The organism is Collinsella sp. SGI.033, from assembly GCF_050315135.1.
In the GTDB taxonomy this organism is placed as follows: domain Bacteria; phylum Actinomycetota; class Coriobacteriia; order Coriobacteriales; family Coriobacteriaceae; genus Collinsella.
Map to the genome: position 1 here is coordinate 1 of NZ_JBNPOK010000012.1, position 57,671 is coordinate 57,671.

At 58.6% G+C, this 57,671-nt stretch carries 49 protein-coding genes (1 of these 49 running past the window's edge); 29 read left to right on the forward strand and 20 right to left on the reverse strand.

Annotated elements, in window-relative coordinates; genetic code table 11:
- Positions 1 to 109: 109 nt before the first annotated feature.
- The gene (locus tag ACQRC0_RS05110; protein ID WP_427728297.1) at positions 110 to 979 is read right to left on the reverse strand and encodes a patatin-like phospholipase family protein; all 870 of its coding nucleotides are present in this window, start codon (positions 977 to 979) and stop codon (positions 110 to 112) included.
- A 322-nt stretch (positions 980 to 1,301) separates the two neighbouring features.
- On the opposite strand from ACQRC0_RS05110, the gene ACQRC0_RS05115 reads away from it, so the two are divergent.
- The 6 genes from ACQRC0_RS05115 (at position 1,302) to ACQRC0_RS05140 (ending at position 8,683) form a co-directional block, all read left to right on the forward strand.
- A complete protein-coding gene (locus ACQRC0_RS05115; RefSeq protein WP_427728300.1) occupies positions 1,302 to 4,019 on the forward strand; it encodes an EAL domain-containing protein in 2,718 nt (905 codons plus the stop codon).
- A 126-nt stretch (positions 4,020 to 4,145) separates the two neighbouring features.
- On the forward strand, positions 4,146 to 5,675 hold the full coding sequence (locus tag ACQRC0_RS05120) for a diguanylate cyclase domain-containing protein (protein ID WP_427728303.1): 1,530 nt from the start codon (positions 4,146 to 4,148) through the stop codon (positions 5,673 to 5,675).
- Positions 5,676 to 5,786: 111 nt separating this feature from the next.
- Positions 5,787 to 6,410 (forward strand): flavodoxin family protein, encoded by a 624-nt coding sequence (locus ACQRC0_RS05125; protein ID WP_427728306.1) that lies wholly within the window; start codon positions 5,787 to 5,789, stop codon positions 6,408 to 6,410.
- 16 nt (positions 6,411 to 6,426) lie between these two features.
- Positions 6,427 to 6,768: an arsenate reductase family protein gene (locus tag ACQRC0_RS05130; RefSeq protein ID WP_022093957.1), complete on the forward strand. Its 342-nt coding sequence runs from the start codon at positions 6,427 to 6,429 to the stop codon at positions 6,766 to 6,768.
- 86 nt (positions 6,769 to 6,854) lie between these two features.
- Positions 6,855 to 7,985 (forward strand): GTP-binding protein, encoded by a 1,131-nt coding sequence (locus tag ACQRC0_RS05135; protein WP_427719863.1) that lies wholly within the window; start codon positions 6,855 to 6,857, stop codon positions 7,983 to 7,985.
- A gap of 98 nt (positions 7,986 to 8,083) precedes the next feature.
- A complete protein-coding gene (locus ACQRC0_RS05140; RefSeq protein WP_427728310.1) occupies positions 8,084 to 8,683 on the forward strand; it encodes a tRNA (cytidine(34)-2'-O)-methyltransferase in 600 nt (199 codons plus the stop codon).
- 111 nt (positions 8,684 to 8,794) lie between these two features.
- Here ACQRC0_RS05140 and ACQRC0_RS05145 read toward each other — a convergent pair whose 3' ends face one another.
- The 3 genes from ACQRC0_RS05145 to ACQRC0_RS05155 all read right to left on the reverse strand — a co-directional run bounded on the left by ACQRC0_RS05145 (position 8,795) and on the right by ACQRC0_RS05155 (position 14,516).
- Positions 8,795 to 11,308, reverse strand: a complete 2,514-nt coding sequence (locus ACQRC0_RS05145; RefSeq protein ID WP_427728312.1) for an excinuclease ABC subunit UvrA — start codon at positions 11,306 to 11,308, stop codon at positions 8,795 to 8,797.
- Positions 11,301 to 12,419 carry an AAA family ATPase gene (locus ACQRC0_RS05150; protein ID WP_427728315.1) on the reverse strand — a complete coding sequence of 373 codons (1,119 nt, stop codon included), beginning with the start codon at positions 12,417 to 12,419 and terminating at the stop codon, positions 11,301 to 11,303. The genes ACQRC0_RS05145 and ACQRC0_RS05150 overlap by 8 nt, the downstream gene beginning before the upstream one ends.
- Before the next feature lie 90 nt (positions 12,420 to 12,509).
- Positions 12,510 to 14,516 (reverse strand): GTP-binding protein, encoded by a 2,007-nt coding sequence (locus tag ACQRC0_RS05155; protein WP_427728318.1) that lies wholly within the window; start codon positions 14,514 to 14,516, stop codon positions 12,510 to 12,512.
- A gap of 245 nt (positions 14,517 to 14,761) precedes the next feature.
- On the opposite strand from ACQRC0_RS05155, the gene mscL reads away from it, so the two are divergent.
- Positions 14,762 to 15,187 (forward strand): large conductance mechanosensitive channel protein MscL, encoded by a 426-nt coding sequence (gene mscL / locus ACQRC0_RS05160; protein ID WP_154517006.1) that lies wholly within the window; start codon positions 14,762 to 14,764, stop codon positions 15,185 to 15,187.
- Positions 15,188 to 15,305: 118 nt separating this feature from the next.
- On the opposite strand, the gene ACQRC0_RS05165 is transcribed toward mscL, so the two are convergent.
- The gene (locus tag ACQRC0_RS05165; RefSeq protein ID WP_154517003.1) at positions 15,306 to 15,794 is read right to left on the reverse strand and encodes an N-acetyltransferase; all 489 of its coding nucleotides are present in this window, start codon (positions 15,792 to 15,794) and stop codon (positions 15,306 to 15,308) included.
- Positions 15,795 to 15,871: 77 nt separating this feature from the next.
- Here ACQRC0_RS05165 and ACQRC0_RS05170 point away from each other — a divergent pair, with 77 nt between their 5' ends.
- On the forward strand, positions 15,872 to 16,168 hold the full coding sequence (locus ACQRC0_RS05170) for a hypothetical protein (protein WP_427728320.1): 297 nt from the start codon (positions 15,872 to 15,874) through the stop codon (positions 16,166 to 16,168).
- Between the two features lie 48 nt (positions 16,169 to 16,216).
- Here the strand turns inward: ACQRC0_RS05170 and ACQRC0_RS05175 are convergent, their stop codons facing one another.
- Entirely contained in the window at positions 16,217 to 16,921 is a 705-nt protein-coding gene (locus ACQRC0_RS05175; RefSeq protein WP_427728322.1) for a class I SAM-dependent methyltransferase, read from the reverse strand.
- A 440-nt stretch (positions 16,922 to 17,361) separates the two neighbouring features.
- Here ACQRC0_RS05175 and ACQRC0_RS05180 point away from each other — a divergent pair, with 440 nt between their 5' ends.
- On the forward strand, positions 17,362 to 17,763 hold the full coding sequence (locus ACQRC0_RS05180) for a hypothetical protein (protein ID WP_427728325.1): 402 nt from the start codon (positions 17,362 to 17,364) through the stop codon (positions 17,761 to 17,763).
- A 129-nt stretch (positions 17,764 to 17,892) separates the two neighbouring features.
- On the opposite strand, the gene ACQRC0_RS05185 is transcribed toward ACQRC0_RS05180, so the two are convergent.
- Positions 17,893 to 18,708, reverse strand: a complete 816-nt coding sequence (locus tag ACQRC0_RS05185) for a putative RNA methyltransferase (protein ID WP_154516992.1) — start codon at positions 18,706 to 18,708, stop codon at positions 17,893 to 17,895.
- A gap of 178 nt (positions 18,709 to 18,886) precedes the next feature.
- On the opposite strand from ACQRC0_RS05185, the gene ACQRC0_RS05190 reads away from it, so the two are divergent.
- The gene (locus tag ACQRC0_RS05190) at positions 18,887 to 20,269 is read left to right on the forward strand and encodes an MATE family efflux transporter (RefSeq protein WP_427728328.1); all 1,383 of its coding nucleotides are present in this window, start codon (positions 18,887 to 18,889) and stop codon (positions 20,267 to 20,269) included.
- A gap of 27 nt (positions 20,270 to 20,296) precedes the next feature.
- Here ACQRC0_RS05190 and ACQRC0_RS05195 read toward each other — a convergent pair whose 3' ends face one another.
- Positions 20,297 to 20,758, reverse strand: a complete 462-nt coding sequence (locus tag ACQRC0_RS05195; RefSeq protein WP_427728331.1) for a LysR family transcriptional regulator substrate-binding protein — start codon at positions 20,756 to 20,758, stop codon at positions 20,297 to 20,299.
- On the opposite strand from ACQRC0_RS05195, the gene ACQRC0_RS05200 reads away from it, so the two are divergent.
- Entirely contained in the window at positions 20,664 to 21,389 is a 726-nt protein-coding gene (locus tag ACQRC0_RS05200) for a uracil-DNA glycosylase (RefSeq protein WP_154516983.1), read from the forward strand. The two genes, ACQRC0_RS05195 and ACQRC0_RS05200, sit on opposite strands and share 95 nt — an antisense overlap.
- A gap of 49 nt (positions 21,390 to 21,438) precedes the next feature.
- Here the strand turns inward: ACQRC0_RS05200 and ACQRC0_RS05205 are convergent, their stop codons facing one another.
- The 3 genes from ACQRC0_RS05205 to ACQRC0_RS05215 form a co-directional block, all read right to left on the reverse strand.
- Complete coding sequence (locus ACQRC0_RS05205) at positions 21,439 to 22,119, reverse strand: SDR family NAD(P)-dependent oxidoreductase (RefSeq protein WP_427728335.1); 681 nt, start codon at positions 22,117 to 22,119, stop codon at positions 21,439 to 21,441.
- 9 nt (positions 22,120 to 22,128) lie between these two features.
- A complete protein-coding gene (locus tag ACQRC0_RS05210) occupies positions 22,129 to 22,851 on the reverse strand; it encodes a VUT family protein (protein ID WP_427728338.1) in 723 nt (240 codons plus the stop codon).
- Positions 22,852 to 23,007: 156 nt separating this feature from the next.
- On the reverse strand, positions 23,008 to 24,621 hold the full coding sequence (locus tag ACQRC0_RS05215) for a peptide chain release factor 3 (RefSeq protein ID WP_427728340.1): 1,614 nt from the start codon (positions 24,619 to 24,621) through the stop codon (positions 23,008 to 23,010).
- A gap of 471 nt (positions 24,622 to 25,092) precedes the next feature.
- Here ACQRC0_RS05215 and ACQRC0_RS05220 point away from each other — a divergent pair, with 471 nt between their 5' ends.
- The 6 genes from ACQRC0_RS05220 to ACQRC0_RS05245 all read left to right on the forward strand — a co-directional run bounded on the left by ACQRC0_RS05220 (position 25,093) and on the right by ACQRC0_RS05245 (position 29,393).
- Positions 25,093 to 25,473 (forward strand): GntR family transcriptional regulator, encoded by a 381-nt coding sequence (locus tag ACQRC0_RS05220; protein WP_370450620.1) that lies wholly within the window; start codon positions 25,093 to 25,095, stop codon positions 25,471 to 25,473.
- Between the two features lie 23 nt (positions 25,474 to 25,496).
- A complete protein-coding gene (locus ACQRC0_RS05225; RefSeq protein ID WP_427728343.1) occupies positions 25,497 to 26,378 on the forward strand; it encodes an ABC transporter ATP-binding protein in 882 nt (293 codons plus the stop codon).
- The gene (locus ACQRC0_RS05230) at positions 26,375 to 27,073 is read left to right on the forward strand and encodes an ABC-2 transporter permease (protein ID WP_427728346.1); all 699 of its coding nucleotides are present in this window, start codon (positions 26,375 to 26,377) and stop codon (positions 27,071 to 27,073) included. The genes ACQRC0_RS05225 and ACQRC0_RS05230 overlap by 4 nt, the downstream gene beginning before the upstream one ends.
- 450 nt (positions 27,074 to 27,523) lie before the next feature.
- The gene (locus ACQRC0_RS05235; RefSeq protein WP_427728349.1) at positions 27,524 to 28,159 is read left to right on the forward strand and encodes an EamA family transporter; all 636 of its coding nucleotides are present in this window, start codon (positions 27,524 to 27,526) and stop codon (positions 28,157 to 28,159) included.
- Positions 28,138 to 28,398: an EamA family transporter gene (locus ACQRC0_RS05240; protein WP_427728351.1), complete on the forward strand. Its 261-nt coding sequence runs from the start codon at positions 28,138 to 28,140 to the stop codon at positions 28,396 to 28,398. The genes ACQRC0_RS05235 and ACQRC0_RS05240 overlap by 22 nt, the downstream gene beginning before the upstream one ends.
- Positions 28,399 to 28,727: 329 nt before the next feature.
- Positions 28,728 to 29,393, forward strand: coding sequence for an SAM-dependent methyltransferase (locus ACQRC0_RS05245; protein WP_427728354.1), 666 nt, complete (start codon positions 28,728 to 28,730; stop codon positions 29,391 to 29,393).
- A gap of 83 nt (positions 29,394 to 29,476) precedes the next feature.
- Here the strand turns inward: ACQRC0_RS05245 and ACQRC0_RS05250 are convergent, their stop codons facing one another.
- The 3 genes from ACQRC0_RS05250 to ACQRC0_RS05260 form a co-directional block, all read right to left on the reverse strand.
- The gene (locus tag ACQRC0_RS05250) at positions 29,477 to 30,781 is read right to left on the reverse strand and encodes a chloride channel protein (protein ID WP_427728357.1); all 1,305 of its coding nucleotides are present in this window, start codon (positions 30,779 to 30,781) and stop codon (positions 29,477 to 29,479) included.
- Positions 30,782 to 30,906: 125 nt separating this feature from the next.
- The gene (locus ACQRC0_RS05255) at positions 30,907 to 31,440 is read right to left on the reverse strand and encodes a TIGR00730 family Rossman fold protein (RefSeq protein ID WP_427719368.1); all 534 of its coding nucleotides are present in this window, start codon (positions 31,438 to 31,440) and stop codon (positions 30,907 to 30,909) included.
- A 36-nt stretch (positions 31,441 to 31,476) separates the two neighbouring features.
- On the reverse strand, positions 31,477 to 31,902 hold the full coding sequence (locus tag ACQRC0_RS05260) for a potassium channel family protein (RefSeq protein WP_427728359.1): 426 nt from the start codon (positions 31,900 to 31,902) through the stop codon (positions 31,477 to 31,479).
- Between the two features lie 257 nt (positions 31,903 to 32,159).
- Here ACQRC0_RS05260 and ACQRC0_RS05265 point away from each other — a divergent pair, with 257 nt between their 5' ends.
- Entirely contained in the window at positions 32,160 to 32,639 is a 480-nt protein-coding gene (locus tag ACQRC0_RS05265) for a pyridoxamine 5'-phosphate oxidase family protein (RefSeq protein ID WP_154516961.1), read from the forward strand.
- A gap of 96 nt (positions 32,640 to 32,735) precedes the next feature.
- On the opposite strand, the gene ACQRC0_RS05270 is transcribed toward ACQRC0_RS05265, so the two are convergent.
- Complete coding sequence (locus ACQRC0_RS05270; protein WP_427728362.1) at positions 32,736 to 33,947, reverse strand: MalY/PatB family protein; 1,212 nt, start codon at positions 33,945 to 33,947, stop codon at positions 32,736 to 32,738.
- 112 nt (positions 33,948 to 34,059) lie between these two features.
- A complete protein-coding gene (gene tsaA / locus ACQRC0_RS05275) occupies positions 34,060 to 34,797 on the reverse strand; it encodes a tRNA (N6-threonylcarbamoyladenosine(37)-N6)-methyltransferase TrmO (protein ID WP_427728364.1) in 738 nt (245 codons plus the stop codon).
- Between the two features lie 141 nt (positions 34,798 to 34,938).
- Between tsaA and ACQRC0_RS05280 the strand changes: the two genes are divergently transcribed.
- The 5 genes from ACQRC0_RS05280 (at position 34,939) to ACQRC0_RS05300 (ending at position 38,310) form a co-directional block, all read left to right on the forward strand.
- Positions 34,939 to 35,766: a TipAS antibiotic-recognition domain-containing protein gene (locus ACQRC0_RS05280; RefSeq protein ID WP_427728366.1), complete on the forward strand. Its 828-nt coding sequence runs from the start codon at positions 34,939 to 34,941 to the stop codon at positions 35,764 to 35,766.
- A gap of 51 nt (positions 35,767 to 35,817) precedes the next feature.
- Positions 35,818 to 36,063: a glutaredoxin family protein gene (locus ACQRC0_RS05285; RefSeq protein WP_427728367.1), complete on the forward strand. Its 246-nt coding sequence runs from the start codon at positions 35,818 to 35,820 to the stop codon at positions 36,061 to 36,063.
- Between the two features lie 361 nt (positions 36,064 to 36,424).
- On the forward strand, positions 36,425 to 37,711 hold the full coding sequence (locus tag ACQRC0_RS05290) for a hypothetical protein (RefSeq protein WP_427728369.1): 1,287 nt from the start codon (positions 36,425 to 36,427) through the stop codon (positions 37,709 to 37,711).
- Between the two features lie 57 nt (positions 37,712 to 37,768).
- Positions 37,769 to 38,035 (forward strand): hypothetical protein, encoded by a 267-nt coding sequence (locus tag ACQRC0_RS05295; RefSeq protein ID WP_427728371.1) that lies wholly within the window; start codon positions 37,769 to 37,771, stop codon positions 38,033 to 38,035.
- Positions 38,036 to 38,043: 8 nt separating this feature from the next.
- Positions 38,044 to 38,310 (forward strand): ribbon-helix-helix protein, CopG family, encoded by a 267-nt coding sequence (locus ACQRC0_RS05300; protein ID WP_154516940.1) that lies wholly within the window; start codon positions 38,044 to 38,046, stop codon positions 38,308 to 38,310.
- A 144-nt stretch (positions 38,311 to 38,454) separates the two neighbouring features.
- Here ACQRC0_RS05300 and ACQRC0_RS05305 read toward each other — a convergent pair whose 3' ends face one another.
- Entirely contained in the window at positions 38,455 to 39,408 is a 954-nt protein-coding gene (locus ACQRC0_RS05305; protein ID WP_427728374.1) for a tRNA dihydrouridine synthase, read from the reverse strand.
- Between the two features lie 348 nt (positions 39,409 to 39,756).
- Here ACQRC0_RS05305 and ACQRC0_RS05310 point away from each other — a divergent pair, with 348 nt between their 5' ends.
- Positions 39,757 to 40,437 carry a hypothetical protein gene (locus tag ACQRC0_RS05310; RefSeq protein ID WP_427728375.1) on the forward strand — a complete coding sequence of 227 codons (681 nt, stop codon included), beginning with the start codon at positions 39,757 to 39,759 and terminating at the stop codon, positions 40,435 to 40,437.
- 419 nt (positions 40,438 to 40,856) lie between these two features.
- Here ACQRC0_RS05310 and ACQRC0_RS05315 read toward each other — a convergent pair whose 3' ends face one another.
- From ACQRC0_RS05315 to guaA, 3 genes are all read right to left on the reverse strand, one after another.
- Complete coding sequence (locus ACQRC0_RS05315) at positions 40,857 to 44,111, reverse strand: ATP-binding cassette domain-containing protein (protein ID WP_427728377.1); 3,255 nt, start codon at positions 44,109 to 44,111, stop codon at positions 40,857 to 40,859.
- A gap of 242 nt (positions 44,112 to 44,353) precedes the next feature.
- A complete protein-coding gene (locus ACQRC0_RS05320; RefSeq protein ID WP_427728379.1) occupies positions 44,354 to 44,938 on the reverse strand; it encodes a DUF5714 domain-containing protein in 585 nt (194 codons plus the stop codon).
- Between the two features lie 279 nt (positions 44,939 to 45,217).
- Entirely contained in the window at positions 45,218 to 46,198 is a 981-nt protein-coding gene (guaA, locus tag ACQRC0_RS05325) for a glutamine-hydrolyzing GMP synthase (protein ID WP_427728381.1), read from the reverse strand.
- A gap of 297 nt (positions 46,199 to 46,495) precedes the next feature.
- Here guaA and ACQRC0_RS05330 point away from each other — a divergent pair, with 297 nt between their 5' ends.
- The 5 genes from ACQRC0_RS05330 to ACQRC0_RS05350 all read left to right on the forward strand — a co-directional run.
- Positions 46,496 to 47,500 carry a helix-turn-helix domain-containing protein gene (locus ACQRC0_RS05330; protein WP_427728383.1) on the forward strand — a complete coding sequence of 335 codons (1,005 nt, stop codon included), beginning with the start codon at positions 46,496 to 46,498 and terminating at the stop codon, positions 47,498 to 47,500.
- A 155-nt stretch (positions 47,501 to 47,655) separates the two neighbouring features.
- Positions 47,656 to 52,014, forward strand: a complete 4,359-nt coding sequence (locus ACQRC0_RS05335) for a hypothetical protein (RefSeq protein ID WP_427728385.1) — start codon at positions 47,656 to 47,658, stop codon at positions 52,012 to 52,014.
- Between the two features lie 254 nt (positions 52,015 to 52,268).
- On the forward strand, positions 52,269 to 54,266 hold the full coding sequence (locus tag ACQRC0_RS05340; RefSeq protein ID WP_427728388.1) for a DNA gyrase/topoisomerase IV subunit B: 1,998 nt from the start codon (positions 52,269 to 52,271) through the stop codon (positions 54,264 to 54,266).
- A 45-nt stretch (positions 54,267 to 54,311) separates the two neighbouring features.
- Positions 54,312 to 56,552 (forward strand): DNA gyrase subunit A, encoded by a 2,241-nt coding sequence (locus tag ACQRC0_RS05345; protein ID WP_427728391.1) that lies wholly within the window; start codon positions 54,312 to 54,314, stop codon positions 56,550 to 56,552.
- 249 nt (positions 56,553 to 56,801) lie between these two features.
- A protein-coding gene (locus ACQRC0_RS05350) for an ATP-binding protein (RefSeq protein ID WP_427728393.1) crosses the window boundary here: on the forward strand, positions 56,802 to 57,671 show its 5' portion. It continues 225 nt past the right edge of the window; the window shows 870 of its 1,095 coding nt (coding positions 1-870); it begins with the start codon at positions 56,802 to 56,804; its stop codon lies off the right edge, out of view.

Below are 57,671 nucleotides of genomic sequence, written 5' to 3' on the forward strand. Positions count from 1 at the left end.
ACCTCCATTCTGGGATGCGTTTTCCGCATGCGACTCCATTGGGAAACTGCATCCCATTCCAGACGCAAATTCTGGGACACAGTTTCCGCCGAGGGCTCTGCAGTTTGCCCTACTCTGCCAGATATGCTTCCAACGCCGACAAGGTCGCGGCCGCATCACGACGACCGACCTGGTAGATGCGCTCGAGCTCCTCTGGCTCGCGACACAGCGATGGCACCTTCACCGATTCGCTCGGACGCACCACGAAAACCTCGCCGCTGGCCTCGCGACGCGCCAGGTCGTCGAGTGCAGCGTTATATACCTCGTGCCGGCGTTCAAGCGCCTCGACAAACTTCGGATAGTGGCGGAACACACGTCGCAGCATGGGCATCAAACTGTTCGGCTGCTTTACAAAGCCTGCCGGCTGCGTCAGCACCACGATGTTGCGGTCATACCCCTGTTCGAATAACCACGCACTGGGAATGGAATCGGCCACGCCGCCATCCAGATATCGATGTCCGTCAATCCGAACGGGTTTGGTCGCCACGGGAATCGCCGACGATGCCCGAATCCACTCGATATCGCGCTCATCGCCATACGGCAGGTCGTGATAGACGGCCTCACCCGTCTCGATATCGGTGCACACACACGTAAACCGCATAGGACAGGCACGATACGCCTCTAAGTCGACAGGATCGCGCTCAAGCGGCACCTCATGATAGGCAAAATCGGCATTGAACATGTCACCGGTTCGCAGCCAGCTTGTCACGCTCGCATAGCGCTTGTCGGCGCAATAGGCCTTGTTATACCGAATGGCGCGACCGATCTGGCGTGACTTAAAATTGTACCCAAACGCCGCACCCGCCGAGACACCCACCATATGGTCACAAGTTAAGCCGTGCTCCATCCAGACATCGAGTACGCCCGCCGTATACATACCGCGGTAGCCGCCTCCCTCGAGCGCAAGCCCCACCGTGCGCGTCGTATCCGGCTGTGCCATGCGACCATCTCCGTTCCTGCGTTTAAAACCGGGACAAGTATACCCGTCAACATATAGCGTCTCAGTCGCATTTTTATCGGACATCTCATCATTGCGGTACCGTTTAGCGAATAATGGCCGCGCACAGCATGGGCACCCATATATAATTCTGCGCTGTTGTTTATACTACTCAGCAGTTATCAACTGCAAACATTAGCCGGTAAATTAACCCAACAACGCAGCGAGGCGGGGCCTGGATACACGCAAAGCGCCGAACAACAACGCGTGTGCACAACGAGCTCGCCCGACGCAATTCGCCCGACCTCAGAAAGCCGCTTACGACATGGATACTGTCAGCAATTACACCGAGACGCTCGAAAAGACCGTCCGCGACCTTCTTGAACGTCAGGACGATCTGATCAGGACCGCCTTTACCGACCAGCTTACCGGACTTGGCAACCGCGGCGGCTTTGTCCGTTCCCTCGAGGAGCTCTGGGAGCAGGAACTGCCCGTCACCATGGCTTTTATCGACATCGATAACCTTAAGCACTGCAACGACGTCTTTGGGCATGACGAGGGCAACCGCTACATCTTGCAGGTAAGCCTCTATCTCAAGCTGTATATGAAGGTGGACGAGGCGGCGTTTCGACTGGGAGGCGATGAGTTCGCCATCCTCTCTACGATTGCAACCGAGGACGACCTCGCCGATCGTCTGGAACACTGCCGAACAATCTTGCTCAACAACAACGATTCCGGGATGCCCCACTCGTTTAGTTACGGAGTGTCCCACGCCGACCCCGCCCTGGGCGAAGCCCCCAATCGCATGACGCTCGATGCCGACCGTCGCATGTACGACTACAAACTACGCCATGCCTTGCACCTCGATCGACGCAATATCACGCAAGTCCATACCGACGACTTCGAAATAAGCGACCGTGTTTTCGACGCCTTTTCGATGCTCAACGAAGGTCGTTATTTCTTTATCGAGAACTTGGACAAACATCGCACCCTTTGGTCACAAGGTGCCTTGCGCGATCTCGGACTTCCTTCAGAGCACATAGACAACTGTCTCGATTACTGGAAAAAGCGCGTCCATCCCGATGACCTTGAGGCTTTTACCGACGACTTCGACCAAGTCTATAACGGCTCCAAGCACCATCGAGTCATGCAGTATCGTGTACGCAACGCCACAGGCGACTACGTGCTCTGCCGTGCTCGCGGTTTTCGCATCGATGGGAGCGAAAACGAGCCCTCGCTCTATGTCGGCGAGCTCGTCAATCATTCCCTTGCCGAGACCGTCGACGCCGCCACGGGGCTTGGAACGCAGCGTATGCTGGTCAACGCTATCGATGCCTGTCGCCTTGACCGCTGCAAAACAGGACTCATCGCCGTGCGCGTTCGCGGCACGACGAAGCTCAACGAGCTCTATGGAGCCGAGGCGGTCGACAGCATGCTTGCCGAATACGCAAGCCGTATGCTGTCGATCACCCGCGGCAGGAGTCGCGTCTTCCGTTCACGAAGTGTCCAGTTCGTCGTGCTCAGCAACGCTTTGGACCACGGGGCATTTGAACTCCTGACCCATCGTCTAAAAGAGACCATTTTTGCCCCCGTTCAAATCGCGGGCGACACCATCACGCCCGTTTGCATTGTCGCCCCGGTCTTTTACGAGCGACTGGACTACCAAACATCTGCTGTTTTGCGCGAACTCGACCGTCGCCTTCGCACGGCTGGCGGGCTTGTCCCCAACGACAGCCTCCCTATACCCGAGATCGAGCGCAAAAGCGCAATCGCCGAACGCATCGATATGCTCACCGGCCTCTGCCGACCCAGCGAGTTTATGCGCCGTGCCAATGCCTTCATCAAGGCAAAGCGCGACGGCGCTTGGTGTATCGCCACCGTCGACATGGGCCACATGCGCCTATTTAACGAATGGTATGGACAGGCCGAAGGCGACCGTATGCTTGCCGATGTGGGCACGGTGCTCAAGGATATCGAGAACGCCGACATGGGTGTCGCGGGATACTGGGGGCAAGACGACTTTTGTCTGCTCATACCCTTTGAGCGCGATTTCGTTCACCGAGTCTATGCGCGCGTGCGCGAGGCTGTAGCCAAGCACGACGACGGCGTAGGCTTTTGGCCGTCCATGGGCGTATGCCCCATCGACGCGAGCGAGGAAATCACCATTGATGCCCAGGCCAAGGCCATGTTTACCAATCGACGCGCCAAAAACGACTTTAAGGAGCGCATTGCCGTTTTCCGCCCCGAGGAATACGAGCATGAGGTTGCGTTCCACCACACGCTAACCGAGTTCCAGTATGCGCTCTCAAACGGCCGCATCACTTACTACCTGCAGCCCCAGGTCGATATGGAAACCGGCGAGATCATTGGCGCCGAGGCGCTCACACGCTGGATTGACAAGGATGGATCCCTCATTTCACCTGTCACCTTTATCCCCGCTCTCGAGGAAAGCGGCTTTGTGGTAACGCTCGACAAATATGTTTGGCAGGGCGTTGCCACATGGCTTCGCGAGCGTCTCGATCGCGGTCTTCGCGTGGTTCCGATCTCCCTCAACGTGTCGCGCGTGGACATTCTTGCCTGCGACGTTGCCGAACATATGGGGGCGCTCGCCGCCCAATACAACCTGCCGCCCGAGCTTATGCGTATCGAGATCACCGAGACCGCCTATACCGGAGAGTCCGAGGCCGTGGATAAGCTGACCGCGGATCTGCACACCCGCGGCTTCTCGACCTATATGGACGATTTTGGTACCGGCCAGTCCACGCTCGCGATGCTCAGGAACGTGAATGTTGACGTCATCAAGCTCGACCGCACCTTTGTGCCCACCGACCGCGATCAAGGCCGCAGCGCGCGGATCGTGTCATCGATGCTCGAGATGGCGCAGTCGCTCCATCTGCCCGTTGTAATCGAAGGCATCGAGACAAATGAGCAGGCGAACATGCTACGCCACATGGGCGCCCGCTACGCTCAGGGTTTCCTCTACTACCGACCCATGCAGGCAAAGGATTTTGAGGCATTGCTCGATGGCGGCAATAACAACTGATACGCTCGCGCGCAAAACGCCACCGTCGAAGGAAGCATTTGTCCCCATGGCTAACTCATATTCCCAATCCAAGCCGAATTGGGGATATGATACAAACCGTTGTCCTGCCCAAGGAGGTTATCCATCATGAACGAGTCGTACCGCATGGGCGAGCAATCGATTATTGCCTATCTTCAGCGACTTGCGAATGGCATCTCGACCGCCGAACTCGATGTTGCCGCGCTGCCCGCTGGGCTACGCGCCGTTGGTGAGCAACTACAAAAGACGTATGCCATCCTGCAACAAGAGCGCCAGCTGCTTGAGCGCAACGCCTATATCGATCCGCTCACCAACTTGGGCAACCGCAGCGGACTCGACCGTCACGTCGAGCAGCTCTGGTGCAAAGGCGACCCCTTCACCTGCGCCTATATTGACATCGACCATCTCAAGCATTGCAACGATATGTTTGGCCACGCCGAAGGCAATCGCTATATTCTGAGTATCTGCCGCACGCTCTCCGAAACCATGGAGCACGATGAGATGCTGTTCCGTATCGGTGGAGACGAGTTTGTGCTTATCTCGCTCTCCGCAAACGAGACTGAACTCGAGCAGCGCTTGGAGCAGGTACGTGCCGAGCTGATCGAGGCGAGCTCAGGTGGCAAGGCGCCCATGATCGCCAGCTTTAGCTTTGGCTGCTCGCGCGTCGATCCACTTGCCGGCGACACGCGTCGCCAGATGACGATGGATGCCGATCGCAAGATGTATCGCTATAAGCTTATGCATCGTGTGCAGCAACCGAAAGACAATGACGCGCCGCAACGCCCAATCGTCGATCAGCTTCCCTGCAACGACCGGGTGTTCCAAGCGATCTCCATGAGCTCCGAGACGCGCTATCCGTTCATCCTTAACCTCGATACGGGAGAATCGCAATGGTCGGTTAACGCCGTGCGCGATTTTGACCTGCCCTCCCAGCACCCTTTTAACTCACTCGACATGTGGCTCGCCCGCGTTCATCCCGAGGACCGCGACAACGTGCGCGCCGAGCTCGACATGGTGATAAACGGCACGTGGCACTTCCATTACATGCAGTATCGCGTAATGGATGCCACCGGAAAATACGCGCTTTGCGACTGCACGGGCTACCGCTTGGACGGCACCGATACCGAGCCCAGCATGTATGTGGGCATTATCATCAACCGAAGCTTGGCAGATACGACAGATTCCGTGACTGGCCTGGGCGATATTCACGCCCTGGTCAACGCCATTGGTGAAATGCGTCGCGTGGCGCGCGAGGCAGGCTTTATTGCCATTAAAATCAACGATATCGCTCAGGTCAATGCCCGCTTTGGCTTTGATGCGGGCGACCGTGTTTTGGCAGAAAGTGCCGCCTGCCTTATGGAATGCTCGCGCGGCAAGGGTCGTCTGTTCCGCTCGACGGGACCAATGTTCGTGGCGCTTTTCGACGACTTTGATCCCGAAGAGACCGACGCGATCGCAGACGAAATCGAGCGATTCTTGGGGTCGCCCGTGCTCTTTGGCTCATTTGAATATCAGCCGCCCATTCGTGTAGCGACACTTCATCTAGACGCTGTCGACCGACAGCCCGTTTCCATTTTGAACGAGCTCAAAGCGCTGCTTGAAGAGGCGCCGCAAGTACCGGGCACCAAGCTGGACTAGCGTCGTGGGGAGCGATGTGAAACACAAGCCGTTTCACATCGCTCCCCACGCCATCTGCCCTCTCGTGCGATAATCCTCCGCAGAAGTCACCGACAACAGAGGGAGTTTGTGATGAAGGTTCTTTTGGTCAATGGCAGTCCCAAGGCAAACGGCAACACCGCCCGCGCACTCGCCGAAGTCGCCGAGCAGCTCAATGCCGAAGGCATTGATACCGAGGTGTTTCAGCTGGGCGCCAAGCCCATTCGCGATTGTATCGGTTGCGGCCAGTGCGGCAAGCTTGGCGGTCGCTGCACCTTTGACGACGACGTGGTGAACGAGCTCATCGCTGCCGCTGAGCAGGCAGACGGCTTTGTCTTTGGCTCACCCGTCTACTATGCGCACCCCAGCGGACGCATCCTTTCGGCCCTCGATCGCGCCTTCTATGCGGGCGGGCACGCCTTTGCGCACAAACCCGGCGCCGCGGTCGCTGTCGCCCGTCGCGGTGGCACGTCGACCACCTTCGATGTGCTCAACAAGTACTTCACCATTAACCAGATGCCCGTGGTCGCCTCCACGTACTGGAACAACGTCTTTGGTCGCGTGCCCGGCGACGCCGATGGGGATGCCGAGGGCCTTGCCACCATGCGCAACATCGGCAAGAACATGGCCTGGCTCCTGCAATGTATCGAAGCAGGACAGGCCGCCGGCATCAGCGCGCCCGAAGCCGATCGCGAGCGCACCAACTTCATCAGGTAGAACGGCGGAGCAATATATGAATATCCAGATTTTTGGCACCAAAAAGTCCTTCGATACCAAGAAGGCCCAGCGCTATTTTAAGGAGCGCCGCATTAAGGTGCAGTTTATTGACCTTAAGGAAAAGGAGATGAGCAAAGGCGAGCTCACGAGCGTGATGCAGGCGGTCGGCGGCATCGACAAGCTGCTCAACCCCAAAGCCAAGGACGAGGAGACACTCGCACTTATCCAGCACCTCACTCCCAGCCAGCGCTTTGATAAGCTGCTCGAGAATCAGCAGGTACTGGCCGAGCCCATCGTGCGCAACGGCAAAAAGGCCACCGTCGGTTATTGCCCCGATGTGTGGGGAGCCTGGGAGTAGCCTGTGTTATTTGCCGGCGCGTGGGTATAAGAGCAGGCGTTTGGCATATGATTTTACTGTAAGCCATGTCTAACAAAGGAGGGCACATGCCCAACAAACCCGTGAAGATCATCATGCTTACCGGATACCTCGGTGCCGGCAAGACCACGCTGCTCAACCATATCCTCGCCAACGACGGCGGTATCCGCGCCGCCGTGATCGTCAACGATATCGGCGAGATCAACGTCGACGCCAGCCTTATCGCCGACGGCGGCCTTTCCGAGACCGACGACCTCATCCCGCTCACCAACGGCTGCATCTGCTGCACGCTTTCGGACGACCTGGCCAACCAGCTGCAGGGCATTGCCGATTCGGGCAAGTTCGACTACATCATCATCGAGGCCTCCGGTATTTGCGAGCCTATCCCCATCGCCTACACCATCTCGAGCTTCTGCGACGAGGCCAAAGTGGGCGGCGAACCCAAGCTCGCGCTCGACAACATCGTTGCCGTGGTCGACTGCGCCCGCATGTACGACGAGTTCAACGGCGGTCGCGACCTGCTGGCCGAGGATATCGACGAGGACGACATCGAGAGCCTGCTCATCCAGCAGATCGAGTTTTGCTCCACGCTGATCCTCAACAAGACCGATACCGTGAGCCCTGAGCAGATCGCCGAGCTCAAGGCCATCGTGCGCAGCCTGCAGAAGGACGCCGTGATTGTCGAGGCTCAAAACGGCGAGGTCCCCATGGAGGAGCTGCTCGATACCGATCGCTTCGACTTTATGCGCGCCTACAACTCCGCCGCCTGGATCGAGGCCATGGAGCATCCCGAGGAGCACGACGACCCCGAGGTGCTCGAGTACGACATCGAGACCTTTGTGTACTCGCGCCGTAAGCCGTTTGACCTGCAGAAGTTCACCGATTTTGTTGAGCAGGAGTGGCCCGACGAGGTCATTCGCGTCAAGGGTCCGCTGTGGCAGACCGGCGATCCGGACATGTGCTACATGTTCGAGCAGGCCGGCCGCCAGATGCGCCTGATGGAGAACGGCTTGTTCGTTGACTCGGCGCCCGAGGGCGAGAAGCAGAAGATCATCGACGAGAACCCCGAGATCATGCAGATTTGGGACGACGAGACGGGCGACCGCATGACGAGCCTGTGCATCATCGGCCGTCACATGGACAAGGATGCGCTCATCGCCGCCCTCGATGCCTGCCTGACCGACTGGCACCGCGCTTAGGTTATCCAAGTGGGCGTTTTCCGCCCACGTAACCATCAAACCACCACGAAGGTGACTGCCCCTTCGTGGTGGTTTTTCGTTCTATGCCAAGGAGATTCATGTTCAATATCGTGCTGTATGCTCCCGAGATTCCGGCCAATACGGGTAATATCGGCCGTACCTGCGTGGTTACCGGCGCCCGCCTGCATCTGGTGGAGCCACTGGGCTTTTCGCTCGACGACAAAACGGTGCGTCGCGCCGGCCTGGGCTACTGGCAAAACTTGGACGTGACGACCTATGCCAGCTGGGAGGATTTCCTTGCGCGCAATGACCTCTCCCCCGCCGACGACCGCTTGCATCTGCTGACCAAAAAGGCACGCCGAACCTATGCGCAAAGCACTTACCGTGACGGCGACTATTTGGTCTTTGGCAGCGAAAGCTCGGGGATTCCCGAAGGGCTGCTCGCCGCAGCGCCCGAGCGTTGCGAGCGCATCCCCATGCTGCGCGATTGTGACTCACTCGACAACGCCGAGGCCTGGGAAGCCCACGAGGAATCGCTCGGACATACCGAGAACGGCCATGAGGCCATCCTTCGGCAGGATATCTGCGGCAACTTCGTCAATCCGGACGACTACCGCATCAGCGCACTCAACCTCTCCAACAGCGCCGCCATCGTCCTCTACGAAGCCCTGCGCCAGACAGGCTTTGCCGGTATGTAAAAACCTGCCATTAGGGGACGGGGCAGAAATGGTAGACTTTCAAACCCTCTAACCCTTGACAAATTGGTTTTGGCATCAACGCGACAAAGGGCTGCCCCTTTGTCGCTTTGCCTATAGGTAGCGGCCAGTAATGCTCTTGGAGCAAGCAGCGATATCCGCCGGCGTGCCGGCGCAGACGACTTGCCCGCCCGCATCGCCACCGCCCGGCCCCATGTCGATCACATAATCGGCATTGCGGATAAGGTCGAGATCGTGCTCGATCACGATAACCGTTGCACCCTTGGCGACGAGGCCGTCAAACACGTTCAGCAGCACCTGAACATCGAGCGGATGCAGGCCGATCGTGGGCTCGTCGAATACGAATACGGCATCGTCCTGCACGCGGCCCATCTCGCTCGCAAGCTTTAAACGCTGCGCCTCGCCGCCCGAAAGAGCCGGCGTGGGCTCACCGAGTGTAAGATAGCCCAAGCCCAGGTCGTGTAAGGTCAGCAAGCGCGCCTGAACCTTCTTGAGCCCCACCGTGGCGTCGAGAGCCTCGTCCACGCTCATGGACATGAGCTGCGGCAACGCAAGCTTGCTCCCGTCCTTGCCCTCGCGATGGATATGCGACGCCGTGTCTGCATAACGCGAGCCTCGACATGCTGGGCAGATGATCTCGACGTCGGGCAAAAATTGCACGTCGAGCGATATCGAGCCCGTGCCATCGCATGTAGGGCAGCGCAAGGCGCCAGTGTTGTAGCTAAAGGCACCCGCCTTGTAGCCGGCTGCCTTGGCCTCGGGCGTACGGGCGAAAGCGCGACGCAGCTCATCATGGATGTCGGCATAGGTCGCTACCGTCGAGCGCACGTTGGCGCCGATAGGTGTAGCGTCAATCAGGTTTGCGCGTGCGATACCCTCGGCGTCGACCCAGCGCACATGGCTTGGCAGGCGCTCGCCAGCCGCCTGGGCCTTAAGCGCCGGGATGAGTGTCTCGAGCACCAACGTCGTCTTACCCGAACCCGAAACGCCCGTCACCGCGACAAGGCGACCGCGCGGTATATCGACTTCGAGCGGTTTGACGGTATGGATGGCATCGGTTGCCATGCGGATGTGGCCCTGATCGAACATTTCCTCGTCAGTCACCTGCGGACGCATACGCTTGGGGTCTGCGCGCAAAAACGGGGCGATGCGGCTGCCCTGCGATTGTTCGACCTCGTCCACCGTGCCAGCGGCAATCACATTACCGCCGCCTGCTCCGGCAACGGGGCCCATCTCAACCAGATAGTCGGCTTCCACCAGCACACGTGTATCGTGGTCGACAACAACCACGGTGTTGCCGTCATCAACCAGATCGCGCATCACGCCTACCAGACCATCAACATTGGCAGGATGCAAGCCAATCGAAGGCTCGTCCAACACATAGAGCACGCCCGTCGATCGGTTGCGCACCACGCGGGCGAGCTGCACGCGCTGACGCTCGCCCGTGGAGAGCGTGGCGCCGGCGCGATCGAGCGAAAGGTAGTCGAGACCCAGATCGACCAGGCGACGGGCCGCGCTCAAAAACGAATCGCAGATATCCGCCACCATGGGCCGCATCTCGGGCGGCAAGGATGCGGGCACCCCGCGCACCCACTCAACCGCCTCGCCCAGCGTCATGGCCGCGGCCTGCGCCAGATTGATACCGCGCACCTGGGGCTGGCGCGCAGCCTCGGAGAGGCGCGTGCCGCCACAGTCACGACATGGCCCCTCGCGCAAAAAGCGCGCCACGCGTTTTAAGCCCTTATCGTCTTTGACCTTGGCGAGCGCGTTCTCGACGGTATAGACGGCGTTGTAATAGGTAAAGTCGAGCGGCGTGGCGCCCTCGCCGTTTTTGGGAACGTAGAGAATGTGCTTCTTAACCGCCGGACCGTGAAACACAATGTCACGCTCTTGAGGCGTGAGCTGGTTAAACGGCACGTCGGTGCGCACACCCATCTCGCCTGCCACCTGCTTCATCAGATCCCACATGAGCGTGCCCCAGGGAAGCACCGCGCCTTCGTTGATGGTCTTGGACTCGTCGGGCACCAGGCTCGCCTCGTCCACCTCGCGCATGACACCGGTGCCGCCGCAGGTGGGACACGCGCCGCCGCTGTTAAAGGCAAGGTCCTCGGCACCCGGCGCGTAGAACTCACGGCCGCACTCGGGGCACGTGAGCGACAGGCCCGCGGCCACGTTAAGGCTCGGCTCCACGCGCGCCCCGCAGTGCGGACACACGTGATGGGCGCAACGGCTAAAGAGCAGACGCAGGCTATTGTTGAGCTCGGTCATGGTACCAAAGGTCGAGCGCACACCCGGCACGCTGGGGCGCTGATGCAATGCGAGCGCCGCCGGTACGTGCAGCACCTCGTCCACTTGGGCATGTTCGGCCTGCGTCAGACGGCGGCGGGTATAGGTGCTAAGCGCCTCTAGGTAGCGACGCGAGCCCTCGGCGTAAAGAACGCCCAGTGCCAGCGAACTCTTGCCCGAACCCGATACGCCAGCAATACCCACGAGCTTTCCCAGCGGAATATCGATATCGATGTCCTTGAGGTTGTGCACACGCGCGCCACGTACCTCTATAGCCTGCGGGCTCATCTTCTGTTCCGTCACCTTTATCACCCTACTCATGCCATAAAACGCGGTCGCGAATGTACTCGCCCAGCATGGGCACGGTAAACCGGACGAGGCCGTATCCGGCAGCCTCGATGACGCGCTCGCGAATCAGGCTTGCGCGATATTTACTCGCCCAGCTTTGGGTGCGGTCGCAGCGCTCAATGATGTCAGCCATGCGCGTCGGCTTGCCCCCATCAGCCGCCATGGCCTCGATAAAGAGGCGCTGCGGACTGCGCAACCCGTAATACAAGGGAGCGTCCACTGCTTCATAGAACTCGGAGATGGCATCGGCGTAGCCAGCCTCGACATCGCACACTTCAATGACCCGCGAGTCACGCCGGACAGCAGACCTCCACATGTAATATCCCACCAGCTGAACCATATAGGGATGCCCCATGCTCTTGCGCGCCGCAAGGTCCGCCGTCTCCGCATCAACGCAAAGACCAGTGCCTTTGACCGTCTGGATATATGAATCGCGCACTTTGGGCAAAGAAATCGCCCCCAGCGTACGCTGCTGGGCGCGGCGCAAAAACGTTACGCTCGGCTCTTCGAGCAAGTCATCAACCATGCTGGGCAAGCCGGCAAAAACCAGCGCAAGACCGCGCTGGTCGCTATCGGGCAAGCCCGTAGCATCCTGGTCTCCGAGCACCTGCTGATAGAGAACGGCCAGCGCCGCCAGCTCCTCGATAGATGCCGATTGGGCCTCGTCAATCGCAAACAGTAAGCCCTTTCCCGGCCCGAGTTTCTTGAGGCGTTCGTTGACTAACCCGCGCAACGTCTCGCCTTTTGCCCGCGCCGCCTCGACCGACATTCGGCCAAACGACGGACCAAACTCCATTGACGTCACAACGGGTTTATTCGAGCGAAGCGCGTCGGCCAAGCGGTCGCATAGGCCAAGCGAGGCGGAATCGGAGACAACCGCCCATCCGCGCTCGCTAGCTAAACGCTGCAGCTCCCGCAAGAGAACTGTTTTGCCACAGCCGCGGTTTCCCGTAATGAGCATGAGCCTGCCCGGCGCTCCGGCGCCGTTATCGAGCCCTTCCTCGAAATCTTCGATGACCGACTCGCGGCCGATGAGTATCGGAGGCCGCTTGCCAGCCGTGGGCTTAAAGGGATTTGGATTCATGTCGGCCTCCTCGGATTGGCAAACCCTGGTAACAGTTATACCAACTTATACCGAGTTATACCAACAGGATGCGACAAAGAGACTGACCCTCTATCTCCTATGGCGGAAAAACTCGACGTCCGCCGCTCGCCAGGGGCGGAAGGTGGCGGGATCGACCTTTACGTGGGCTGCCTCGGGGACGTCGTACCACTTGACCGTGTAGCCAGCGCCGTGAGAGCAAAAGACCGAGTCGGGCGTGTTGGGTAGATCGGCCTCGGGCTCATAGGCGACAGTCTCGATGACGCGCTCGGCATCATGGCATGCCGCATAACCGGCAAACTCCAGGTACAGATGCCCTCGACCGCTCGTGTAGGCGGCCACCTCCAGCGCATAATCCTGGACCTCGGATGCCGGCACGCGACCCACAAGCTTTGCCCGTTCGCCCGCCATCGTCGGCGGCTCGTACTCGGCTCCCATGCGCGTGGCGTCTGACAACGCCCTGCCCACACACTCCCCCGGCACCTCGAGCTCAAAGCGATACCACGGCTCCAACAGCACCGCCGCGCCAGCCTCACGCGCCTGCATGAGCCCCTGGCGAATCGCGCGGTACGTGGCCTGGCGAAAGTCGCCGCCCTCGGTGTGTTTGGCATGCGCGCGGCCGCCCGTGAGCGTAATGCGCACATCGGTGATGGGCGAGCCGGTCAGCACGCCCAGGTGATCTCGCTCCATGGCGTTTGTGAGCGCCAGGCGCTGCCAGTTAAGATCGAGCTCGTCGGTCGAAGTCACGGTGCCAAACTGCACGCCCGAACCCGCTGGCAACGGCTCCAGGCTCAGATGCACCTCGGCATAGTGGCGCAGTGGCTCAAAGTGGCCCACGCCCTCGACCGGCTGCGAAATGGTCTCCTTATAGAGAATGCCGCCGGGCTCAAACGAAATCGAAAGGCCAAAGCGATCGGCCAACACCCGCTGCACGACCTCGAGTTGCACGGCGCCCATCAGCTGCAGGTGAATCTGCTCCAGATGAGTATTCCAGCTTACGCCGAGCATGGGGTCTTCGTCCGCCAACTCAGTCAGCGCTTTAAACACCGCATGGACATCGTGTTCGCCCGGAAGCACCGTATAGGTGAGGACCGGAGCGATGACGGGCGCATCACACACGGGCTCCGCACCCAAGGCGTCCCCTGGGCGAACGTGCGCAAGACCCGTCACGGCACAAATACCGCCAGCAGCAACTTCTTGGGCAAGCTCATACTTTTCGCCGTTATAGATGCGCACCTGATCGACCTTCTGCTCCCATACCTCGGCACCGGAACGTCCGCTGATCATCTGTTTTGCACACAGCGTGCCGCCGGTCACTTTAACCCATGCCAAGCGCTCGCCTCGATCCCCGCGGCTGACACGATAGACGCGTGCGGCAAACTCCGGAAGCCATATCTGTTCGCGCATCAGCACGCATATGCCATCCAGCAGCTCGCTCACGCCCTGGTCCTTGAGCGCCGAGCCGGCAAAGCAGGGAAAGAGCTTGCGCTCGGCAACCATGCGCGACAGCGTTGCGACGGAAAGCTCACCTGCCTCAAGAAACTCCTCGAGCGCCGCCTCGTCCAACGCAGCAGCGTCCTCCTGAACGGCGCCGCCCTCCAGCAGTTCGTTGGCATCCAGGCATCCTTCGGAAAGACGCCGCCCAAGTTGTGCCAGCAAAACATCGCGGCCGGGATTCTCCAAATCGATTTTGTTGATATAGATGAACGTCGGAATGTCATAGCGTGCAAGCAGGCACCACAGGGTTTCGGTGTGCCCCTGCACGCCGTCGTTGGCGCCCACAACTAAAATCGCGTAGTCGAGTGCGCGCAGCGTGCGCTCCGCCTCGGCAGAAAAATCGACATGCCCCGGTGCATCCACGAGCATGACGCGGGTATCACCGTGGTCGAGCACGGCCTGCGACGAGAAAATCGTAATGCCGCGCTCGCGCTCGATCGCGTTAGTGTCCAGATGCGAATCGCCATCGTCCACGCGGCCGCGCTTACGAATGCGACCCGCATCGAACAGCATGGCCTCGGCCAGCGTGGTCTTGCCAGCATCGACATGCGCCAAGATTCCAACGACCGCTTGCTTCGACATGACTCTCCTCTTATTGCGAGCCCGTCGCACGCGGCAACGGGCGCTCTCATTCCACACTGGATGATACAATTTACGGGCCGGCGGGCGAAGCGGGCCCTATCCCCCGACCGAGCTCATCGCCCCGCGTTGCCGCGCGGCGATTTTCGTAGGTTCGCGCCTTGCGAAAGCCGGCACCTCCCCTTTTTGCCTGCACGGGCTCATCCGGGGCGGTAACAACGCTAACCCCACAACAGCGAGGAGTCACCATGAAGACATTGCTCAACGAGTTCAAGGAATTCATCAATCGCGGCAACGTGATGGACATGGCCGTCGGCGTGATTATCGGCGGCGCATTCACCGCCATCGTGACCTCACTTACCGATAACATCATCAACCCGCTTATCTCCGTGATTGCCGGCGGTAGCGCTACCGAGATCTCGGGGCTGGTGGTGCCGGGCACTAATATCGACTTTGGCGCCTTTATCGGCTCGTGCATCAATTTTTTGATTGTGGCGGCAATCGTCTTTGCCATCGTCAAGGCATTCAACAAGGCGCAGGAAATCGGCGACAGGCTCGCCGGTGCCACCGCCGAGGAAGCCGCACCGGCGCCCGTCTGTCCGTATTGCCTGGAAGAGGTGCACGAAGGCGCGACCAAGTGTTGCCACTGCGGAAGCGAGCTGCCCCGAGCGTAGGTGCCTTAGAGCCGACAGCGAGCGGCATCTACCACCTTGCAAAACAGCGCAGCGATCAAAAATGGCCCCACCCGAGGCCATTTTCGCTTACATGGAGCGTAGATACGCGCCCCCGCTCTTATGCCTCGCGCAGCCAGTCAAACGCAACACGCGGCGTGCCGTCCGACACATACACGACGCCGGCACGCTCAAACCCCGCTTTAATACTCGCGCCCTGCATGGGCAGGTTGTCCCGATGCGTATCGATACGCAGGTGGTCGGCACGCTCTTTGGCAAAGGCGAACATCGCAGCCGCGATACCGTGCACGGTGCCGTCGGACGCCACACGGTGCAGCACGGCGTACGGAGTGTCGCTGCGCCATTGCCCGTCCTCAATTACGTCATAGCACTCGTCCGGGCCCGGTAAAAAGGCGAACGTCGCCACCACGCGGCCGTCGACTTCGAACACATAGCTACCACCGGCGGCGATATCGGCAGCCAGCTGCTCGGCAGAAGGCGTGCCCTCGGGCCACTGCGTGGCGTTGCCATGCGCGCGCATAAAGGCACGGGCCGCGTCATAGATAGCCATGACGGCGGGAATGTCGGTATCGAGGGTTTTTCTGATCATCACGCGGCGACCTCACGTTTATTGGTATCACTTTGATTGAGCAATGATACCAGCGTTTGAAGAGGGGCGAGAAGCAGATGGGAAGCAAAAAGCGAGCCGCCTGGTCAAAGGCCAAAAGCGAGTTTTTGGGCGCTGCCACCGGCGGCGCTATGAGCGACCTGTTTGCGCGCGAGGACGAGCGCCGCGACGCCCTGGACGCCGAGCGCGATGAAGCCTGGCGCTACAAGTCGTGCGAGCGCAAAAACCGTTACGGCACACGCGCCGAGGCCGAGGCCGTTATGGCCGACTGCGAAAACCGCGGGCGGCGTGGTTTGGCCTGCTACAAATGCGAATACTGCGGTGGCTGGCACCTGACGTCGCACCCTTGGAAATAGGCCCCGCATCGGCACGACACTGACCGAGCGCCAACCATCGCACGCAAGCTACGGGCGCGGCGGCACCAAAACATCGTAACGAACGGCCTTGCCCGCAAGTTGATAGCTCGGCTTAACGCCAGCAAGCAGCGGCCCCTTCATCGGCCGCTTGATAACGACCTTGCGCGGGCGCACCGCAAGCGCAGCTTCGACCAGCGTCTCCTCATCGGCACACGGCTGTTCCAGATGATGCAAGAGTTGAAACTTCTTTTTAACCGCCGCGCTCTTTGTGCGCTCGGGAAACATGGGGTCCAGATACACCACGTCGGGAGCGGTGAGCTCGCCCTGCCCGATTAACTCAGTTATATGGTGAAGGCCTGCAATGCTGTCCTCGCCCGCACGTAAGCGCATGCGTGCCACGGCAGTCGCAAGCGCCGGATTATCTGCCGCGCGATCCAAGGCATCCTTGAGGAGCGCCGCGATCACGCAATCCTGCTCATACAGATCGACGGTAAAGCCCGCAGCCGCCAGCAGCAGCGAATCCTCGCCAAAGCCTGCCGTGGCATCAATCGCCCATGGGCACTCGACGCCTTTTGCGCGCGCAGCCTTTACCAACAGCTCTTGCTGCAGACGACCCTGTTTGAGCCGTGGCAGCATGCGGTCAAAATCGGCACGCAACTCCATCGTGCCGTCGGTGAGCGTGAGGCCCGCGGACTTCCCGGTCAGCTCAAGCCCCGCGGCCCGAGCAACAGAAAAGGGATCGACGACGCCCATGGGTACTCCTTAACAAGCAAAATGAATACGTGAGCGCCGTTTATGCCAGCACCCAACCGTCCGCTATTGTCCCACATGCGACATGGCCCACAGCATCCCAATGCAAAGCACCGCCATCAATCCCGTGCACACGGCAGCGATCACAGAATCGCCCATGCGCCTTCCCAACGACCGCGGCTCATGCACTCGCCCTGCTCCGTACATCATGGCTCCTCCTTAAGAACGGCTCCTTGTTACGGTCTCATCATCGCAGCGCCGCACATGAGCTGCCATCGATTTGGCTTACGTCCAGCTTTCCTTTTTGAAAGGTCGAATTGGGCTGCGCGGGCTCAAAGCGCTTTCAGGCGCACGCATCGCTGCGTTGAACTACAATGTGCTTCACCATATGTGCAACACATGGGCTACGCCAGATCGGCGTACTCGTATCGAAAGGACCAGCCATGAGCTCCGCTCGCAAGACTCTCAAAATCCTTGCCCTCATCTACTTTGTTTTGGGCATCGCCAGCCTCGTCATCGCCGGCATCGGTATCGCCAGGGGCAGCCTCGATTCCACGTACGGGTCGAACGCCATGCTCGCCGCGGTCGTGCTTGTCGTCAAGGGCATTGTCGATCTTTCCGCAGGTGTTGCGGGCATCAAGGGCGCCAACAAGCCCTCGCAGGTGGATAGCGCGTTTAAGCTCGGCATCGTTGCCGCAATCGCCACGATTGCGCAGGCCGTGCTCACGCTTCCCGCACTCGGCGGCAGCGCCGTCAATATCGGTGCCTTTGTCATCGTGGTCTACGACCTGTTCTTTGTTCAGCAGGCGCACGCCGTTAAGGCCGAGAACAAGGACCGCTTGTAGGCACTCGCTTCTCATAACCCCTGCAGCCAAGCAACTAACATGGGCCGATCGCGTAGTAACGCGGTCGGCCCTTTACATTTGCCCAGGTAAAACCTGCCAAAATAAACCTGTCCCTTTTTGGCAGGTTGGTTAGCTGTGGCGGTACTCGGCAATGATGAAGTCGATGTCGGTTTTAAGGGTGTCCAGGTTTGCCAGGCGCTCTTTGTCGGTAGGGCGTGTGCGGTAGTAGTACGGCGTCATCTGGAACACCGCCTCGATGTCGGCCTGGGTTTGGAGCGTAATATTCGCGGACACCCGCTGTGTGCCGACCAGTTTAAGCTCCATCGTCTTCGGAAGCTTTTCGTCGTTGAGGTACGGCGTGTCGTAGAGCACCTCCTTGAGCCCAAAGAGATGACGGGCACCCGGCACCACGGTGTAGAGCGAACCCTCCGGCGCCAACACGCGGGCAAACTCGCGCTCGTTAAAGGGAGCAAAGAGCTCGGTCACCATATCGAAGGCGCCATCGGCCACTGGGATGTCTTTCATGTTGGCCACAAAATAGGTCGCATCGCCGCGCTTGGCGGCCAGGCGTACCATTTCTTTGCCCAGGTCAAAGCCATAAGCGTCCACGCCCGGCACCGCGCCCATCGCGCTGGTGTAGTAACCCTCACCGCAGCAAATATCGAGCAGCGTCATGGGGCCGCCTGTAGACGCAGCACGCCCAGAAACCCGTTTGCGCACCAGCTCGACCATTGCATCGCGCAGCGGCGCATAGTAGCCACGGTTCAAAAAGTCACGACGGCTGCGTGCCTGCGACTTGGGATCGCCCATGGAGTCGCCGCTCTTGGACGAACGTAGCAGATATAGATAACCCTCGCGCGCGCGGTCAAACCGGTGTCCGCCCGCGCATGCAGCACCGCGCTCGTCGTCCACCAACGGCTCATGGCAAACGGGACACAACAACATGGCAACTCCTTAGCGCGAACAACACAACGTACACCATTGTCGCACGCCTTCCCCACCTAGTCATTGGGGGCGTTCTTGAATGACTAGTCGTTTAAGAACGCCCCCAATGACTAGGTGATTAGGAGTATCATCGTCTGCGCAAATAAGCACGAAATAGCACGTTAGAGATTGAGAGCGTATGGCTGATACCGCATCTAAGCACATCGACATGACCACCGGCTCACTGTGGCGCAATATCCCCCTGTTCGCCTTGCCCGTGGCCGCCACGAGCATCTTGGAGCAGCTGTCAAACCTCATCGCCACGGTCATTATCGGTAACTTCTCGGGCGACCAGGGAACCCTCGCCATGGCGGCAGTCGGCTCCAATGTTCCGCTTACCAGCCTTATGCTCAACCTGTTTATTGGCATGTCGCTTGGCTCCAACGTGGTCATCGCCAACGCTATCGGCCGCAACGATCAGAATATGGTCAAACGCGCCGTCCATACCTCGATTTTAATGGCGCTCGTGGGCTTTGTCGTCATCGCTCTGGGCGAGATTTTTGCCGAGCCCATGCTCGCCGCGCTCAACGTTCCCGCCGAGACCATGCCGCTCGCTTCGCTCTATCTACGCGTCTTTTTGCTCAGCATGCCCTCAATCTTGCTCTACAACTTTGAGGCCGCGATCTTCCGCTCCGTCGGCATCACCCGCATGCCGCTGCAAGCGCTTGCCGTGTCCACCGTCCTCAACATTGGCCTGGACCTCATCTTTGTCCCCGTACTCCACTGGGGCGTCGCGGGTGTCGCCATCGCCACCGTCATCGCCTACACCGTCAGCGCCGCTACACTCTTTATCCGCCTGCTCAAGACCGACTCCGTCGTCCGCGTCACCCCGCGCGACCTTGCTATCGACCCCGTCGCCCTCAAGCGCATCGTCAAGATCGGCCTGCCCGCCGGCATCCAAAGCGCCGTCTTTGCCGTCGCCAACATCATCATCCAGTCCGCCATCAACAGCCTGGGCACCGAGGTCATGGCGGCCTCGAGCGCCGCCGTGAGCCTGGAGTGCGTGTGCTACAACCTGCTCAACAGCTTTAGCCAGGCTTGCACCACCTTTGTGGGACAAAACCACGGTGCCTGTCAGATCGACCGCTGCACCAAGACCCTTAAGGTCTGCCTGGTCGAAGGCGGTGTCGTCGCGCTCATCACGATTATTGTTATTGTCGGCCTGGGGCGCGAGATCCTGTCGTTGTTCAACAGCGATCCCAACATCGTCTCAATCGGCTATATCCGCGTGTGCTCTATCTTCCCTGCGTACGCCTTTATCATGTTGTACGAGAACATGTCCGGCTACCTGCGCGGCTTTGGCATCTCGCTCATGCCCGCCCTTATCACCATGATCTGCGTCTGCGGCATCCGCTTCTATTGGGTATTCTGCGTGTTCCCGCACTTCCGCACCTTTGCGAACATCATGATGGTCTACCCCATCAGCCTGGGCACCACGGCGTTCTTTATGGTCGTGGCGGTACTACTCTGCCACCCGGCACGCACCCATCGCGCTACCCAAGCCAAAGCGACAGCCTGCTAAACACCGCACTCAACGCCACGCCAGTCATTAATTGACAATATGCGAGCTCATATAGTCGATAAAGCGCCTCGTGGCGATAGGCATGGTGTCCCAGCTGCGCCAGGCCGCCACTACCTCGCGTGAGGGGGCGTGCACGATGGGACGTACGCGAATATCGGCCTGCATGCCCTCAACGGTACGGCGATACAGCATGCTCACGCCCAGGCCCTCCTCCACCATCGCCATAATGGTGTAGTCGTCGGTGACCTCGCTCGTCACGTGCGGCGACAGGCCATGCGCCGCGAATGCATCGAGCACGTCTCGTAGACCCCGCTCTTCATGCAGCCGCGGCATAAAGGCAACCGGTGCGCCTTTACAATAGATGCCAACGTAGCATTTGCCATAAAGGAGCTCCATGGACACCGCAACTCGCGACCGCAACATAGCAACTTGGTTGGACGATGCGCCGCAGCCGGTACGTGACACTACGAACCAGCTGCTCGAGCGCATCGCCCTTTTGCGTGCCGAGCAGACCATCTACCCGGCACAAGACGACATCCTCAATGCCCTCGCCTACACGCCGGCCGACCAGGTCAAAGTTGTCATCTTGGGCCAAGATCCCTATCACGGGCCCAACCAGGCCATGGGGTTATCGTTCTCGGTCCCCGCGACGCAAACCAAGTTGCCGCCAAGCCTGCGCAACATCTATAAGGAACTCAAAGCCGATCTGAGTTGTCCCATTCCCGCCACGGGAGATCTGACGCCATGGGCACAACAGGGCGTCCTGCTCCTCAACACTACGCTTACCGTGCGCGAGCATGCCGCGAACTCACACGCCAAGCTGGGCTGGAGTACGCTCACCGACTACGTTATCGAACGCTGCTGCCAGCTACCCCAACCGGTAGTCTTTTTGGCATGGGGCCGCTTTGCCCAGCAGATGGTTGAGGGCAAGCTCGCCGCAATCGACGCGGGCAAAACAACCGGCAAGTTCTGCCTTGCCTCCACGCACCCCTCGCCGCTTTCGGCCAACCGTGCCACGGCAGAACTCCCCGCTTTTATGGGGTCGCGACCCTTCTCGGCAGCCAATCGGCTACTCGAACAGCACGGCTCGACCCCCGTCAACTGGACTTGTCTCGGCTAAAATCGATACATCAAAAACGCGCCCGACGGCTTTCCATCGGGCGCGTTTCCTATTCGGGCCAAATAAATTGTGTGCGGCCGGCCTCGCCACCATCAATAAGCAGGCTCTGCCCGGTCATAAACCGGTTGGTCACGCCCACAAAGTAGATCCACTCGGCGATCTCTTGGGCGGTTGCCCAGCGTTTAAGCGGCGTAAGCTCCATAATCTGGTTCCACAGGTGTTCGTCTTCCATCACGCAACGGTTGAGCGGCGTGATAACGCCACCCGGGTCCACACTGTTGGCGATGGCCTGCGGTGCCAGGCGGTTTGCAAGGTTCTTGGTGTAGGCGATAACGCCGCCCTTGCTGGCAGCATAGGCGGGAAACTCCGATCCCGTATGCCCGCTCGCCGACCCCACATTGACCACGGATTTGATAGCCGACGCCGGCTTGGCAGCAAGCCCCTCCCCCACAAAGGCGTAGCACTCGGTCACGTTGATGGTGCCACACAGGTTGGCGGCGATGTCGTCAGCCGAATCCTGCGCACCGGCAACGTTCACGATCACCTGGGGTTCAAGATCGCCTGGAAACGAGTCAGGCTCGCGTACATCAACGACCAGATGGCGGTAACGCTCGTGTTCGATCGCCGCCGGCAGCAGATCAAAGCCCACTACCTCGTGGCCCTCGTCCAAAAAGCGCTGCACGCACGCGGCTCCGATACCGCCCGAAGCGCCCGTAATCAAAACCCGCATACTTGCTCCTTAGGCGGTTGCGTGGCGCTCAAGGTACTCGGCGCCCACATTCTCGCGCTCCCAGCCGCGCACGACCTTGTAGCCCACGGGGCTCAGGAAGACCTCGCACAGCAGCTCGGCAACAGCGCCGGTCAGCGAGCACATAAGGACCTGTACCCAGGTCCAGCCAAAGAACGTGTGGCTCACCACAATGGCAAAGACCAGGTTGTCGATAAACTGGCCAACACCCGTGGAAACATAGGAGCGGAAGGCGAAGCTCGCAAAGTTATTCTTTTTGAGCATACGGCCGAGCGACTGGTTGAGCGTGGAGTTAACCACGGCAGAAACGAACATTGCCAGCGAAGAGCCCAGCACCACGTACCAGGTGCCGCCGATAGTGGCGTTAAGGGCGGTGTTGACCTCGATCATGCCCGTGTCGTAGTAGGCACCCCACATACCGGGCGTGAGCGAGCATGCCCAAAAGCACAGGCTCACGGCAAGGTTGACCGCCAGCGCGAGGATAGAGATTTTGATGGATGCCTTGGCGCCAAAGCGCTTGCAGATCATGTCCTGGCACAAAAACGAGACCCAGCTCACCACAAAGCCGCAATCGAGTGCCAGATACGGCAGGCTGATGAGCTCTTTGTTGGCCAGCAGGTTCATCATGATAACGCTCACGAAAAACAGCGAAACCGTTGCCGCGGGAATGCTCCGCAACAGGACCTTGTAGTCCTCCATGACCTTCTTGATCATTATGTACTCCTTTGGTTTTAGGTTTAACGAGCAGGATATCGGACCCGAACTGCTCGGACGCCCCGGTCTTGAGGCGACGGTGGGCATGATAGCCGCTCATGCGGCATCAGGCAAGCAGGCAGCGCGGCAGCCCCGCAGGGCCACCACGCCGATGCGTTAAAAGACTACGTTGCCAAACTCCGACAGGATAAGGTCGGGGTTGTGGTCGGTTGCCCAACCCACGTTCCACGGGCTCGTAAACAGCAACAGCTTGCCACCGCGCATGTCCTCGACGCGCAGCGTGTCGCGCGTGAGCGAAAGGCCCGGGATATCGATGGTGTCGGGGTCGTTCTGGATCCAGCGAATATCCGTATAGGGCAGCGGCTGGCGACGAACCTCAACACGGTACTCGGCCTTGAGGCGGCGCTCGAGTACCTCAAACTGCAGCACGCCGACCACGCCCACAATGACGCTCTCCATGCCGGCACCAAGCTCGCGGAAGATCTGGATGGCGCCCTCCTGGGCAAGCTCCTCCATGCCCTTGACGAACTGCTTGCGCTTGAGCGTGTCGACCTGCGTAATGCGAGCGAACATCTCGGGGGCAAACGTCGGGATCTGCGGATACTGCACATGGCGCTTGCCGGAGCACACGGTGTCGCCGACGCTAAAGATACCCGGGTCGAACAGGCCCACGATATCGCCCGCGTACGCCTCGTCCACGATGGCGCGGTCGTCGGCCATCATCGACGTGCCCGTGGCAAGCTTAAGCTTGCGGTTGCCCTGCACGTGGAAGGCATCCATGCCGCGCTCGAACTTACCCGAGCAAATGCGCACAAAGGCGATGCGGTCGCGGTGGTTCTTGTCCATGTTGGCCTGGATCTTAAACACAAAGCCGCTAAAGTCGTCGCGGCAGGGATCGACCGGTTCACTGGTAAGCGTATCGGTATAGGCACGCGGTGTCGGGGCCAGACGCAGGAACTCCTTAAGGAAGGGTTCCACGCCAAAGTTGGTAAGCGCCGAGCCAAAGAACGCCGGGCTCAGCTTGCCGCAGGCCACGGCATCCAAGTCGAGCTCGTCGCCGGCACCATCGAGCAGCTCGATGTCGTCCATCAGGTTCTTATGGTTCTCCTCGCCGATGAGCTCATCCATGGAAGAATCGCCCAGCTCGGCCTCGACCTCGGCGACCTTCTTGGTGGCGTTGGCGTGACCGTCTCCCTCAAAGGCAATGACGCGACGGGTCTGACGATCGAACACGCCGCGGAAATTGCGGCCGCTGCCGATCGGCCAGTTCATGGGATACGTATTGATGCCCAGGACATTTTCGATCTCTTCCATGAGCTCAAACGGATCGCGAGCCTCGTGGTCGAGCTTGTTCACAAAGGTGAAGATGGGAATGTGGCGCAGCGTACAGACCTTAAAGAGCTTCTTGGTCTGGGCCTCGACGCCCTTGGCGCCGTCGATGACCATGACTGCGGCGTCAGCGGCCATAAGGGTACGGTAGGTATCCTCCGAAAAGTCCTGGTGACCGGGGGTATCGAGGATGTTGACGCAGGCGCCGTTGTAAGTGAACTGCAGCACCGAGGAGGTGACGGAAATGCCGCGCTCCTTCTCGATGTCCATCCAGTCCGAGACGGCATGCTTGGCCGAGCTCTTGCCCTTGACCGAGCCGGCGGTCTGGATGCTGCCGGTATAGAGCAGCAGCTTCTCGGTAAGCGTGGTCTTACCGGCATCCGGGTGGCTGATGATCGCGAATGTGCGGCGCGACGAGATTTCATCCGACAGGCTTGCCATGCGGATCCTTTCTTGCATTGAGTGCATTACGTCGTTGTAACCGCACTATTGTAGCCGCGAAATTCCGCTCTAGGGCGCCTATCAGGACAAATTCATCAGTTGGGGCCTGTGTAGCAGTCGATGACGGCACTCCACAGCAGTTTTTCTCGATCTGTAACATCTAGACGGTTTTTGAACCTCTACCTGTTACAGATTTAGACAAACAGGTGGGCGTCCCAGAAAGATCTCAATCTGTAACATCTAGCAGCCAAAAACTTCTCCAGTTGTTACAGATTGAGACAACCAGGTGGGGCCCACCAGCAAAATCTCAATCTGTAACAGGTAGCCGTCCAAATCGGTTCCAGATGTTACAGATTGAGATGAATGAACGAGCGGACAATCCCTATTTACCTCTTGCATAACTGTGCATAGTGTATATATACTGTGCTTACCGGTTATATACACGTGTAGCCCAACAGCTAAGGAGCCGCTGTGGACATCATCCTATCCAATTCGAGCGACAAGCCCATCTACGAGCAGATAACCTCGCAAGTCAAAGCTCAGATCTTATCGGGCACGCTCGCTGCGGGAGCCAAACTCCCCAGCATCCGTGCACTCGCGAGCGACCTGGGTGTGAGCGTCATCACCACCAAGCGCGCCTACGCCGACCTAGAGCAACTCGGGTTTATCTGCACCGTGCAGGGCAAGGGCTGTTTTGTCGCCGAGGGCAACCAGGAGCTCTTGCGCGAAAACCAGCTCTGCCATATCGAAGACCTGCTTGCGAAAGCGGCGAGCCAAGCCGAAGCCTTGGGCGTCACGCGCGACAAACTGCACGAAATGCTCGACCTGGTAGCCCCCGAAACCATGCAGTAGCCATCTGCAAGAAAGGCTATACCATGCAAAACTTGCTTGAACTCAAAGGCATCTCACGCGCTGTAAGCGACCGCTTTTCACTACGCGATGTCACGCTCGCCGTGGAGCCCGGCCAGATTGTTGGCTTTGTGGGCGCAAACGGCGCCGGCAAGACAACGACCATTCGCGCCGCGCTCGGGCTTATAAAGCTCGATGCCGGCGAGGTGCACCTGTTTGGGCAGCACTGCGGCGCCGACGCGCCCGGTGAAGTGCAGCGCTGCTTGCGCACCCGTATCGGCCTCGTGCTGGACACATGCCCCTTCCCTTCCACACTCAAGGTGACCGAAGTTGAGGCACTCGTAAGCCCGGCGTACCCCACCTGGAGCCACGACACCTTCGCCAGCCTCATCGACCGATTTGGCTTGGATCCCAAGGCGAAGGTCAAGGACCTCTCCCGCGGCATGGGCATGAAGCTGCAGCTTGCCTGCGCGCTCAGCCACAAGGCCAAGCTGCTCGTTTTGGACGAAGCCACCGCGGGTCTTGACCCCATGGCACGCGAGGAGCTGCTCGACGAGCTGCTCGTCTTTGTTTCCGACGGCCAGCGCAGCGTGTTGCTCTCGAGTCACATTACGTCCGACCTCGATCGCGCTGCCGACCGCATCATTTGCATCGATAACGGCTCGATTGTGTTTGACCTGCCGCGCGAGGACATTACCGACCGCGCCGGCATCGCCCACTGTACCCAAGCGCAGGCCGCCGAGCTTATGGCTTGCGTCGAAGGCGCCCGTGCCGCCCACCACGCTTATAGCGTGGACGTGCTCGTGCCCAACCGTCGCGAAACGCTCGAGGCCTTCCCCGAGATTCCCTGCGATCGGGCAACCATTGACGATTATCTACGCCTCACGCTGAAAGGGGCTTCGAAATGAAACGCGCCTTTATGTCCGAGCTCGCCATCGTTCGCACGCTTGTCCCAAGCATAGCGGGCGTCGGCCTGTTCATATTCGTTGTGCTGACCCTCGCCAACACGTCAGGTGGCGACTCCGGCATGAGTGCCGGCGCCTGCGCGCTCAGCGCCATGTCGCCTATCATGGTCATGAGCTCGCTGGCAGGCTTCGACAATCAAAACGGATGGGAGCGTTATCGGGCAACGCTGCCCCTCTCGCGCAAAGACATCATCTGCGCACGCTACCTGAGCATCGTTGTCTTCTCGGCCGTCATGACGTGCGCCGCCACGCTTTTGAGTATCGTCGCCATCCCGCTCTTCAACAGCGCGGGCATTCCTTCGACGGGACAGACGGTCTTTGAAATCGCAATCGCCTCGGCAGCATCGATGCTCATCTCCCTCATGATGGTGTTTTTGGCGCAGCCGCTGTTCTTTCGATTTGGACACATGGAGGCGCTGCGCCTATCCGTTGGCCTGTTTGCCCTGCTCGGATGCCTTGCCATGGCCACGTTGAGCTCCTCCAACCCCATCAGCAACTGGCTTATGTCGATTGCCGGGGCGAATCCCGATCCCGCCGTTCTTGGCTGGCTGTGTGCAGGAACTGCAGTACTGGCGCTCGCACTATGTGTAATCAGCTGCGCTGTCAGCACCAAGGTTTATCGAGTACGCGATCTGTAATCGACGGCTAAAAAAGCTTAGGCGGTACCCCGCTTATTTTTTCAATGAAACGAGGCGGCATAGCGTCACCACCGCCCTTCACAGCAGGCCGTCTAGTTCTTGGCAACCAAAAAGACACCGTCAGCATATCGAAGGTGAATACTTTTCCGAGAAGTGAACGAGTAAAAACAGTGCCCTGTAGCATCGAAATTTTTAAGGACTCAATTCCTGCGGTTTTTGTCTAAGAATCCTGCGGTTTTGTTCGAAAAAAGTGTGCATGTTCCAGGGATCCAGATTTACTCGTTCACTTCGCGGAAAACCATTCACCTTCGATTCGAGCCTTAACCAAATGCCCTCTCGAACTATGGCCCCTGTCTCACCACAGCGATATCAAAGCTTCATGGCGGGACGGTATCATCGGACGAGCGCCGTAAATCTGGCTCGGTCGTTCTTTGGGGAGGCATTTCACCCGTGTCGTGGGTCGCAGCAGCATTTGTGTCGGCTTTCTTTGCCGGCGTCACATCAGTCCTGGCCAAATGCGGCATCAAGCAGACCGACTCCGATGTCGCGACGGCCATTCGCACCTGCGTGGTGCTCGTTTTCGCCTGGGCAATGGCGGGCATTTCTGGATCCATTGGAACCATCGGCAGCATCGAGCCCAGATCTTGGCTCTTTCTCGTCCTCTCGGGACTCGCTACCGGTGCTTCGTGGATCTGTTACTTTAAGGCGTTGGGCATCGGAGACGTCAATAAGGTCGTACCGGTCGACAAGATGAGCACCGTACTCGCTGCACTGATCGCCATCGTGCTTTTTGGCGAGACGAGCAACCTTGCGGTTAAGCTCGTGGGAACCGCTGTCATCACCCTCGGCACGTTTTTAATGATCGAGAAGAAGCAGTCTGCCGGACCCGAGCGGCAGCAAGACCGGACCTGGCTCGCTTACGCCCTCGGCGCCGCCGTGTTCGCGGCGCTCACGTCCATCCTTGCCAAGGTTGGCATCGAAGGCGTCGAGTCCAACCTGGCCACGGCAATCGTACCTGTGTGGTACTGGTTATGGCATGGGCAATCGTGGCAGCTAAAGGCAAGATGGGCCAAGCCGTGCACGTAGACCGCTACGAACTCGTATTTCTCGCGGCATCGGGCATTGCGACTGGCGCATCGTGGCTGCTGTGCTACTACGCCATCGCCACAGGCCAGGTGAGCGTCGTGGTGCAGATCGACAAACTATCGATTGTCGTATCGGTACTATTTGCGCGCCTGGCATTCAACGAAAAACTCTCACGGCGCAGCGCCATCGGTCTCGCCTTCATCGTCCTGGGCACCGCCGCGCTCGCGATTTGGAAATAGCGCCGATGCCAAGCGAGATCTAGACGCTCGCAAATCCGTGACAAACGGCATATCCCGGCACGCCCGTGACGTTTTACAATATAAACGTCACGGGCCTCGGCTCAGTCTCGATCATCCAAGGGGATGTCTTTTTGGTCATTGTTCTTTAGGGAACGGTCAATCGCATAGAACCACGAAAACGGCCGTCCAACGGCCGTGGTTTGTTGCGCCGTTCCGCCTCCGTCATCTGCCATTTTTGCGCCTGATAGGAAAGAACAATGCAAACCCAGAAATCTCAATCCTTCCCAAAAGCAACTAGCTTCGACGCGACACTCGTACGCTCTAAGATTATGGGACCCAATCCCCTCAAGCTCTGCGAAGAGCTGCTTCGCGATGTGCATATCCCCTGCGGCGTCCGCGTCTGCGACCTTGGATCGGGCACCGGTATCACCAGCGCCCTACTCGCCCGCGAATACGGGTTTGACACCTACGCTGTCGATCTGTGGAGCGATCCCGTCGAAAACCGTGCGTTCTTCGATTCGCTCGGTATCTCGCGCGACACGATTCACCCTGTTAAGGCAGACGCCTCGCAGGGGCTGCCGTTTGAGCACGACTATTTTGATGCGGTCGTAAGCATCGACTCGTACAACTACTACGGCCGTGACCCACACTATCTGGGCGAGCGCCTACTCCCCTACGTAAAGCAAGGCGGGATGCTCTACTTAAGCATCCCCGGCATGGTTCGCGACTGCCACGACAACCTGCCCGTTTGCCTGCTCAAATCCTGGACACCCGAGCAGCTCGAGTATATGCACGACATAGCCTGGTGGCGCACCATGATCGAGCCGACCCCTGGCGTCGAGATTGTCTCGATGCAGCCTATGCTCTGCACGGACGAAGCATGGAAAGACTGGCTCGCCTGCGACAACGAGTACGCAGCAGGCGACCGCGCTGCCGTTGAAGCCGGCGCGCTCGAATACCTCAACACCATCGCCATTGTGCTGAGGAAGCTCTAAACATTAGCCGCGCGAGGCCGTAAACAAATGGCCTCGCGCGGCTTCTTCAAAACGAGTTCTGAACAAACGCAAAGCGCAATATGCTACTTGCGCAGCGGCTTGGGCAGCGGAATGCCGGCGGCAATGGCTGCGGCGATGATCATGCAGACGATGCCCTTGAGCGGGAAGCACATGAGCAGCAGGCCCACGACCATAACAGGCTGGCGCATGACGGCGCCCATCGTCGATGCCGTGCAGACGGCAACGCAAAAGACCGGATCGGCGCCGGTGAGAATGGCAAGGCCATAGCCCAGGCTTACGCCCGAGAAGATAACCGGGAAGAAGTGACCGCCACGCCAGCCCATATTGATGAGGGCGGGGGTCAGCATAGCCTTGACAAGACCGGTCGCGATAAGCACGCCGGCGGGAATGGTCAGATAGGTTTCCATGAGCACGTCGGCCTGGGTCTCGCCGGCAAACATGGTGTAGGGCAGGAGCGTGCCACAGATGGCGAGCGCCAGACCGGCCATCATGGCCTTGACGACAGGACGCTCCCCTATTGCACGGGACAGCGCCTCGCTTGCATGCTCGGAGACAAAGTACAGCCAACCACAAACGGTGCCGAGCAACGCCAGCGGAATGAGCCAGGCAAGCTCCAGGTTGCCCACCTCGGCGGACTCGAACCTGGGCATGCCCATGCCGCCGCCCACGAGCTGGCCAAGCAACAGGTAAGTGCCCAGACCGCCGGCAATCGCAATGCCATAGACCACGGTCTTTTGCGCCTTGGGCAGCTTGATGGTGATCTCGTCGGACGCGGACTCATCGTCGGCATCTTCGCCCTGGCCGTCGGCGCTACCGGCGAGCGGCGCCACAAAGCCAAAGACAGGCGCGGTAAAGAGCGCCGTCAGGGCAGCCTGGGTACCTAGCAGCGTGAGCTCCCTAAACTCGGCGCCAAAGCGACGCATGCGGTCGCCGACCCAGCTGCACAGGCCCGCGATAACGCCGGTCAGGCCGGCCTCCGGTCCAATACTTCCGCCAAACAGCAGCGGCAGCAATGCCGCAAGCGAAAGCTTGCCCAGATTGTCGTACGGGTAGCGCCCATCTTGCTTGACCTTAGCCATCACCTGATTGAGGTTATCGGTCTTGGTGTCTGTCATCTTTTCGTACAGACCGATTAACAGGCCGCCCAGCAGGCAGACAAAAAACGGGTACGGCAGAAAGCCAAACGGGCCGCTGGCGAGCTCGGGCGAAGCGACGCCCAGTGCGTGCGGAATCTCGGTCCATAGATAGTCGATGCCGTGCTCCATCACAAAAAAGAACAGCCAGACCGCGGCACCTGCGAACGCACCGGTCACGGCAACGCTAACTAAAAACAGCGCGCGGTTTGTGGGTTTAGCGAGCTTATCCATCGGGTCCTCCCGCGGTCAAAGTCGACATAGATACGTTTTATTGTAGAGCGAGTGTGGCCCAGACGAGCCAACCGTCTGCGCTGCAAACGGAGCCACCGGGGACCACGGCGGGACAGGCTCAAGGCTTATCCGTTGATAATTGATGCGATTTCGTACAGATCCTCGGCAAAGTAAATGCCTTGCTGGCGCCGTGGGCTTGATAAACCCTTATCAATCATGTGTCCGAGCAGCGCCTTGAGGTCGTTGTAGTAACCGTCCAGGTTATACAGGATGCACGGAGCACTCAGGTGCCCCAACGACACCGCGGACATAACCTCGGCAATCTCCTCGAGCGTGCCCGTCCCACCGGGAAAGGCAATGAACGCATCGCCGAGCTCGATCATCTTTGCCTTACGCTCCGCCATATCACTCGTCACGATGAGGTCGTCGATACCGTCATGTTGAAACTCGGCCTCGATAAAAAAGCTCGGCTCCACACCCGTCACGTGCCCGCCGGCATTAAGCACGCTATCGGCGAGCGCGCCCATCAGGCCCGACTTGGATCCGCCGTACACGAGCGCGTGCCCGTTGGCGCCAATCCAGTTGCCCAGCTCCTGCACCGCAGGCAGAAACGCCGGGTCATTGCCGATACTGGCACCCAGATACACGGTGATATTCAAATTCAGTCCCCCTCATCGTGACGCGCGGCGCCCGTTTTAGCGCTGGCGCCGGCGATATTCGCGCACGCGGCGCGACAGATCGGCGAGCTCGTCACGATCGAGCTCTTCCAAATGCTCAAGATCATCCATAAAGCGCGTCATAGTGTCCTTTTGATGCATCTTGATGAGCATATTGCAGTAGCTCACCGCCACGCCCGTGAGCATGGCAATGTAAAAAATGCTGATAACGCTCAGGACGACCGTGATGACACGGGCGACCGGCGTTTCGGCCGGAATGTCGCCAAAGCCGATCGTCGATACGGTCTCAAAGCTAAACCAAAGGCCATCGCCAAACGTAAGAGTTGTTGGCTCAGAGAGCCAAACAGCCATTGAACACAGAAGATAAAAGACGAGAAAAAGGCCCGTGATGCGCACGAAACCGGCTTGACGCAACACATCGGCCAGCGTCCTCAGCTTTTTCATCGAGACCCCCCTTTTTTCAGGACAAGCAATCGCTTTTGGTCGGTATTGTCCCACGCCTCCCCCGCAAACGGAACCAGCCATCGAGAATGCCCCTAGACGACGAGTTGTGAGGGACAATCCTTCCACAACAAAAAAGTGCGTTTCAATCTGCGACAAATAGGATGTTCCCGTCGGCCTCGCAGCCTGAACTAGTATCTTGATATAGACATACCACCCACCGCCGTGCACGCAACACGCGGAAAGAAAGGAAACCCACGATGTTTAGACCTCTTCGTAGAAAGAAGCGTGCTATCACCGATCAAGAGGCACGAGAGCTGCTTGTTAATTGCAAACGCGGCATTTTTGCCGTCAACGGAGACGACGGCTATCCTTACGCCATTCCCGTTAACTACTACTTTGACCCCGAGCACGACAAAATTTACTTTCATGGAGCCAAGGCGGGGCATAAGGTCGATGCACTCAAACGCAGCGACAAAGTCTGCTTTACCGTCTATGGCAACGATTGGTACAAAGACGACGACTGGGCACCCTATGTTCAAAGCACCGTGGTTTTCGGCCGTTGCCGCCTCGTGAACGATGACCCGGCGTTTGTCGAAGACAAAGTCCGACAGTTTGCCCTCAAGTACTATCCTTCTGCCGAAGAGGTCGAAGAGGAGATCAAGCAAAGTATCAGGGGCGTCCAGCTGTATGAAATTACGGTTGAACACCTTTGCGGCAAGCAAATTCAAGAAAAGTAGCAAACGTGGAAAACGCGCTCGCAACCCTCTACGCCCTATGCGCCCACGCACATTGACGACACGGGCGCAATCCGCAGTACCCGAATCGTGCGACCCCTATACCCCAAAAACGTAGCGGTCTAGGCGGTCGCACGCTTCCCTTACGCGCGAAAGCGGCAGTGCCAGATTCACGCGAATGTGGCAGGGGCCATGGAACGGACGTCCATCCTGATACCCCACGCCCACACGTGCCCCCTCGTCGAGCAACCACTGAATATCGCGGCCATGCTCGCGGCACCACTCGGTGCAGTCCAGAAACACCATGTACGTGCCCTGCGGACGCGAATAGGACACGCCCTCAAAATGCTCGTCCACGTAATCGCAGAAGTACTCGATATTGTCGGCAAGCACCTGGTTGAGTTCGTCCACCCACTCGTAGCCCTGCGGTTGGTAGGCACCGATAAGCGCATGCATCGAAAGGACATTCATCTCGTTGTAATGGGTCTTGTTAGACACAGCGCACATGCGGTCGCGCAGCGTCTCGTTGTAGACAATGTGGTAGCTGCCGACCAGACCCGCCAGGTTAAACGTCTTGCTCGGCGCATAGAGGGCAACCGTGCGCATGCGGGCATCCTCGCTCACCGACTGCGTCGGGATGTGCTTGTGTCCCGGCAGAATGATATCGGACCAAATCTCGTCCGAGATCACCACGCAATCGTGCTTGCGATAAATGTCCATGGCGCGCTCGATCTCGTCGCGCTCCCATACGCGGCCGCAGGGATTGTGCGGCGAGCAGAACACTGCGGCATGGATGTGGTTTTGGGCGAGTTTGCGCTCCATATCCTCAAAGTCCATGCGCCACACGCTCTGGTCGTCGAGCTGAAGCGGGCTGTGGACAATGCGATAGCCCGCGGCCTCGATGGACTTGGTGAAGCCGATGTAGGTGGGGCTGTGGACCAACACCGCATCGCCCGGCTGGACATACGCGCGCAGCGTCGACACGACACCGCCCAGCACGCCGTTTTCGTAGCCGATATGCTCAGGCGCCAGGCCCTCGACGCCATTACGGCGGCTCTGCCATTCGATGATGCGGTCGAAGTACTCGGAACGCGGATTGAAGTAACCAAACATGGGGTGCTGGGCGCGCTGAATGATGTGCTCCTGGACTGTAGGCACCGTGGCGAAGTTCATGTCCGCCACCCACATGGGAATGCGGTCGAAGCCCTCGTCGGGTGCGTTCGGAGCCATACCGGGGATCTCACCCCAAGAGTCAACGGCGATGGAGTCCATGCCATGGCGGTCGATGATTGAAGTGAAGTCGTATTTCATGCTGAGCCCCCGTGCAGAGCGGAATGATTCGGTAAGCGTTATTGTCCACCAGCGTAGGCGATTTTGGCATGGGGTTTGGCGCTTAATTTGACGGGTGCGGACGAATGGCTGGCTAGTCTCGCGCGTCGTTGATGGAGGTTACCGTCAACCTGGCCCCGTCAACCGTAAACGATATGTCGAGTCCGGCGTAAGCCAAGTGGTAAACGCGGTTTGGCTCGTGCTTGCTGCCCGCGCGGCGCGGATCTTGGCGAAGAACCTCGACCAGGCCGGGGAGCTTTGCGGGCGGGACCATGTCTTGAAGCGCTTGCGGGAACTCAACATCGAGCTCTTGCCACGGAGCACCCTCAATCCAGCCGCCGGTCGCATCCGGGTGGCAGTCCGCAAACGGGATGTAGGGCTTAATGTCGTAGATGGGCGTGCCGTCACGCAGGTCGGCCCCCAGTACATGGATGATGGGGCCGTCGTCGGTGCGCTCAACGCGGCTGAGCTTGACGCAGGTAAGACCGATGGGATTGGGGCGAAACGGACTCCGCGTGGCATACACGCCCACGCGTTCGGCTCCGCCCAGACGCGGCGGGCGCACAGTCTTCGACCACTTGACGTTGGTGCCGGACCTGTCCTGCGTCTTGGCATCGGCAGCTATATCCTTAGCCGCGCCGCCGGGCGTTCCGTTTTCGAAGCGCCACAGCAGCCATAGGTGAGAGAAGGAGTCCAGACCCTCAACTGCTGCGTTGGAGGCAAATTCCGGCTCAAAGACGATGCGTCCCTGCAGGTGGGGCGCCAAAAAGCTGTTGCGCGGAATGCCGAACTTCTGCGGCAGGTCGGTATGTATGTGTGCGATAGGTTCCATGCCGGTCATTGTACGGCATGGAGGTGTGGGGTGCAGCGCGCAATTCTTCGCCGCGGTCTCCCGTCGTGCAACCAACGGTTGCTTGGAAGGAAGCTGGCCGCCGCGTATGCTTAAGCCATCAACCAGCAGAAAGGAGTCGCTATGGCCTTTGCAGAAAAGCTCATTGCCATTCGCCGCGCCCATCACCTTACCCAAGAGCAGCTCGCCGCCAAGCTCTTCGTCACACGCCAAGCCGTCAGCCGTTGGGAACGCGGCGAAGTCACCCCGGGCATCGACATGATGAAGCTCATTGCCGCCGTAACCGGAGAACCGCTGTCCCACCTGCTCGAAATGCCCGAGCACTATTGCCAGAGCTGCGGCATGATACTCACACCCGACGACTGCGGCACCGATGCTGTGGGCGCCACGACCGACCATTACTGCAAGTGGTGCTACGACCACGGCCAGTACACCTACGACACCACCATGGAAGCGATGATCGAGGATTGTGCCCCGCGGCTGGCGCAAAACACCGGCATGTCGCTCGACGAAGCCGTCTCGCTCATGGGCGCCGTCCTGCCGCAACTGGAGCGCTGGCGCTCCGTGCAGGAAAACGAGAAGCGCTACGGTGCCGAGGCGCGGGCGCGCTATGGCGACGAGGCGATCGACGCAGCAAACGAAGCACTGCTGGACATGGACCCCGAGACATGGAACGACATGAAGGAACTTGAACGCGCTATTCTGGGCCAGCTTTCGATTGCCATGGGCGACGGCGATACGGATGGAAGCGAGGCCCGCAAACTTGTCGCGATGCACCGTCGATGGATTGGCCTTAACTGGGGGCACAAGCCCCAAGACGAAGCATACCTGGGCCTCGCCCACGGCTATCTTGCTGACCAGCGCTTTATCGACTACTACGACAAGCCCTGCGGCACCGGAGCCACGGCGTTTCTGGTACAGGCCATCGAGTCGTCGTCAGCTCATGCATAGACCGCGGCGGCTTTGGGTATTTCAATCAAAACCTCAACCGATTGGAGACCTATGGCTACTAATCATGAGCTCACGCTGTACGTTATGACCGGCTGCCCGTATTGCATGAAGGTCAGGCGTTTCCTTGCCGATAACGGTGTGACCATCCCTGAGCGCAACATCTCGACCGACCCCGATGCCGAGCAGACGCTCATCGCCGTCGGCGGAAAACGCCAGGTTCCCTGTCTGTTCATCGACGGCAAACCACTCTACGAATCGAGCGACATCATCGCATGGGTACAGGAGAACCTGCTCTAGCGTGCGAGTACTCATTGGGGACGTTCTTAAATGACTAGCCGTTAAAGAACGTCCCCAATGACTAGCTAACCGTAGGTACTCATTGGGGACGCACTTAAATGAGTGGGTAGGGCTTCGGTTTCTCATATTTATAGAACATATGTTTGCTCTCTGTGTTATACTCATCTCAAGGCATGAGACTGGTCGAGAGCTCCTGCGGAGGTCCCCAATGACACGCTGGAGCGAGCTCGGTAAGTAAGATCGGTGGTTACCGCACTCGCCCATCTCAGACAGGCTGCGCTCCTGTTCGCCGTCGCCATCAAAGAACGGCACTCACAATCAGACTGTTTCTTTTCCGTGAGTCACATAGGAGCGCATCGCTATGGCAAAAAAGATACCAACCCTTTCACCCGACATTATTTCAAACACCTGCTCGGATATCAGCAGGATTGTCGAGGCCAAACACCTCGGTCAGAAAGGCACCGACCATGAGGCCTCTTCGGAAGGGGCTCTGCTCATCGGGCGCCGTCTCGAGCAAGAGATTGCCGGATACCCCATTTCCAATCTAAATGGCCTACTCTCGCCCATCGCTTGCCACCTCAAGCAGCACTTTAGCCCAAGCCTGGGCCCGACCTATCTCAAGCGTTGCATAAAGCTCGCACGAACTGTTCCGGAAGACATGAGTTTTCGACCGGAGCTTGATCTAGAACACTATCAGTCGCTCGCTCGCATCGCCGACAAAGATCTGCGCTTGGATCTGATGAACGTTGCCGCTGATAACCGTTGGAGCGCATCGCGCATCGATCGTCATGCCCGCTATCGAAGTCCGCAGGACGTTTTGGATGCTTGGGAGCGCCGTGCGCTTGAATCAAATCAAGAAGTACGGCGCTTCGCCCGCGCCTACACAGATGCCTGTGGAATCATTTCACTCGATGAACTTATTGAGCTCTACAACTCCTGTGCCCCCAATCCAGTCTCGAGATTTGAGATAAATGAAACTATTTGGCAAATCAGGAACGAATCGGGGCAAATCGACAATCCCTGCGTCATATCCAGAGATGGAAAACTCTATCTCATAGCGCCTGAGCTCGATAACGCTGTCGATGAAGCCCCTTATTACTACGATGACTACGGATACTCCTATCGAAAATATGAACGACGCAGCGAATACACCGGTGAGATGCGCGCGCTGCGCGAACGGCGCGTTGGCATCAGAGTGGCAGCCATCTTCGCCGGTCACGAACGTCTCCCAATCAAAAGGCTCAGTTATGACGAAGTCATCTGCGGGCATATAAAGTGCAGTCGATCTGTCGAACGACTCAAGCAGTACGTCCTGAGAGACCCTGAGATTAAGGCATCCGATCTCCATGCAAGAGAAGATGAGTTCGATTTCATCATGACAAAGCTTTTGCGTTCCGTTGGACTCAACGGTATGCCGACAGCACAGCAAATTACCGAAGACGCAGCTTTCTTATTGATTGTCGTACGGCCCGAGTTTTACGAACGCAAGAAAACAGCCGAAGTCTCCAAGCTCCTCTCGATAATCTATGAAAACGCTCCCCTCTGGGAGTTCAACGGACGTTCACATACCGAACTAAAAAGCGAAGGAGTAGTAGAGCCTCCGATGTCGGCTTTACATCGAAAAGTCCAATCAAAACAAGTCGCTTAAGCCTATTAACTGCTTGCATTTTTGTTTACAAAACTGTATACAAAAAGAGAGGCCCTTATGGAGCTCATCGCAATCCACCCCCACGCCCTCAAACACGGGCTGACGGAGACGGATATCACCTGCGCCTGGAACTCCGCTTTTGCATGGTTCAGGCGTGATCTTGAAAACGGAGGTATCGATTACGTTCTCGTTGGACTTGATGGAAGAAGCCGTCTCATGGAGCTCATCGCTCGATATTGCTCCAATCGAGATGGCTATATCATTTACCACGCCCTTGTCCCTCCTACGCGCAAGGTGCTCAGGGAAATCGGGATCAATCGATAGGAGGCGCTATGGACGCTAAGCAACTCGAAAAGATGATCGGATTTGCCCCCGGAGAGTTGGAGAAAGCCGCGGAGGCATACGAAAAAGATGAGTGGCCGAAGGGTCGCACCATCAAGCTGGGAAGGCCGTCGATCTCTGATGAGCCAAGCGTTGTTTTATCGGCACGTGTGGGTGAATCGGTTCTTGAAGCGTTTGACGAGAAGGCAAAGCGCCATGGGCAAACACGCACAGAGCGACTCAGAGAACTCATTACCCTTGACGCAATGATTGCCTAGTCCCCCACCGAATCCAAACATGTACGCCAGCATCCAAAGTCGACATTTTTCGACATCTTTGGATGCTGACGTATAGCTTTTGCAACATAGTCATTGGGGACGTTCTTAAATGACTAGCCGTTAAAGAACGTCCCCAATGACTAGCTAACCGTGGAAGCGGGCTATGGGCGCAAGTGGCTGCTCGCGAAAGACGCGATCGACGGCGGCGCGGTATTCGTCGACCTTTTTAGTCTTGCGTACGAGCTTGTGAACGGTAGCAGGATCGGCGAAGGCGCATTTAGCGTAGAACCACCACTCCTTCATGCGAAAGACCGCGTTGCCGCCAATCTCTTCTGCATATGCCGCAAACAGCGTGTCGTGGAAGCGCTGCAGTTCGGCTGCCGTGGCAGCAGGGCCACCCTTGACCATGCGAGCCAGCGCGGGGTTCGCAAGCAAGCCACGCCCCAGCATCACATGGCGTGTACCGGGATAGGCCTCCACCAGCGCATCCATGTCCTCAAGATCAAAAATATCGCCGTTGTATGCCACCGGAAACGGTGCCCGCTCCAACGTCTCGCCATAAAACCCTTTGCGCGGCGAGCCCGTATAGCGATCCTTCTGTACGCGCGGATGCACGATCAGTTCTGCCAACGGCATGCGACAGTACAGGTCAAGCACGCGCTCGTATTCGTCGTCGCTCTCCAGCCCCAGCCTGCTTTTTACCGACACCGGCAAGGGCGATCGCTCGCACACATCAAGCAAGAACACCTCGAGCCCATCGAGGTTGCGCAAGAAGCCCGATCCTTTACCCTTGGCAACAACCGTACCCGAGGGGCAGCCAAGGTTGAGATTAACCTCGCGGTAGCCCATGTCGGCGAGCACGCGCGCCGCCCACACAAACTCATCCGCGTTCTTGGACATCAGCTGAGGCACCACGTTAAGCCCTTGGTTGTTAGCCGGATCGATTTCCTTAAACGCCTTGCCGCCAAAGCGGTTGCCCACCCGCGGCGGCGGCAAAAACGGCGTGTAATAGCAGTCGAGCGCACCGAAGCACTCCGCATGCACGCGACGGAACACATGCCCGGTAATCCCCTCCATGGGGGCCAACGATAGAATCATCAACATCTACCCTCAGATCAATGCGGCAAAGGGACTGCCCCTTTGTCACATGCATTATGCCTTGTCCTTGAGGCGGCCCACAAGGCGGAGACGGTTGCTTGACACCAACCAGCCCTCCGACCATCCCTGTGCAACGAAGGTGAATGGCGCCCACAAACAGCAAGCAGGGCCGCCCCACAGCAGCTCCCTCACTCGCCACTTTTTCCTTGTCCAAAAGAGGACGTTCGCGATCAATCGATCACCAACAGCACGCTGCTGACCGCCATGTCTGAACAACAGACACCCTCCACTCATATACTCAAGAGCGTATGCGCATCGCCCTCGAAAAACGATGAGAGTCGAGGCCCCATGCAGCAGCTCACCGAACAAGAAAAGAAACGCATCCAGCGGTACTGCACGTACCCCAAGATCGCAGCGACCGCACTCGTCATGTCGTTCGCAGCATGCCTGTTGATGTTGCCGCTCCAAATGATCAACGATATCGCGTTCCACCAAAAGGAATTCCAATCCGCGGGCATATATACCGTCATTGCACTCACCGCAATCGAACTCGTCATCTTTTGCTATTGCGCTCTTGCGCCGCGCTTTGGAATGCAGGGCAAACAGTGGAAGGAGCTACAGAGCAGGCTTGCGGTAGCCCAAACCAACAAAGACCGCTCCGCGGAGGTCGCCGGCGTGCTCGCCGCGCAAGATGCCTTGGAGCCCGTGTGCAAACGCGTCGCGGCAGACGACCCATATGAGTCGTATCACGACTACGGCTACCGCATTATCGGCTATCTGCGTGATAATGACCTCGGCGCTCAAGCAGCCTATGTCTACCTTTCTTTCGATGCAGATGGCATGCTCACGGACGTCGATTACACCAGTCAGATCGACCCCGAGGCAAGCCTTGCATACAACCTCGCCTGCAGCGAGCAGGATATCGCGACACTATGCGCCCCCCGGTCAACGGGTTGGACATTTCCGTTGCCACACCGGGCCTCCTCACGCCATGCAGCCTGTCGGATGAATTTAAACAGGCATTTTTAGCCGGATCCCTATATGAAGAAATCAGCATCAAGACGGAGGACGAATCTATCAAGTCGTACTACACCTTTGACACCGAGCCCAAAGAAGAGTTCGACAAGTACACCCATCCGGAAATTAGCCTCATGCTCTCCGCAAAGGAGGACTAGCAACTTACGCTCTAATTGATGCTCGCAAACGCCGTCTATATCTCAAGGTCTAATACTTTTCCCGAGAAGTGAACGGCTATATTTGGACCCCTGAAGCATCGACATTTTTAGACGCCAAACCCGCAGGATTTGGCTGGCAAAACCGCAGGAAACCGCCTTCAATAAGTGTCGATGCTTCGGGGGTCCATTTTGACTCGTTCACTTCTCGGGAAAAGTATTAGACCTCGATTTACATGTCACTCAATGTGACAAAGGGACAGTCCCTTTGTCACATTATTCGGAGCGCAGGGCTTCTACGGGGTCTTTCTTGGATGCACTGCGGGCCGGCAGCAGGCCGGCAACGACCGTCAGCAGCACCGAAATTGCAATGAGCGCCAGCGCATCCTGCACGGGCAGGCTCATCAGATTGGGTACCTGTTTAGCAGCAAGCGCCCAGGCATTAACCGGAAAACTCACGAGCACCACAACGACAATGGCAAAGACACCGGCGATGAGGCCCTCGATAAAGGTCTCGGCGTTGAACACGTTTGCCACGTTGCGCTTCGACGCGCCGATCGCGCGCAGGATGCCAATCTCCTTTTTGCGCTCCAGCACGCTGATGTAGGTGATGATGCCGATCATGATGGAGCTCACGACCAGGCTGATGCTCACGAACGCGATGAGCACCAAGCTGATGGTATTCACGATGTCGGTCACCGAGCCCATGATGATGCCCATGTAGTCGGTGTACGAGATTGCCTGCTCGTCGTGGCCGGCGGCTTTGACCTGCTTGTTGTACGCATCGATATGGTCGAGTACGCGCTCCTTGGCCTCAAAGTCGCGCGGGAAAATCTTGACCGAGATGGGATCCGCTTCATCCGCGTAGCCCAACGTGGTCAGATTGTTGTCGTAGGTGAGCTTCGACGCCTTGGCATAGCTCATCATGAGCGAGCTCAGGTCCTCGGCGTCCATGTTGAAGTGGATGGCACGAGCAAAGGCGCTCGCATCCACGCGCATGGCGCTCGCCAGGTTGGCAAAACTCGAAGACATCTGCGTCACCATCTGGTCCATGAGCCCTGCCGCGCCGGCCTTAAGCTGGGTCGACACGGTCGTTGCCACCTGCTCGCCGATCGCCTTCATCACCTGATCCATAGCCTGCTGCAGATACGGAGCCAACTGCTTTTGGACATAGTCGGTCATCGCCTGTTGCAGGCGCTCGGCCAGGGCATCGCCGCCGAGCGCCTTGAGCTGTGCCAGGCACTGCTGCGCCACAACATCGTTCTCGAGATACGTCGAGAATGCGGCAGCAAGCTTTGACGCGTCTTTGAGATCTTCGGGTGACAGCGCCCTAAACTGATCAGACTGCAAAAAGCCCTCAAATAGTTGGTTGGCAAGCGTTCCCACCTGTTGCATTTGCTCGGGCGTGAGCTCCAGACCGTCAAAGATGCCCGAAAAATCGGGGGTCGGCGCTTTGGCCATGATGTCGCTTAAGTCGATGTCTTTGCCAACGCCCGAAAGGTCAATATCCAGGCCCGACAAATCGATGCCCGAAAGATCCATGCCACCGGCAGCACCCGAGAGTGCAGACGCATCGAACGAGAACGCGCTCTTGAGCGCCGCCTCGTCCACGCTGAACATACTGCCCAGATCCACGCCTTGCTTGGCCTCGCCTTGCAGTTCGTCGAAAGTTTTGCCCGTAAAGACATCCGTCTCGGGGTGGGCAAGTTGCTCTTGCACGATCTGCGAATCGGCGGCGCGCTCCATAAGCTGGCGAGTCAACGCATGCGTATAGGCAATGCCCGGAGACAACGCGCTCGCATTGGCCGTCTCGTTAGGTCGCACCACGCCCACAATGTGCACGTCAATACCGTCGGCAACCTTGGCCGTCATAAAGTCGGCGTCGCCGGACATGTCAGTCCACATGCCGGTCTCTTCGTTTTTGCGATAAGCATCGGCCGGCGACAACACCTTAAACGTCGTGGACAGCGCATCGTCGTAAGTAAAGTCGACGCCGCTCTCAGGCGTCTCAATCTTACCGTCGGCGGCCATGGCACTGTTCACCAGGTCGTTGAGCTCATCGATATCCAGCGCACCGATGCTGTAAAGCGTATAGTCGCCCACCGTTCCACGGCTCGAAAGCACCATTACGGCTTCGTGAGCAGACGTAGGCCAATGGCCGGCGACAACATCGTACTGGCTGTCGAGCAAACTCTGGTCGTCGATCATCTCGTTAAAGACCGAGGTCCCCATGGATTCCATGCTCACCGTTGCCGCCGAGCTCGCACCACCGCTCATGGCCTCGGTCATAGCGTTGGGCACCAGCCGGACAGGCTTCTCATCGCCCTTGCCGGCACGATAGACAACCGGCGTCACGCCGTAACCGTACTGGATGGCGTTGACCTCTTTGTCGATACCGTCGCCGCCGGCATCGAGCCATGCCTTAAAGCTCGTCATATCGTTGGACTTAACACTTGCAAACATATCCTTTACGGCCGTGACCACGGGAATCTTTTTGGTTCCCTGAGCCTTGCCGTCGGTGCCGTCGTCGGACGAACCCTCGTTCTTGGACGTATCGTCATCCGTGGCCCCCTGTTCGCCCATCATGGACGACAGGTCGTAATCCTGCTTGGAAATGGTAAGCGGGTAGCTCGAAAGCGTATCCTCCTCGACCTTTTTGATGTAGCCGTTTACGCCATTGGACAGCGCCAAAATCGCCGCGATGCCAATAATGCCAATCGAGCCCGCAAAGGCCGTCATGGCCGTACGGCCCTTCTTGGTCATAAGGTTTCGGGCAGAAAGCCCCAGCGCCGTCACAAAGCTCATCGAGGTTTTGCGCGTAGGCTTGGCCTCGCGGCGCGTGGCGTCAGCGACATCGAAAGGATCAGAATCGTCGGTAATCTTGCCGTCCGCCAGGTTGACGATGCGCGTGGCGTACTCGTACGCCAAATCGGGATTATGCGTGACCATGATAACCAGACGGTCGCGCGCGACGTCCTTGAGCAAGTCCATGACCTGCACGGACGTTGTGGAATCCAAAGCGCCGGTCGGCTCGTCTGCCAACACAATCTCGGGATCATTAATCAGGGCGCGGGCGATGGCCACGCGCTGCATCTGTCCACCCGAAAGCTGACTCGGGCGCTTGTTCACGTGCTCGCCCAGACCAACGGCCTCGAGCGCCTTGCGCGCACGCTGGCGGCGCTCGGCGTGCCCCACGCCCGTGAGCGCAAGCGCCAGCTCCACGTTTTCCAAAATGGTCTGATGCGGAATGAGGTTATAGCTTTGGAACACAAAGCCGATGCGGTTGTTGCGATAGGCATCCCAATCGCGATCGTGAAAGTCCTTGGTCGAAATACCGTCGATCAGCAGGTCACCCGAGTCAAAGTGGTCGAGTCCGCCGATAACGTTGAGCATCGTGGTCTTACCCGAACCCGAGGGCCCCAGAATGGCCACGAACTCGTTATCCCGAAAAGACAGGCTCACGCTGTCGAGCGCCACCTGCGTAAACGACTGCGTAACGTACCTTTTGCAAATTCCTTTGAGCTCCAGCATGGACGGCAACCTCTCCTGCGCAGGCACCTTGCCCGCTCTCCCCCGCCGTTCGTATTCGACGCGTTTGTCCTACTCTATCCCCATTTTTTACCGGCGCCAGTGAGGAATGTAACAAACCGCACCAAAAAACGAACGGGACGGCACGCCGCGTGGCGCGCCATCCCGCGCATACCGTCGATAATGTTACAAGGGAACTGTCATTTTATCACATCTGCCCAACCCTTATTGGGGCACCCGGTTCCCTATTGGATGATAAAGGACGGATGATACGGGCACTTTTCGCCCATGCACACTGTATTGGCCGCATAGCTATCGCAGGCTGGCGTCTTCTCCCATGCTTTAAGCTGTGGTCCGCCGAGCGCATTAAAAAACGAAACGGCCTCACGAATCGCCACGCGCGCATCTCGCTTGCAGCACCGTGGGCTTCCCGAGCGCGCGATGGCGGCAAGCAGCTCCGAAACCATAAGCTGCCCCTCCTGCCAGCCTTCACTGCGCAGCGGCGCATTGCCGCGCACGATTGCATATGCCATGCCCGCAGACGCAGCTGCCCCGCACATGCCCCAGCGGGCACACGTTGCCCCCGGCACGCAATCCGAACGAGACATCAAATCGGCAAGATCGTCTTTGAGCATCGTATCTCGCTCCCCAGATGCTTCGGCGTTGCGCCAGCACGCAAGCAGCACCGCGCCCACAATAAAATGGTGGATGGGGCCAAAAGCCACGCAGCGCTCATCTGCCATAACCTCTTCCAAAAGAGCCGCGGGCGCCACCGACACACTGGCCATGAGCATCTCAACAATCCAGCCTGTTTGTTCGTCTTTTGCCATGCGGCATCCTCCTCTAAAACAAATTGTGCGCACGCTCCATTATGGCCTTCTTCTGCCCGGCGCGCTCAATGCGAAACAACCTGCTTCGCTCGTGCCGCCAACAAGCCCTGCTAGTTCTCGTCGCAAACCAGCCCTGCTCAGGAGCAACACCAGAGGCGATGGCAAGCACGATGGACAGTGGCAACACCACGACGGCAGCTCTTTTCGAAAAAGAAGGCCCCGCGCAATCGCGCGAGGCCTCCCCATTCATGGAACTATGATCAAAGCAGCCCAAAAAGCTTACTCCCACTCAACGGTGCCGACGGGCTTGGGCGTGAGGTCGTAGCACACACGGCAGATGCCGGGAACCTCGGCTGTGATGCGAGCGGTAATACGCTTGAGCAGTGCCCAGTCGAGCTCAGGCACCTCGGCGGTCATCACGTCGACGGTGTTGATGCAGCGGATGATGCAGGGCCAGTCGTAGGCGCGCTTGCCCTCGCGCACGCCGGTGGCACGGAAGTCGGGCACCACGGCGAAGTACTGCCAGATGGTCAGACCTGCCTTGTCGATCTCCTCGCGCACGATGGCGTCGGCTTCGCGCAGCGCCTCAAGACGGTCGCGGGTGATGGCACCAAGGCAGCGGACGCCCAGGCCGGGACCGGGGAACGGCTGACGCTCGACCATGTTCTCGGGCAGACCGAGCTCGCGGCCCACGACGCGGACCTCGTCCTTGTACAGCAGCTTGACGGGCTCGCAAAGCTCAAACTGCAGGTCCTCGGGCAGGCCACCCACGTTGTGGTGGGCCTTCACGCCATCCTGGGACTCCAGGATGTCGGGGTAGATGGTTCCCTGGGCGAGGAAGCTGACCTCGTCGCCAACCTTGCGGGCCTCCTCCTCGAACACGCGAATGAACTCGGCGCCGATGATTTTGCGCTTGGCCTCGGGCTCCTCGACGTCCACGAGCTTATCCAAGAAGCGATCGGTCGCGTCCACATAGACCAGGTTGGCGTCCATCTGGTTCTTGAAGACGTCGACGACTTGCTCGCTCTCGCCCTTACGCATCAGGCCGTGGTTCACGTGCACGCAGATAAGCTGCTTGCCGATGGCCTTGATGAGCAGGGCCGCGACAACCGAACTGTCGACACCACCGGAAAGGGCCAGCAGGACCTTCTTGTCGCCGATCTGCTCGCGGATTGCAGCGACCTGCTCATCGATGAACACCTGGGCAAGTTCGGAAGTGGTGATACGCACCATGTCGTCGGGACGCTTGTTGGAATCCATGCAAAGCTCCTTTTCGGTTCGATGGAAATGCGTCGCTCGTATGCAGACGCACCGTCATATGACCTCATTATATGCAGAAGAAGATGTGTTTCCCATCGCTGCGACAAAGCTTTTTGCAGGGGTGGCAATTTTTCCTATTGTCGAGGTCAGCTAGGCTTCGGTAGCCACCTTGGCAGCATCGCCAATAGACTCTTCCTTTATACGTTCTGCGTAATCGTATGCCATACCCGCAAATTCCAGTCCCGAGTAACAGGAGTACAATTGCTGCTATTGTTGCCAGCTGTTGGGAGATGGAAGATGGACTGCGATGGCTACCCATGCGTTCCCATGCCGTTGATGTGCACCGCCTTTGTGCCGGGGCAGATTGACGCTGCGGTTGCAGGCATTTCCGACCCCGATTCGCGCGCCATTGCCACGGCAGAAGCGCTGTACTTTCGCGGACAGGCCACCCTCGCTGCCAAGACGGCGCGCCCTTATCTTGACGCCACCGACCCCGCACTGCGCTATTCCGCATGCTTTATCTGCGGATACGCCAGTCTGTCGCTCAACCGTATCGCCGATGCCCGCCGGTGCCTTACTGGCATCCTCGATACGCCGGCCGACGAGGAATCGCCTGCCGTCCACGCCATGCATATCCTGTTCGCCTCGGCCGCGAGCGTCCTGCTGCACTTGCCTTCCCCGTATTCCGCCGAAGAGTTTTATCCGCTTGCGGCGCATTTGCCCGAAGGCCTGCGCCTGTTCGCCAGCTACGTGATGGCGCACGCCTTGTATCTGCGCGGCGAATACGGCCGCAGCCTGGGCATGGTGGAAAATGCCCTGATCATGAAACAGGGAAGCTATCCCATCTCGGAACTGTTCCTGCACCTGGCGGCTTCCATGGCATGCATGAGCCTCAAGGACATCGACGCCGCAAAGGCACATTTCGGAGCCACTTGGGACATTGCGCGCCCCGACGGCCTTATCGAGCTCATTGGCGCGCACCACGGCCTTTTACAGGGGCTCATCGAGGTGTGCCTAAAAGCGCAATACCCTGACGATTTCGCACGCATCATCGAGATTACGTATCGATTCAGCTACGGCTGGCGGCGCATCCACAACCCCGATTCGGGCGAGGACGTGGCCGACGATTTAACGACCACGGAGTTCACCATGGCCATGCTCGCCTGCCGCGGATGGACCAACGCCGAAATCGCACGCCACATGGAAGTATCGCCGGGCACTGTTAAAAACCGCCTATCAGGAGTGTATGCCAAGCTTGGTATCGGAACTCGCGCCGAGCTGGTCGCGCATATGTTGCGTTAGCGACCGGGCTGCCAAGCGCATCGAACGCGTTCTGGAACCCGGCGCTTCGCTCGATCAATTTGGACATTTTGACCCGTGAACGGCACTACCGCCACGGGGCACCTCCTCGCAAAATAGGATTATTTCCTCCGTTATTTGCGGGATGGGAGCCCAGAATGCTTGATCGTCGTTCGCTACTTATCGCCGGAGCATCCTCGCTGGCAGGCATCATGCTGCCTCGCGTGCCGAGCAGCGCAAACGCCTTCATACTGCCATTCGCCCCCACCGAGGCCTATGCCGACGAAGAAGACCCCTTCAAGGTGCTCGTTCTCTCACGCACCATGTTTGGTGTGGTCGTGGTCGACGTCGCCAACAAGAATATGCCCATCAAGGGAGCCCAGGTCACGCTCGCGTCGCGTTATGCCGCGGGCAAGCAGATCTCCGCCACTACCGACGACGAGGGCACGGCCATCTTTGAGGTCGCGCCGCTTTCGGAAGGCTACGTGGACCAGGCAACGCTTCTCGACGCGTACGACTTTAACGGTGGCATCTCCATCAGCATGGCGGGCTACCGTGATGTCGAGATCCCCCTCACGCGCATCCAGGGCGGCACCGCCATTACCGCGCCCACACGTCCGCTTTCCGACGGTGAGCCGTACTTTCGCCAGCTTACGTTCGACGAGTGGGACATCCAGTACGCCGACGCCACGTTCATGGCACTGCCGAAGGACGACGCCGGAAACGACCAACCCGACACGCACGCCTTTACCGTGCAGGCACATCTGCCACAGGGTGGACAGGCAACGCTGTGCATCAACAAGGTAATGCCCGCCACGAGCAGCTCATCCGAAACCGTCACGCAAATTGGCCAAGTCAAGGCCAGTGCATCGGGTTCGGACAATCTGGCAACGTTCACACTCGAAGACACGTTCCTCGATGCAGCTTCGGGCCTTCTGGAGGAAGGATGCAAGCTGCGCTTTGTCCTCGACTATCAGGGCAAGACCTATACACTCTCCTCCCACATGGCCGTTGTCACCGCGCCGGCCGCAAAGGCAGAATCGGGCTCGACCACTATCGTCCCCACCACCATGGACCAAGAGATTACTCCGTTTGATTTCCCGGCGGCGTTTCCCGGAATCGGCGGCAATAAGTTCACGTGCTGGATGCCCTCGTTCCCCATTTTGTTCAATTTCTCTTTTGCCGGATACGTGCTGTTTGGCGGAGGATACAAACCGGTCGGCTACATGAACGATTCGGGCAATCCGGATCCGGAGTACTGGAAGAAGTCACCGCGCGAGTCGGGCGCCAAGCAGGCAAACCGCTACCTCGACGAGATGGAGGGGAAGTGGAATCAGTACAAAAGTATGAGTGCCGGTTCGGGCACCGATCCAAGGAACACTAAGCTGCTTCGTCACCACTGCACGCCGCGTTTTACGATGGATATCGCCACACAGCTGTACGGATCGCTCGCCTACGACTGGGTGGGCAAAACCTGGGGTGACAACAACGACCCCGCATTTGGCAATATTAAGGCCCTCTTCCAGGTAAGAACCGACCTCAATTGGACCGAGCAGTTTACCCTAGGACCGGTGCCGTTTTTCCTAAACGTCAACCCCTGGGTGCTGGCGAAGCTGGCGCTCGCCGTGGGTGCCCACACGCACGGCAGCGGCGCGGCGTTTTTTAAAAACATTTCGCTCGACTATTCAAACACCTCGGGCTCGTTCACCATCCAGATCGGGCTTGCCGTCACCTTTGGCGCCGGCGTTGCAGGCGTCGCTTCGTCTGCCGTGCGCGGCGCCGCATCCCTCACGCTGTTCATTGGGTACGAGAAGGCAGATGGACACCAGCTTCCGCGACTGCGCGTAGGTGCAGACGTCGATGTCGATGTGATACTCCAGTTCGTAATGTTCAAGTGGACCACCAAGGCTTGGTCGGGGTCGTGGCCCACACTCCTCGATTCGTGGAATATGTCGGTGAACAATGGCAACCAGTATGTGCTCCAGCGCTCTGAGCTCGCATTGGGTGGAGATACGCCTTACACGTTGGATGCCCGCTTCGGCACGGCCGGCAACGCCGAGGCAGGCGGCGTGCCGCAATTTATCGCATCGGCCACCATCGTCACCAACGCCGAGCTGCTCGCACGCGCCGAGGTTAAGGCCACTGCCGTAAACGTCGCGCCTGTCGTGCGCGATTGGGATCAAGCGGTCACGCGCATTGAGCTCGAGGCGGATGCAGAAAGCGACGACACGGGACAGATCGAGCATTTCGTCCATACACTGATAGAAAACGCCGCGCCGATGTATGAGTACACCTATATCGGGCAGGCGAAGGACGCCGCTGCGGACCCCAACGCCAATTCTGCTGGTGTATCGGAGGACGAGCGTGGCGGCATAAAACCCTCGAGCGACAACGTGCTGTTTGCTGGCGTGCTCAGCGAAGCCCACATGAAGCTGGCAATGATTGCCGGCGTAGAATGTCTGTTCCGTATCGCCTCGGTGCGCTACGGCGACAATGGCCGCTCGCGCCTGGTGGTGCACACAAAGGCAAACGGCACGTGGTCCGCTCCCACTCCCGTGGACTTTCCCCTTGGGTTTGGCGAGGGCGACGTGGAGCGCGACGGCATATTCGATTACGACTTCGACGTGGTGGAATATACGGACGGAAGAGGAAACCAGGACGCCTACGTGCTGCTGATCTCGGGCGAGCGCCCCGCCGGTGACAACACCCTTTTCGATACGGCAAGCACAGCCGGCATACTGTCCGTCGTGCGCCTGCGCATAAGTAATAGCGAAGTTCGCGTGGTGTCGTATACGTCGTGGCGCAGCATCTCGCGCGGCCGCCTTCAGGAGGATGGCTACCATTGTCTGCAGTGCCCGCGTATCACGGTGGGCAAGACGCTCGTCGACGGGCGCCTGTCGGGTGCCTACCTCCACCGCCGCGGAACCACCGCAGAAAAGGCGCTCGGCAGCGAGGCCGAGGTTGCGCTGGAATGTTTTACCTTGTGGTCGGATGATTTGGGCGACAGTCTCACGTTCCGTCAGGTCCTCCGCTTTCCGCAAGCACCGTCGAGTATCGAGCTGGGCAAGCCCGAGAATATCAACGGCAAAATGGTGGTGTCCGTTGCGTACGAGACCGCAGACGGTTGCGGCTGCGCATCGTACGCCGTGATCGGCCAGTCCATTGCGTGCTGGGACGTTATGTCACCAGACGCCACGGTACCTCATGCGGTGCCATGGCCACAACATTCGGGCTTTTTGGCAACCGTCAACGAGCAACTGCAGCATATTACTTGGACGCGAGGCGCATCGGCATTTGCAACGCAGCCCGTGGGTGCCGCAGGCTGTGGCCCGGCATCGTTTAGCGTAAGCAACAACGGCAGGTGCGTGCTCTATGTAGAGAACACCGATGGCAAGGTGGGACAAACCTACGACGAAGAAGGCAACCCGGTAGCAGTGATGGGCAAGCACTTCCGCATCTTCGCCAGCACCTTGGCAGGCGATCTGTTCACGGAGCCGTTCGTGATGTGCGAGCTGGACCATCCCGTCGATCAGATAACGACATTTTTGACGTCGGGAGGCATGCTCTCCGCACTCGCCACGCACATTGTGAGCGCGGAGAAGAGCGAGGCAGAGCTGCACGGCATCGAAGTGCCCTTGGTGGCGTGTGCCACTCCGACGGGCGCGGTCGCTACCTCGGGCGCGGTGGTACCCGGAGCAGCAGGCGAATCCTTCATGGTCACGGTGCGAAACGACGGCAACACCTTGCTGACCGCCGGCACGATCGATCTGTACCGAGAGGGCTCCAGCCAGCCGTTCTCCAGCGCATCCATCGGATTCGGACTGAACGCACGCATGGTTTCGATCTACGATCCAGAGCTTGCCGAGGATGCTTCGGCCAAAGACATGGCACACGTGAAGTACGCGCTCGAGACGCTGGGCGCACGTTTTGCAACGCACCCGCTGGTAGCCGACAACGGCAACGCCGTGCTGGCACCGGGTTGCACGGCACAGTTCCGCATGAGCTTTGCCATCCCCGAGAGCTGGAGCGACGAAGTGGGCAAACGCGTAACGCTGTATGCGAAGGCGCATAATCTGGTGGCGCTCGATCCCGTAACGCTCGAGGAAATTCGGCCGGGTGCAAACTCGGCGCTGGGTGCCGTACTGCACGAGCTTCATGTGCCCGACGCGGCATGCGAACGCTCAGAAGTTCAGGTCGGCGTATGCGACAGCGCGGATACGACGGGGCTTCACGATGCACCGATGACGGCGGACGACGGTGGCGGCTCGAGTGGCGGCGGTACTGACAAGGGCGGCGGCTCCGGCGGAAGCAGCTCCAGCAGCGGCAAGGACCACAGCAATAGCAAGCGCCCCGGAAAAGCGGGCGCGCTTGCGGGCACGGGCGATACATGCGCTCCCCTTACGGCAGCCGCTGCAGCACTCGCCGCGGCAGGCGCCGGCCTCGTCGCCTACAGCACCCGCCGCACGGCGCTCGAAGCCGATACCGCCAATGAGGTCAATTCGGATAGGCCCCGCTAGCTCCTAGTTACTTTTGTGAGAGACGCCGACTCGGCTCATTCGTCATCGCTATGCGGACATTACAACTTCGGTTCGCTATTCAAACTTACTCGCACAATACCGACTCGGTTTTGTGCGAGTAAACTAATCCTCATCGAACTCCGAACGATTGTTCGATGGATTTCGTGTTGGTTGGAATCGCCCAAGGGCTGGGCTATGCTACCTTGACTATCTATATGACTAAAACGCAGCAAAGGAGCATCGAGAGAGCGAGCATGGCAAAAAACACCGCAAACTATGGTAACGACAGTATTCGTCAGCTCAAGGACGAGGAGCGCGTACGCCTGCGCCCCGCCGTCATCTTTGGCTCGGACGGGCTCGACGGCTGCGCGCATGCCGCCTTCGAGATCCTGTCCAACGCCGTTGACGAGGCGCGCCAGGGCTACGGCAAGCTCATCACCCTTACCGCCTTTCGCGATGGCTCCATTCAGGTGGAGGACAACGGCCGCGGCTGCCCGCTTGACTGGAACCCCTCCGAGAAGCGCTTTAACTGGGAACTCGTCTTTTGCGAGCTTTACGCCGGCGGCAAGTACAACAACAACCAGGGCGGCGACTACGACTTCTCGCTCGGCACCAACGGCCTGGGCTCGTGCGCAACCCAGTACGCCTCCGAGTACATGGACGTCACGGTTTGGCGCGACGGTAACAAGTACTCCCTGCACTTTAAGAAGGGCAAGGTCGTCGGCGCCAAAAAGAAAGCACTCGAGGTTGAGCCCAGCGACGAGGACCGCACCGGCACCACCATCAAGTGGCGCCCCGATCTTGAGGTCTTTACCTCCATCAGCATCCCCCACGATTGGTATCGCGAGACCATGCGCCGCCAGGCCGTGGTCAACGCCAACGTGACCTTCCGGCTGCGCATCGAGGGCGACGACGGCGAGTTTTCCGAAGAGGACTTCTGCTATCCCAAGGGCATCGAGGACTACGTGCTCGAGAAGGTCGGTACCGACTACCTTACCGAGCCCTTCTTTATCGAAGCCGACCGTCGCGGTCGCGATCGCGAGGATCTGCCCGATTACAACGTAAAAATCACTGCTTGCATGTGCTTCTCGCGCACTTTCACGATGCAGGAGTACTACCACAACTCCTCCTGGCTCGAGAACGGCGGCTCACCCGAAAAGGCGGCCCGCAGTGCCCTCACCAGCGCCATCGATGCCTACATTAAGCAACAGGGCAAATACAACAAAAACGAGAGCGGCATTAAGTGGCAGGACGTCCAGGACTGCCTGGTGCTGGTGACCAACTGCTTCTCCACCCAGACGTCCTACGAAAACCAGACCAAGAAGGCCATCAATAACCGCTTTATCCAGCAGGCCATGACGGCATTCTTTAAGGAGCGCCTCTCGACCTACTTGATCGAGAACAAAGATGCCGCCAACAAGATCATGGAGCAGGTGCTCATCAACAAGCGCTCGCGCGAGAATGCCGAGAAGACGCGCCAGAGCATCAAGACCAACCTGCAGCAGAAGACCGACATGGCCAACCGCGTGCAGAAATTCATCGACTGCCGCTCCAAGGATAAGAGCCGTCGCGAGCTCTACATCGTAGAGGGCGACTCGGCAGCAGGCGCCATTCGCACCTCGCGCGATGCCGAGTTCCAGGGCGTTATGCCCGTCCGAGGCAAAATCCTCAACTGCCTAAAGGAGGACTATCCGCGCATCTTTAAGTCCGACATCATCATGGACCTCATGCGCGTGCTGGGCTGCGGCGTGGAGATCAAGGACAAGCGCATCAAGAACCTGGGCGCCTTCGACTTGGACAACCTCAACTGGAACAAGGTCATCATCTGTACGGACGCCGACGTCGACGGTTATCACATCCGTACGCTCGTGCTCACCATGCTCTATCGCCTGGTGCCCACGCTTATCGACGAAGGCTACGTATATATCGCCGAGTCGCCGCTCTACGAGATCAACTGCAAAGAAAAGACCTACTTTGCCTACACCGAGCTCGAGAAGAACGGCATTCTTAAGGAGATCGGCGACCAGAAGTGCTCCATCAACCGCTCCAAGGGTCTTGGTGAGAACGACCCGGACATGATGTGGCTCACCACCATGAACCCCGAGACGCGTCGTCTGATCAAGGTGGAGTCCGAAGACGTCACCAAGATGGAGACCATGTTCAACCTTCTGCTGGGCAGCGACGAGGCGGGCCGCAAGCGCCATATCTCGGAGCACGGCAAGGAATACCTGGACCAGCTGGACCTGCAGTAGCAGCAAATCGATAACGACGGCCCATAAGAAGTTCAAGAGGAAATCGTGGCAAAGAAGAAGACGAAGAACCAGCCAAAGAAAAAGCAGGTCAACGCCGAGAACGTCATCGGCCTGCACTCCGAGGTCACCAATCAGCCGATCACGCAGACGCTCGAGGTCAACTACATGCCCTACGCCATGAGCGTCAACGTCTCGCGTGCGTTCCCCGAGATCGACGGCTTTAAGCCCTCGCACCGCAAGCTGCTCTACACCATGTACAAGATGGGCTTGCTCAAAGGTGAGCGCCAGAAGAGCGCTAACATCGTGGGCCAAACCATGAAGCTCAACCCGCACGGCGACGCCGCGATCTACGAGACGATGGTGCGCCTGGCCACCGGCAACGAGGCGCTGCTCGCCCCCTTCGTGGAGTCGAAGGGCAACTTTGGCAAGTACTATTCGGGTGACCTGAGCTACGCCGCCTCACGTTACACCGAGGCCAAGCTCTCCCCCATCAGTGCCGAGATCTTCAAGGACATCGACAAGGACCCGGTCGACTTTGTCGACAGCTACGACGGCGCCATGAAGGAGCCGCGCCTGTTGCCCACCACGTTCCCCAACATCCTTGTCTCGGCCAACAAGGGCATCGGCGTCGCCATGGCGTCTGACATCTGCGGCTTCAACCTCAACGAGGTCTGCACCGCCACCATGCACTACCTGCAGGATCCCAACTGCGATCTGCTCGAGTACATGCCCATGCCCGACTTCTCGACCGGCGGTGAGATTATCTACCGCCGCGAGGAGATGGAAAAGATTATCGAGACCGGCCTTGGCAGCTTCCAGATCCGCTCCCGCTGGCGCTGGATTCCCGAAGAGCGCATTATCGAGGTCTACGAGATCCCCTACACCACCAAGACCGATGTCATCATCGATCGCATCGTCAAGCTCTCCAAAGAGGGCAAGGTCAAGGAGATCGCTGACATCCGCGACGAGACCGACCTCTCGGGCCTGCGTATCGCCATCGATCTTAAGCGCGGTGTCGACCCCGACAAGCTCATGGCGAAGCTTTATCGCTCGACTACGCTGCAGGATTCGTTCTCATGCAACTTTAACGTGCTGGTCGACGGCTATCCCCGCGTTATGGGCGTACGCCAGATCCTGCACGAGTGGGTCAAGTGGCGTATTGAGTCCACGCGTCGCCGCATTAACTTTGACTTGGGCAAAAAGTCCGAACGCCTGCACCTGCTGCACGGTCTTGAGGCGATTCTGCTCGACATCGACAAGGCGATCGCCATCATCCGTGGCACCAAGCTTGAGGCCGAGGTCGTGCCCAACCTTATGAAGGGTTTCGACATCGACGAGACCCAGGCCGAGTTTGTTGCCGAGCTTAAGCTCCGCAACATCAACGAGGAGTACATCCTCAACCGCACCAAGGACATCGCTAAGCTCGAGGGTGAGATTGCCGAGCTTGAGGAGATCCTCTCGAGCGAGGAGAACATCAAGAAGGTCATCAGCGACGAGCTGGCCGCGGTCAACAAAAAGTACGTGATGCCGCGCCGCACGGGCAGGATCGAGCCCCACGAGGTCATCGAGGTAAGCCTGGAGCCCGAGGTCGAGGAGTACCCGGTGACCATCATGCTCTCGCGCGAGGGCTATCTCAAAAAGATGACCGACCGCGTGCTCAAGAAGGCTGCGACGCTCAAATACAAGGACGGCGACAAGCCCTTTATCGAGTTCCCGTCCTCCAATACGCACGAGCTGCTCGTGTTTACCAACAAGAGCCAGGTGTACAAGTGCAAGGTTGCGGCGTTTGAGGACACCAAGTCGGCCCAGCTGGGCTCGTATCTGCCCACCGACCTCGAGATGGAACCCGACGAGAGCGTGATCTGGGTCATCGACCCCGAGGACTACAAGGCCGACGTGCTGTTTGTCTTTGAGAACGGCCGCGTGGTGCGCGTCGCGCTTTCTGGATACGTTACCAAGACCAACCGCAAGCGCCTTAAGAACGCCATCTACGGCGGAGCCAAGCTGCTGTATGCCCAGGTGCTCAAGGAGGATCGCGACATCGCGCTGGTCTCGAGCGACTATCGCCTGATGAACTTCAACACGTCGCTGCTCAAGACCAAGACGACCACCAACACGCAGGGCGTCCAGGCCTTTACCGCCAAGAAGGGTCGCTCGGTCACCACCGTCGGCACGACCGAGGAAATCCTTGGCGCCGGCGTCTCGGCAGAGAAGTTCACCGCGCAGAGTCTCCCCTCTGCCGGTGCCCTCATGAAAGAAAACGACATGCCGAGTTTGTTTGACTAGGACGACGGCAACGAGATCGTTAGACACTTCGCAAAGCGACGAGGCCCGGAACGCAACGGCATTGCGCCCGGGACTCGTCGTTTTTCTTCTCAACTATTTTTTAACGCAGATAAATTGATTTCTGCTTATTTTTCTGCGTAAAACAACATGTCAGCGCCACTGCTTCGATGCCCTTTGGTCTGTCGTTAGCAAAACTTGCAAAAGTTAGCAAAACTTGCAAAAATTAGCAAAACTTGCAAAGGAGCTACCATGGAGTACAGCAAGAACCCCTTTACCCCAACATTTGGAAGCGTCCCTCCCTTTCTAGCGGGTCGCGAGCATATCCTGCGCGACATCAACCGTGGCTTTATCAACGGCCCGGGAGATCCCAACCTGTCGACTATTATTACGGGAGCAAGGGGAACGGGCAAGACGGCGCTTCTCTCGCTCCTTTCAGAAACGGCGCTTGAACACGGCTGGATCGCAGCAAATGTCTCCGCCATGCCAGGCATGCTCGAAGATATTATCGAGCGAACCAAAGAAGCCGCAGATAGCTATCTCTCACAGCGTCACGCGCGCATAAACGGCGTTCAAATTGGTCCAATGGGCATCGATTGGACATATGCTCAAGAGGCCCAGGGCAACTGGCGCACACGCATGAATGGTATCTTTAAGCAACTCGAAAAACATGACATCGGACTTCTCATCACCATCGATGAAGTCACCGTCGATCTCGAAGAAATGCTTCAATTTGCCTCTGTTTACCAGCACTTTGTACGCGAAGGTAAAAAAGTTGCCCTACTCATGGCAGGACTGCCCTACAAAGTATCGGCGTTGCTGCGTAACGATTCCGTCTCGTTCCTCAGGCGTTCCCAATATCATCAGTTAGGACGAATCACTGACGTTGAAATTGCAAACGCGTTTCGCAAAACTGTTGAGGCCGGAGGACGTTCAATCACACCAGAAGCGCTCGAGGATGCTGTGAAGGCCGTCGACGGATTCCCCTACATGATGCAGCTCGTCGGATATCGCACATGGGATGTTTCGGAGAACTCGCCCAAAATCAGCGCACCTGATGTCCAGCAGGGTTCTCTGCTTGCCCGTATGGAGCTGCGCGATCGAATTCTCGAAACGACCTAT

What these genes read in the sequence shown, in the direction of transcription:
- ACQRC0_RS05120 (WP_427728303.1), top strand. Translation starts at nt 4,146, where the DNA reads ATGAACGAGTCGTACCGCATGGGCGAGCAATCGATTATTGCCTATCTT.
- ACQRC0_RS05215 (WP_427728340.1), bottom strand. Translation starts at nt 24,621, where the DNA reads ATGGCAAGCCTGTCGGATGAAATCTCGTCGCGCCGCACATTCGCGATC.
- ACQRC0_RS05155 (WP_427728318.1), bottom strand. Translation starts at nt 14,516, where the DNA reads ATGTCGAAGCAAGCGGTCGTTGGAATCTTGGCGCATGTCGATGCTGGC.
- ACQRC0_RS05240 (WP_427728351.1), top strand. Translation starts at nt 28,138, where the DNA reads ATGGGCCAAGCCGTGCACGTAGACCGCTACGAACTCGTATTTCTCGCG.
- ACQRC0_RS05315 (WP_427728377.1), bottom strand. Translation starts at nt 44,111, where the DNA reads ATGCTGGAGCTCAAAGGAATTTGCAAAAGGTACGTTACGCAGTCGTTT.
- ACQRC0_RS05305 (WP_427728374.1), bottom strand. Translation starts at nt 39,408, where the DNA reads ATGATTCTATCGTTGGCCCCCATGGAGGGGATTACCGGGCATGTGTTC.
- ACQRC0_RS05205 (WP_427728335.1), bottom strand. Translation starts at nt 22,119, where the DNA reads ATGCGGGTTTTGATTACGGGCGCTTCGGGCGGTATCGGAGCCGCGTGC.
- ACQRC0_RS05150 (WP_427728315.1), bottom strand. Translation starts at nt 12,419, where the DNA reads ATGAATCCAAATCCCTTTAAGCCCACGGCTGGCAAGCGGCCTCCGATA.
- ACQRC0_RS05285 (WP_427728367.1), top strand. Translation starts at nt 35,818, where the DNA reads ATGGCTACTAATCATGAGCTCACGCTGTACGTTATGACCGGCTGCCCG.
- ACQRC0_RS05295 (WP_427728371.1), top strand. Translation starts at nt 37,769, where the DNA reads ATGGAGCTCATCGCAATCCACCCCCACGCCCTCAAACACGGGCTGACG.
- ACQRC0_RS05180 (WP_427728325.1), top strand. Translation starts at nt 17,362, where the DNA reads ATGAGCTCCGCTCGCAAGACTCTCAAAATCCTTGCCCTCATCTACTTT.
- ACQRC0_RS05250 (WP_427728357.1), bottom strand. Translation starts at nt 30,781, where the DNA reads ATGGATAAGCTCGCTAAACCCACAAACCGCGCGCTGTTTTTAGTTAGC.
- ACQRC0_RS05320 (WP_427728379.1), bottom strand. Translation starts at nt 44,938, where the DNA reads ATGGCAAAAGACGAACAAACAGGCTGGATTGTTGAGATGCTCATGGCC.
- ACQRC0_RS05335 (WP_427728385.1), top strand. Translation starts at nt 47,656, where the DNA reads ATGCTTGATCGTCGTTCGCTACTTATCGCCGGAGCATCCTCGCTGGCA.
- mscL (WP_154517006.1), top strand. Translation starts at nt 14,762, where the DNA reads ATGAAGACATTGCTCAACGAGTTCAAGGAATTCATCAATCGCGGCAAC.
- ACQRC0_RS05225 (WP_427728343.1), top strand. Translation starts at nt 25,497, where the DNA reads ATGCAAAACTTGCTTGAACTCAAAGGCATCTCACGCGCTGTAAGCGAC.
- guaA (WP_427728381.1), bottom strand. Translation starts at nt 46,198, where the DNA reads ATGGATTCCAACAAGCGTCCCGACGACATGGTGCGTATCACCACTTCC.
- ACQRC0_RS05190 (WP_427728328.1), top strand. Translation starts at nt 18,887, where the DNA reads ATGGCTGATACCGCATCTAAGCACATCGACATGACCACCGGCTCACTG.
- ACQRC0_RS05210 (WP_427728338.1), bottom strand. Translation starts at nt 22,851, where the DNA reads ATGATCAAGAAGGTCATGGAGGACTACAAGGTCCTGTTGCGGAGCATT.
- ACQRC0_RS05260 (WP_427728359.1), bottom strand. Translation starts at nt 31,902, where the DNA reads ATGAAAAAGCTGAGGACGCTGGCCGATGTGTTGCGTCAAGCCGGTTTC.
- ACQRC0_RS05175 (WP_427728322.1), bottom strand. Translation starts at nt 16,921, where the DNA reads ATGGGCGTCGTCGATCCCTTTTCTGTTGCTCGGGCCGCGGGGCTTGAG.
- ACQRC0_RS05310 (WP_427728375.1), top strand. Translation starts at nt 39,757, where the DNA reads ATGCAGCAGCTCACCGAACAAGAAAAGAAACGCATCCAGCGGTACTGC.
- ACQRC0_RS05280 (WP_427728366.1), top strand. Translation starts at nt 34,939, where the DNA reads ATGGCCTTTGCAGAAAAGCTCATTGCCATTCGCCGCGCCCATCACCTT.
- ACQRC0_RS05300 (WP_154516940.1), top strand. Translation starts at nt 38,044, where the DNA reads ATGGACGCTAAGCAACTCGAAAAGATGATCGGATTTGCCCCCGGAGAG.
- ACQRC0_RS05195 (WP_427728331.1), bottom strand. Translation starts at nt 20,758, where the DNA reads ATGCGCTCGAGCAGCTGGTTCGTAGTGTCACGTACCGGCTGCGGCGCA.
- ACQRC0_RS05125 (WP_427728306.1), top strand. Translation starts at nt 5,787, where the DNA reads ATGAAGGTTCTTTTGGTCAATGGCAGTCCCAAGGCAAACGGCAACACC.
- ACQRC0_RS05110 (WP_427728297.1), bottom strand. Translation starts at nt 979, where the DNA reads ATGGCACAGCCGGATACGACGCGCACGGTGGGGCTTGCGCTCGAGGGA.
- ACQRC0_RS05115 (WP_427728300.1), top strand. Translation starts at nt 1,302, where the DNA reads ATGGATACTGTCAGCAATTACACCGAGACGCTCGAAAAGACCGTCCGC.
- ACQRC0_RS05340 (WP_427728388.1), top strand. Translation starts at nt 52,269, where the DNA reads ATGGCAAAAAACACCGCAAACTATGGTAACGACAGTATTCGTCAGCTC.
- ACQRC0_RS05290 (WP_427728369.1), top strand. Translation starts at nt 36,425, where the DNA reads ATGGCAAAAAAGATACCAACCCTTTCACCCGACATTATTTCAAACACC.
- ACQRC0_RS05270 (WP_427728362.1), bottom strand. Translation starts at nt 33,947, where the DNA reads ATGAAATACGACTTCACTTCAATCATCGACCGCCATGGCATGGACTCC.
- ACQRC0_RS05170 (WP_427728320.1), top strand. Translation starts at nt 15,872, where the DNA reads ATGGGAAGCAAAAAGCGAGCCGCCTGGTCAAAGGCCAAAAGCGAGTTT.
- ACQRC0_RS05230 (WP_427728346.1), top strand. Translation starts at nt 26,375, where the DNA reads ATGAAACGCGCCTTTATGTCCGAGCTCGCCATCGTTCGCACGCTTGTC.
- ACQRC0_RS05330 (WP_427728383.1), top strand. Translation starts at nt 46,496, where the DNA reads ATGGACTGCGATGGCTACCCATGCGTTCCCATGCCGTTGATGTGCACC.
- ACQRC0_RS05135 (WP_427719863.1), top strand. Translation starts at nt 6,855, where the DNA reads ATGCCCAACAAACCCGTGAAGATCATCATGCTTACCGGATACCTCGGT.
- ACQRC0_RS05245 (WP_427728354.1), top strand. Translation starts at nt 28,728, where the DNA reads ATGGGACCCAATCCCCTCAAGCTCTGCGAAGAGCTGCTTCGCGATGTG.
- tsaA (WP_427728364.1), bottom strand. Translation starts at nt 34,797, where the DNA reads ATGGAACCTATCGCACACATACATACCGACCTGCCGCAGAAGTTCGGC.
- ACQRC0_RS05265 (WP_154516961.1), top strand. Translation starts at nt 32,160, where the DNA reads ATGTTTAGACCTCTTCGTAGAAAGAAGCGTGCTATCACCGATCAAGAG.
- ACQRC0_RS05130 (WP_022093957.1), top strand. Translation starts at nt 6,427, where the DNA reads ATGAATATCCAGATTTTTGGCACCAAAAAGTCCTTCGATACCAAGAAG.
- ACQRC0_RS05140 (WP_427728310.1), top strand. Translation starts at nt 8,084, where the DNA reads ATGTTCAATATCGTGCTGTATGCTCCCGAGATTCCGGCCAATACGGGT.
- ACQRC0_RS05200 (WP_154516983.1), top strand. Translation starts at nt 20,664, where the DNA reads ATGGACACCGCAACTCGCGACCGCAACATAGCAACTTGGTTGGACGAT.
- ACQRC0_RS05145 (WP_427728312.1), bottom strand. Translation starts at nt 11,308, where the DNA reads ATGAGTAGGGTGATAAAGGTGACGGAACAGAAGATGAGCCCGCAGGCT.
- ACQRC0_RS05165 (WP_154517003.1), bottom strand. Translation starts at nt 15,794, where the DNA reads ATGATCAGAAAAACCCTCGATACCGACATTCCCGCCGTCATGGCTATC.
- ACQRC0_RS05185 (WP_154516992.1), bottom strand. Translation starts at nt 18,708, where the DNA reads ATGTTGTTGTGTCCCGTTTGCCATGAGCCGTTGGTGGACGACGAGCGC.